Annotated in this window: 53 protein-coding genes and 1 tRNA gene (2 of these 54 only partly in view); 27 read left to right on the top strand and 27 right to left on the bottom strand. The window is 67.2% G+C overall.

The annotated features are described in order from the left end of the window. On the bottom strand, positions 1–177 hold the beginning of the coding sequence (locus ASF26_RS12285) for a DUF2794 domain-containing protein (RefSeq protein ID WP_056254143.1). It extends 198 nt beyond the left edge of the window; only the first 177 of its 375 coding nucleotides appear in the window; its start codon is at positions 175–177; its stop codon lies off the left edge, out of view. A gap of 479 nt (positions 178–656) precedes the next feature. Between ASF26_RS12285 and bluB the strand changes: the two genes are divergently transcribed. Both bluB and ASF26_RS12275 read left to right on the top strand, forming a co-directional pair. Then, positions 657–1,313, top strand: coding sequence for a 5,6-dimethylbenzimidazole synthase (bluB, locus tag ASF26_RS12280; RefSeq protein WP_056254141.1), 657 nt, complete (start codon positions 657–659; stop codon positions 1,311–1,313). 188 nt (positions 1,314–1,501) lie between these two features. Then, positions 1,502–2,017 (top strand): L,D-transpeptidase, encoded by a 516-nt coding sequence (locus ASF26_RS12275; RefSeq protein ID WP_056254138.1) that lies wholly within the window; start codon positions 1,502–1,504, stop codon positions 2,015–2,017. Positions 2,018–2,025: 8 nt separating this feature from the next. Here ASF26_RS12275 and ASF26_RS12270 read toward each other — a convergent pair whose 3' ends face one another. After that, entirely contained in the window at positions 2,026–2,244 is a 219-nt protein-coding gene (locus tag ASF26_RS12270) for a DUF1674 domain-containing protein (RefSeq protein ID WP_018045155.1), read from the bottom strand. Positions 2,245–2,330: 86 nt separating this feature from the next. Between ASF26_RS12270 and ASF26_RS12265 the strand changes: the two genes are divergently transcribed. Next, complete coding sequence (locus ASF26_RS12265; protein ID WP_056254135.1) at positions 2,331–3,728, top strand: RsmB/NOP family class I SAM-dependent RNA methyltransferase; 1,398 nt, start codon at positions 2,331–2,333, stop codon at positions 3,726–3,728. Further along, positions 3,725–4,879 (top strand): hypothetical protein, encoded by a 1,155-nt coding sequence (locus ASF26_RS12260; RefSeq protein ID WP_244475913.1) that lies wholly within the window; start codon positions 3,725–3,727, stop codon positions 4,877–4,879. Before ASF26_RS12265 ends, ASF26_RS12260 begins: the two co-directional genes overlap by 4 nt. A 10-nt stretch (positions 4,880–4,889) precedes the next feature. Here ASF26_RS12260 and ASF26_RS12255 read toward each other — a convergent pair whose 3' ends face one another. Beyond that, entirely contained in the window at positions 4,890–5,444 is a 555-nt protein-coding gene (locus ASF26_RS12255) for a hypothetical protein (protein WP_056254132.1), read from the bottom strand. Positions 5,445–5,829: 385 nt separating this feature from the next. On the opposite strand from ASF26_RS12255, the gene ASF26_RS12250 reads away from it, so the two are divergent. The 3 genes from ASF26_RS12250 to ASF26_RS12240 all read left to right on the top strand — a co-directional run bounded on the left by ASF26_RS12250 (position 5,830) and on the right by ASF26_RS12240 (position 10,715). Next, on the top strand, positions 5,830–7,614 hold the full coding sequence (locus tag ASF26_RS12250) for a heparinase II/III family protein (RefSeq protein WP_056254128.1): 1,785 nt from the start codon (positions 5,830–5,832) through the stop codon (positions 7,612–7,614). 74 nt (positions 7,615–7,688) lie between these two features. Further along, positions 7,689–9,287 (top strand): bifunctional phosphoribosylaminoimidazolecarboxamide formyltransferase/IMP cyclohydrolase, encoded by a 1,599-nt coding sequence (gene purH, locus ASF26_RS12245; RefSeq protein WP_056254849.1) that lies wholly within the window; start codon positions 7,689–7,691, stop codon positions 9,285–9,287. 57 nt (positions 9,288–9,344) lie between these two features. Then, positions 9,345–10,715, top strand: coding sequence for a DUF2252 domain-containing protein (locus ASF26_RS12240; protein ID WP_056254125.1), 1,371 nt, complete (start codon positions 9,345–9,347; stop codon positions 10,713–10,715). Between the two features lie 149 nt (positions 10,716–10,864). Here the strand turns inward: ASF26_RS12240 and ASF26_RS12235 are convergent, their stop codons facing one another. The 7 genes from ASF26_RS12235 to ASF26_RS12205 form a co-directional block, all read right to left on the bottom strand. Then, positions 10,865–12,604: an MFS transporter gene (locus ASF26_RS12235; RefSeq protein WP_082477611.1), complete on the bottom strand. Its 1,740-nt coding sequence runs from the start codon at positions 12,602–12,604 to the stop codon at positions 10,865–10,867. Between the two features lie 386 nt (positions 12,605–12,990). Beyond that, a complete protein-coding gene (locus ASF26_RS12230; RefSeq protein ID WP_056254117.1) occupies positions 12,991–14,685 on the bottom strand; it encodes a cation acetate symporter in 1,695 nt (564 codons plus the stop codon). After that, on the bottom strand, positions 14,682–14,990 hold the full coding sequence (locus ASF26_RS12225; RefSeq protein WP_018045146.1) for a DUF485 domain-containing protein: 309 nt from the start codon (positions 14,988–14,990) through the stop codon (positions 14,682–14,684). Before ASF26_RS12225 ends, ASF26_RS12230 begins: the two co-directional genes overlap by 4 nt. Before the next feature lie 244 nt (positions 14,991–15,234). Continuing rightward, the gene (acs, locus tag ASF26_RS12220; RefSeq protein WP_056254115.1) at positions 15,235–17,184 is read right to left on the bottom strand and encodes an acetate--CoA ligase; all 1,950 of its coding nucleotides are present in this window, start codon (positions 17,182–17,184) and stop codon (positions 15,235–15,237) included. A gap of 168 nt (positions 17,185–17,352) precedes the next feature. Then, a complete protein-coding gene (locus ASF26_RS12215) occupies positions 17,353–17,613 on the bottom strand; it encodes a hypothetical protein (RefSeq protein WP_056254112.1) in 261 nt (86 codons plus the stop codon). Between the two features lie 113 nt (positions 17,614–17,726). Then, entirely contained in the window at positions 17,727–19,019 is a 1,293-nt protein-coding gene (locus tag ASF26_RS12210; RefSeq protein ID WP_056254108.1) for an ABC transporter substrate-binding protein, read from the bottom strand. A 141-nt stretch (positions 19,020–19,160) separates the two neighbouring features. Then, positions 19,161–21,797 (bottom strand): ATP-binding protein, encoded by a 2,637-nt coding sequence (locus tag ASF26_RS12205; RefSeq protein ID WP_162240226.1) that lies wholly within the window; start codon positions 21,795–21,797, stop codon positions 19,161–19,163. 484 nt (positions 21,798–22,281) lie between these two features. On the opposite strand from ASF26_RS12205, the gene ASF26_RS12200 reads away from it, so the two are divergent. From ASF26_RS12200 to ASF26_RS22080, 4 genes are all read left to right on the top strand, one after another. Continuing rightward, the gene (locus ASF26_RS12200) at positions 22,282–22,770 is read left to right on the top strand and encodes a phasin (protein WP_026176167.1); all 489 of its coding nucleotides are present in this window, start codon (positions 22,282–22,284) and stop codon (positions 22,768–22,770) included. Between the two features lie 269 nt (positions 22,771–23,039). Continuing rightward, positions 23,040–23,300 (top strand): DUF2798 domain-containing protein, encoded by a 261-nt coding sequence (locus ASF26_RS12195; RefSeq protein WP_056254102.1) that lies wholly within the window; start codon positions 23,040–23,042, stop codon positions 23,298–23,300. 224 nt (positions 23,301–23,524) lie between these two features. Beyond that, a complete protein-coding gene (locus ASF26_RS23145; RefSeq protein WP_200925921.1) occupies positions 23,525–23,692 on the top strand; it encodes a hypothetical protein in 168 nt (55 codons plus the stop codon). A gap of 141 nt (positions 23,693–23,833) precedes the next feature. Continuing rightward, positions 23,834–24,166: a hypothetical protein gene (locus ASF26_RS22080; RefSeq protein ID WP_156462979.1), complete on the top strand. Its 333-nt coding sequence runs from the start codon at positions 23,834–23,836 to the stop codon at positions 24,164–24,166. 73 nt (positions 24,167–24,239) lie between these two features. On the opposite strand, the gene ASF26_RS12190 is transcribed toward ASF26_RS22080, so the two are convergent. The 6 genes from ASF26_RS12190 to ASF26_RS12165 form a co-directional block, all read right to left on the bottom strand. After that, positions 24,240–24,893: a L,D-transpeptidase gene (locus ASF26_RS12190; protein ID WP_026176166.1), complete on the bottom strand. Its 654-nt coding sequence runs from the start codon at positions 24,891–24,893 to the stop codon at positions 24,240–24,242. Positions 24,894–25,003: 110 nt separating this feature from the next. Then, positions 25,004–25,810 carry a transglutaminase family protein gene (locus tag ASF26_RS12185; RefSeq protein ID WP_018045137.1) on the bottom strand — a complete coding sequence of 269 codons (807 nt, stop codon included), beginning with the start codon at positions 25,808–25,810 and terminating at the stop codon, positions 25,004–25,006. A gap of 72 nt (positions 25,811–25,882) precedes the next feature. Beyond that, positions 25,883–26,803, bottom strand: coding sequence for a transglutaminase family protein (locus ASF26_RS12180; protein WP_056254845.1), 921 nt, complete (start codon positions 26,801–26,803; stop codon positions 25,883–25,885). A 221-nt stretch (positions 26,804–27,024) separates the two neighbouring features. Further along, positions 27,025–27,636, bottom strand: a complete 612-nt coding sequence (locus ASF26_RS12175; protein ID WP_200925931.1) for a response regulator — start codon at positions 27,634–27,636, stop codon at positions 27,025–27,027. Positions 27,637–27,843: 207 nt separating this feature from the next. Further along, the gene (locus ASF26_RS12170) at positions 27,844–28,989 is read right to left on the bottom strand and encodes a transglycosylase SLT domain-containing protein (protein ID WP_056254094.1); all 1,146 of its coding nucleotides are present in this window, start codon (positions 28,987–28,989) and stop codon (positions 27,844–27,846) included. A 344-nt stretch (positions 28,990–29,333) separates the two neighbouring features. Continuing rightward, a tRNA-His gene (locus ASF26_RS12165) sits at positions 29,334–29,410 on the bottom strand. A gap of 235 nt (positions 29,411–29,645) precedes the next feature. Between ASF26_RS12165 and ASF26_RS12160 the strand changes: the two genes are divergently transcribed. Further along, on the top strand, positions 29,646–31,478 hold the full coding sequence (locus ASF26_RS12160) for a chloride channel protein (protein ID WP_056254091.1): 1,833 nt from the start codon (positions 29,646–29,648) through the stop codon (positions 31,476–31,478). A 94-nt stretch (positions 31,479–31,572) separates the two neighbouring features. On the opposite strand, the gene ASF26_RS12155 is transcribed toward ASF26_RS12160, so the two are convergent. After that, a complete protein-coding gene (locus tag ASF26_RS12155; protein WP_056254089.1) occupies positions 31,573–32,934 on the bottom strand; it encodes an MFS family transporter in 1,362 nt (453 codons plus the stop codon). A 400-nt stretch (positions 32,935–33,334) separates the two neighbouring features. On the opposite strand from ASF26_RS12155, the gene ASF26_RS23750 reads away from it, so the two are divergent. Then, complete coding sequence (locus ASF26_RS23750) at positions 33,335–33,688, top strand: hypothetical protein (RefSeq protein ID WP_348271087.1); 354 nt, start codon at positions 33,335–33,337, stop codon at positions 33,686–33,688. Further along, positions 33,616–34,182 carry a DUF1236 domain-containing protein gene (locus tag ASF26_RS23745; RefSeq protein WP_348271086.1) on the top strand — a complete coding sequence of 189 codons (567 nt, stop codon included), beginning with the start codon at positions 33,616–33,618 and terminating at the stop codon, positions 34,180–34,182. Before ASF26_RS23750 ends, ASF26_RS23745 begins: the two co-directional genes overlap by 73 nt. A 347-nt stretch (positions 34,183–34,529) precedes the next feature. Here the strand turns inward: ASF26_RS23745 and hrcA are convergent, their stop codons facing one another. After that, the gene (hrcA, locus tag ASF26_RS12145; protein WP_056140363.1) at positions 34,530–35,627 is read right to left on the bottom strand and encodes a heat-inducible transcriptional repressor HrcA; all 1,098 of its coding nucleotides are present in this window, start codon (positions 35,625–35,627) and stop codon (positions 34,530–34,532) included. 213 nt (positions 35,628–35,840) lie between these two features. Between hrcA and ASF26_RS12140 the strand changes: the two genes are divergently transcribed. Then, positions 35,841–36,770 (top strand): glutaminase, encoded by a 930-nt coding sequence (locus tag ASF26_RS12140; protein WP_056254084.1) that lies wholly within the window; start codon positions 35,841–35,843, stop codon positions 36,768–36,770. A 417-nt stretch (positions 36,771–37,187) separates the two neighbouring features. On the opposite strand, the gene ASF26_RS12130 is transcribed toward ASF26_RS12140, so the two are convergent. Next, the gene (locus ASF26_RS12130; RefSeq protein ID WP_018045125.1) at positions 37,188–38,228 is read right to left on the bottom strand and encodes a glutamine synthetase beta-grasp domain-containing protein; all 1,041 of its coding nucleotides are present in this window, start codon (positions 38,226–38,228) and stop codon (positions 37,188–37,190) included. Positions 38,229–38,714: 486 nt separating this feature from the next. On the opposite strand from ASF26_RS12130, the gene ASF26_RS12125 reads away from it, so the two are divergent. The 5 genes from ASF26_RS12125 to ASF26_RS12105 all read left to right on the top strand — a co-directional run bounded on the left by ASF26_RS12125 (position 38,715) and on the right by ASF26_RS12105 (position 42,041). Further along, a complete protein-coding gene (locus ASF26_RS12125; protein WP_056254079.1) occupies positions 38,715–39,035 on the top strand; it encodes a hypothetical protein in 321 nt (106 codons plus the stop codon). A 123-nt stretch (positions 39,036–39,158) separates the two neighbouring features. Beyond that, on the top strand, positions 39,159–39,872 hold the full coding sequence (rph, locus tag ASF26_RS12120) for a ribonuclease PH (RefSeq protein WP_056254076.1): 714 nt from the start codon (positions 39,159–39,161) through the stop codon (positions 39,870–39,872). Beyond that, the gene (gene rdgB, locus ASF26_RS12115) at positions 39,869–40,504 is read left to right on the top strand and encodes an RdgB/HAM1 family non-canonical purine NTP pyrophosphatase (RefSeq protein ID WP_056254073.1); all 636 of its coding nucleotides are present in this window, start codon (positions 39,869–39,871) and stop codon (positions 40,502–40,504) included. The genes rph and rdgB overlap by 4 nt, the downstream gene beginning before the upstream one ends. 114 nt (positions 40,505–40,618) lie before the next feature. Next, positions 40,619–41,797 (top strand): radical SAM family heme chaperone HemW, encoded by a 1,179-nt coding sequence (gene hemW, locus ASF26_RS12110; RefSeq protein ID WP_056254072.1) that lies wholly within the window; start codon positions 40,619–40,621, stop codon positions 41,795–41,797. 16 nt (positions 41,798–41,813) lie between these two features. Beyond that, the gene (locus ASF26_RS12105) at positions 41,814–42,041 is read left to right on the top strand and encodes a hypothetical protein (protein ID WP_056254069.1); all 228 of its coding nucleotides are present in this window, start codon (positions 41,814–41,816) and stop codon (positions 42,039–42,041) included. Positions 42,042–42,152: 111 nt separating this feature from the next. Here ASF26_RS12105 and ASF26_RS12100 read toward each other — a convergent pair whose 3' ends face one another. Then, a complete protein-coding gene (locus ASF26_RS12100; RefSeq protein ID WP_056254063.1) occupies positions 42,153–43,394 on the bottom strand; it encodes a penicillin-binding protein activator in 1,242 nt (413 codons plus the stop codon). Between the two features lie 139 nt (positions 43,395–43,533). Here ASF26_RS12100 and rsmI point away from each other — a divergent pair, with 139 nt between their 5' ends. Continuing rightward, entirely contained in the window at positions 43,534–44,496 is a 963-nt protein-coding gene (gene rsmI / locus ASF26_RS12095; RefSeq protein WP_056254060.1) for a 16S rRNA (cytidine(1402)-2'-O)-methyltransferase, read from the top strand. Continuing rightward, a complete protein-coding gene (locus tag ASF26_RS12090; RefSeq protein ID WP_056254838.1) occupies positions 44,483–44,875 on the top strand; it encodes a YraN family protein in 393 nt (130 codons plus the stop codon). Before rsmI ends, ASF26_RS12090 begins: the two co-directional genes overlap by 14 nt. A 36-nt stretch (positions 44,876–44,911) precedes the next feature. Here ASF26_RS12090 and ASF26_RS12085 read toward each other — a convergent pair whose 3' ends face one another. Further along, entirely contained in the window at positions 44,912–45,301 is a 390-nt protein-coding gene (locus ASF26_RS12085) for a response regulator (protein WP_056254055.1), read from the bottom strand. Between the two features lie 229 nt (positions 45,302–45,530). On the opposite strand from ASF26_RS12085, the gene ASF26_RS12080 reads away from it, so the two are divergent. From ASF26_RS12080 to ASF26_RS12065, 4 genes are all read left to right on the top strand, one after another. Then, a complete protein-coding gene (locus ASF26_RS12080; RefSeq protein ID WP_200925920.1) occupies positions 45,531–46,457 on the top strand; it encodes a glycine betaine ABC transporter substrate-binding protein in 927 nt (308 codons plus the stop codon). A 23-nt stretch (positions 46,458–46,480) separates the two neighbouring features. Beyond that, positions 46,481–47,638, top strand: coding sequence for an ABC transporter permease subunit (locus ASF26_RS12075; protein ID WP_056254048.1), 1,158 nt, complete (start codon positions 46,481–46,483; stop codon positions 47,636–47,638). Further along, on the top strand, positions 47,635–48,375 hold the full coding sequence (locus tag ASF26_RS12070; RefSeq protein WP_056254835.1) for an ABC transporter permease subunit: 741 nt from the start codon (positions 47,635–47,637) through the stop codon (positions 48,373–48,375). The genes ASF26_RS12075 and ASF26_RS12070 overlap by 4 nt, the downstream gene beginning before the upstream one ends. A gap of 211 nt (positions 48,376–48,586) precedes the next feature. Then, entirely contained in the window at positions 48,587–48,931 is a 345-nt protein-coding gene (locus ASF26_RS12065; protein ID WP_244475912.1) for a hypothetical protein, read from the top strand. A gap of 350 nt (positions 48,932–49,281) precedes the next feature. On the opposite strand, the gene ASF26_RS12060 is transcribed toward ASF26_RS12065, so the two are convergent. After that, the gene (locus tag ASF26_RS12060) at positions 49,282–50,403 is read right to left on the bottom strand and encodes an aldo/keto reductase (protein ID WP_056254040.1); all 1,122 of its coding nucleotides are present in this window, start codon (positions 50,401–50,403) and stop codon (positions 49,282–49,284) included. Positions 50,404–50,499: 96 nt separating this feature from the next. On the opposite strand from ASF26_RS12060, the gene ASF26_RS12055 reads away from it, so the two are divergent. Next, positions 50,500–51,399 (top strand): LysR family transcriptional regulator, encoded by a 900-nt coding sequence (locus ASF26_RS12055; protein WP_056254036.1) that lies wholly within the window; start codon positions 50,500–50,502, stop codon positions 51,397–51,399. A 51-nt stretch (positions 51,400–51,450) separates the two neighbouring features. On the opposite strand, the gene ASF26_RS12050 is transcribed toward ASF26_RS12055, so the two are convergent. From ASF26_RS12050 to ASF26_RS12030, 5 genes are all read right to left on the bottom strand, one after another. Further along, positions 51,451–52,704 (bottom strand): L,D-transpeptidase, encoded by a 1,254-nt coding sequence (locus tag ASF26_RS12050; protein WP_082477609.1) that lies wholly within the window; start codon positions 52,702–52,704, stop codon positions 51,451–51,453. Positions 52,705–52,781: 77 nt separating this feature from the next. After that, positions 52,782–53,705 (bottom strand): extensin family protein, encoded by a 924-nt coding sequence (locus ASF26_RS12045; protein ID WP_056254828.1) that lies wholly within the window; start codon positions 53,703–53,705, stop codon positions 52,782–52,784. Between the two features lie 80 nt (positions 53,706–53,785). Continuing rightward, entirely contained in the window at positions 53,786–53,977 is a 192-nt protein-coding gene (locus ASF26_RS12040) for a hypothetical protein (protein WP_056254034.1), read from the bottom strand. A 124-nt stretch (positions 53,978–54,101) separates the two neighbouring features. After that, the gene (locus ASF26_RS12035) at positions 54,102–55,427 is read right to left on the bottom strand and encodes an ATP-binding protein (protein WP_244475929.1); all 1,326 of its coding nucleotides are present in this window, start codon (positions 55,425–55,427) and stop codon (positions 54,102–54,104) included. 93 nt (positions 55,428–55,520) lie between these two features. Then, positions 55,521–55,997: the 3' portion of a response regulator gene (locus tag ASF26_RS12030; RefSeq protein ID WP_056254031.1), read on the bottom strand. 249 nt of this gene lie beyond the right edge of the window; 477 of the gene's 726 nt are visible here — the last part of the coding sequence; the start codon falls outside the window, past its right edge — the gene reads right to left on this strand; the stop codon is at positions 55,521–55,523.

The raw sequence follows: 55,997 nt of genomic DNA, 5'->3' as shown, positions 1-55,997 counted from the left end.
GTCGAGGGCGTAGTCACGCCATTCGCCGGCCGAGACCATCCGGCCGTAGAGGTTGAACAGTGTCCTGAGCTCCGAGCGGTCGAAGGCGACCTGTGGCACCACCGGAGCCGTTGGGAACGGTACGACGCGGCCGGTGGAATCCTTCGATCGCGGCTCGGCTCCGATCCTCTCGTCCATCCTCGCTCCTCGGCTCCGGCGACTCGACGATCGCCGCAAAGGAAGAATGATGGGCCTCCCACTCCGAGCCTGCAAGCCCGGTCGACCGCCGAGTGCGCACTGGCACCAGCCACGGCCGGGCAACACAACGTCACGATTTCGCCGCGTTATCGCCCATCGTCGGCCCCGATAGAAGATGATACCTGTGGCCGAACCTCGTCGGTTCCGTGCTCGGTCGGGCGGCCGATATCCATGCTCCCCAGCTTTCGGGAGCCTGCCGATGTCACGGGAGCGACACTCCAGAGGTTTCGAGACCCAAGGACTTCAGGCCGCCTCTCCGGAGTGCGGCCTTTTTTTCTGCCATGACGGCCCGCTCTGGTCTAGAAATCCTTTTCGATGGCCTTGGCAGCCCTTTGCATTCTACCGCCACTTTCGTGGACTGCCGGATTCCGGCGGTGGCAGACAGGCGCAGGCGGCAGGAGCGGCCTCGTCGACAAGGAATGGCAGTGGTTGGACGGCAGGTCTTGGTGAGGTTCGATCCCGGCTTTCGCGAGACGCTCGGCGACCTGTTCGCCTGGCGTCGCGACGTGCGCCGCTTTCGCCGCGATCCCGTCGATGAGGCCGTGTTTCAGCGCTGCCTGGGCCTGGCGATGCTGAGCCCGTCGGTGGGCAACAGCCAGCCCTGGCGTTTCGTCCGTGTCGCCGACCCTGCCCGGCGCGGGGCGGTGACCGCCAGTTTCGAACGCTGCAACGATGCGGCCGCGGAGACCTACGATGACGTGCGCCGCGAAGCCTATACCCGCCTGAAGCTCGCGGGCCTGCGCGAGGCACCGATCCATCTCGCGATCTTCTGCGATGAGAAGACGAAAAACGGGTTCGGCCTCGGCCGCGCCACCATGCCGGAAATGCTGCGCTACTCGGTGGTCACGGCGGTGCACACCTTCTGGCTCGCCGCGCGGGCGCACGGCCTCGGCGTCGGTTGGGTGTCGATCATCGAGCCCGATTGCGTCACCTCGCAACTCGACGTTCCCGCCTCCTGGCGCCTCGTCGCCTATATCTGCGTCGGCTATCCGGTGGAGGAGCACGACGATCCCGAACTCGTCCGGCATGGCTGGCAGGAGCGCGACGAGACGGCTTCCGTCCTGCTCGAGCGGTGAGCGAGGCGAGCCTTTATCGAAGCCTAATCGGACCGCTCGCTTTTAGCGCGAGCATGAGGGGCGCCGTTTAACCGCGCTCCATCATTCCGGTGCGTATCCGGCCCATGACCCCCACCGGTAACCGGAACGGCAATCTCGATCGCCGCTTATCGTGAAGCTCACGGTCACGCTTTCGAGGATGACGACAGATGTTCGCGCGTAATGGGTTCGCCGCTTGTTTGGCCGGAACAGTCTTGAGTGTGGGGTTTGCCGCGACGCCGGCCGCGTCCCGCGAACTCGTGGCCTTCGACCAGGCCGTCATGCCCGGCACCGTGGTGGTCCGCACCTCGGAGCGCCGGCTCTACCTCGTCAACGGCGACGGCACGGCGATCCGCTATCCCGTGGCGGTGGGCAAGCCCGGCAAGCAATGGACCGGCGCCACCAGGATCGACGGCAAGTATGTCGAGCCGGCCTGGTCGCCGCCGCGCGAAGTCAAGCGCGACAACCCGCGCCTGCCCGACGTGATCGCCGGCGGCTCGCCGCACAACCCGATGGGTGCGGCGGCGATGACCCTGGCCGGCGGCGAATATGCCATCCACGGCACCAACCGCCCGAATTCGGTGGGCACCTACGCGTCCTACGGCTGCATCCGCATGTACAATCAGGACGTGGTCGATCTCTACGGGCGCGTCTCCGTGGGGACGCAGGTCTACGTCACGCGCTGAGCCCGCGCTCAGAAGTCGACGGCGATGCCTTTGACTTCCCAATCGTCGTAGCGGACGGGCTCCAGGCCGCCACGGCCCTGGCGCTCGCGGGCGGCGGAGATCTCCGCGGCCTTCGCGTCGATGGCAGCGCGTCGGTCGGCGGCCTCGGCCAGAGCCCGCTCGGCGGCGGGCGTCAAAGCGGGGCGGGGCGGGATCTCGGCGTTTTCCGCGTCGTCGGATGTCGTCATGGCTTGCATCTCGGTGGGCCGGATGGGAGGGCATCCGTTGGGATTGGCTCCGGGTGACCGGGCCTCGGACACGGAAAGTGGCATTCATGGCGACACGCCGCAACGCGGATGGGCCGGCGACGACGATCGACCGCACGGTTCCGGGCCTCGCCGCCCGGCAGGTGGCCCATGCCGCCGTGGCCGATCTCCTCGTGCAGGGCCGCGCCTTCGCCCTCGAGGATGCCCTGGCCAAGGCGGGCCTCGATGCCGGCCTCGACGCCGCCGACGCATCGCTGGCGCGGGCCATCGCCACCGCCACCTTCCGCCGCCTCGGCTTCCTTCGGCGCATGCTGGCCGTCCGCATGAACCAGGGCCTGCCGCCGGACCAGCCGAGGCTGGTGGCCCTCCTCGTCACCGGCGCCGTGCAGATCCTCGATCTCAACGTGCCGGACCATGCCGCCGTCGATCTCTCGGTCCGCCTCGCCAAGGGCGACCCCTACCTGCAGCACACGCCCGGCCTCGTGAACGCCATCCTGCGCCGGGTGATCCGCGAGCGGGACGCCATCGCGGCCGAAGCGTCCGATCCCCTGGCGCAGAACACGCCGGATTGGCTCGCCGCCCGCTGGAGCGCCGCCTATGGGCGCGAGACCGCGCAGGCCATCGCCTCGGCTCATCTCTCCGGCGCCGCCCTCGACATCACACCGCGCGGCAGCGTGACGGAATGGGCCGAGCGCCTCGGCGGCGTCGCCCTGCCCACCGGCAGTATCCGCCTGCACGAGGTCCGCTCGGCGGTTTCTGACCTGCCCGGCTATGCGGAGGGCGCGTGGTGGGTGCAGGACGCCGCCGCCGCCATCCCGGCGCGCCTTCTCGCGGTCGGGCCGGGGCAGCGCGTGGCCGATCTCTGCGCCGCGCCCGGCGGCAAGACCGCCCAGCTCGCCGCCGCGGGAGCCGAGGTGGTGGCCGTGGACCGTTCGGCCCCGCGCCTCGAACGTCTGACGGAGAACCTTGCCCGCCTCGGGCTGAAGGCCGAGATCCGCGTCGGCGACGCCACCCAATTGCCGGAGACCGACGCCGACACGTTCGACGCCGTGCTCCTCGACGCGCCCTGTTCGGCCACCGGCACCATCCGCCGTCATCCCGACGTCGCCTGGACCAAGGCCGGCGGGGACGTCGGGCGCCTCGGCGGGCTGCAGCGCCGCCTCCTCGACCGTGCCGCCACCCTGGTGAAGCCGGGGGGGCGTCTCGTCTATTGCACCTGCTCGTTGGAGCCCGAGGAGGGGGAGGGGCAGGTCGCCGCCTTCCTCGCCCGCAATCCGGCTTTCGAACGGCTCGCGATCCGCCCCGAGGAGGTCGGCGGCCTCGGCGAACTCATCAACGGCGACGGCGACCTGCGGACGCTGCCCTCGCATCTGTCCGGCGAGACGTCAGGCGTCGCTGGGGACTCGTCGGTGGTTCGCGGCGGGATCGACGGGTTCTTCGCGAGCCGTCTGATACGGAAGGCTTGAGGCGCACGGTGCGGGGCTTCCGCCATGCCCTTGCCGGACTGTTCGCGGTCTTGCCTCTCGTCGGCCAAGCCGGGGCCGACGGGATCGACCGCCGCATCCTGCCGGTGGCGCCGGCCTATGCCCGTAATTCCGCCTGCGCCCCGGTGTCGGTGACGATCCCGTTCGAGATCCATACCGGCACCCGCGACGTGGGGATTTCGCCCTCGCCGAAGGACCTGCCCCTGAACCAGGGCGAGAGCGCCATCTGTTTCGCCTACGCCACGGCGGACATGATCTCGCACCGCATCGGCAAATCGGTCTCGCCCCTCGACGTGGCGACGAAGTTCTACTTCGCCGACCCGGTGCGTTTGGAGACAAACCCGGACCCGCATCTGAAGCGCCATCTCCGCGCGCATCCGGCCTACCGGGCCGACATCGCCTGGAGCCGCAACACGGCCGAGGTCACCAAGGACGGTAACCCGAGCCTGGAGCCGTATTTCGACAAGATCGAGGGCGGCGAGGAGGATATTGCGGCGCTCCTCTACAATATCGGTGGGTATTGCGAGGACCGCGACCTGCCGTCCAACGACGGCTATCGCTACGTGATGCCGACATTGCGCGCGTTGCGCTACCGGACGAAGCTTCGCCCGACACGCCAGAGCTTTCGCGCCGTGGCCGCCACCGCCACCCATCTGCGCGGGCGATGGGCCGATCCGTTCAACGCGGCCTGGATCGCCCATGTGGAGGCGACCTGCCGCCGGACGCCGCTGCCAGTGCCGCTCCTGCCGGTCTCCTACCGCGTGGCCGCGAGCCAGGCCGATTTCGCCGATATGCTCGAATCCGGCCGCCATCCGAGCAAGCCGAAGCTCGACCGCATCCTGGCCATGGTGGACTACGCCCTCGACCATGGCCGCGTGCCGACGGTGGGCTACAGTTGGTATCTCCTGGAGGATCGCGACCCAAAGGATCCCGACCTGTTCGCCGACCATGCGAGCCCGGTCATCGGCCGCCGCAGGGCGGGCAATGTTTGCCAGTATCGAATCCAGGACAATACCGGCGAATATTGCGGCCGCATGCGCGACGGCATCCGCGAACGCTGCGACAACGGCCGCATCTGGGTGACGGAGAGCGAGTTGCGGCGGACTTTGTACAGCGTGACGTATCTGCGATAGGCGTCCCGCCCTACGGCGTGATCACCCGCATTGAGACGGTCTGGACCTGTGCGTCGCCGCCCACATCGGTGGCGGGTGCAGATTTCTTGAGCCGGGCCATGAACTTGCGCACCTCGTCGGGCGGCAATGCGCCGACTGGAGCGATCATCATGGACAGGAGCGCCTTCGTCTTGCGGTCAATCGAGGCTGAGCGGCTCACTGGCTCGAAATCCCGGACGGTGTGGGTCTTGTCCTCGTTCCCGGTGAAGACGCGGGCGCCGTCCTTCAACACGACGATGTCGCCAGGGCGCAGGGTCGGATCCTTGAGGAGGGCGGCCATCGGCCCGGAGGAGAGCGGGATCGGCGTCTGGCGGTCGCCGATCTGGAGTTGCAGCGGCTCGCTCTTCGGCAGGGCGGCGTAACGAATCTTCGGGCGCGGGCGGTTCGATTCGCGCCGGATCGTCAGGGATCTTTGCGGCAGCTCGATCGCGGGAGCGGGCTGCTGCGCTTCGACGGCGGGACGGGCGGGAGAGAACAATGCCTCGAACAGGCCGCCGAGACCACGGTCTTGAGCGTTCTGGGCCATCGCAGCGCCAGACGTGCACAATAACGCTGCGGCAGACATCAAGAGCCCGGCGCGCTTGAAGACAGGGATGACAGTCACAGGCATACTGCCATTGCTGGAGGCTACAGGAATGAAACTCGCTCGACGCTGTGTATAACCTGTGCAGCATTCAACCGTTCCGGCCCAGCTCGCCAAAAAATACAGTTCGCCGATCCGTGGCGGTGCCGGGCCTTTCGCCTGCGCGCGGCTTCACTCCGGAGGGAGAAATCCCGGCGGAGGAGGCGGGCGACGGCGCGATGAGTATCGGCATCCTTAATCGTTGGTTAATAGGCACGGCTTAGCTTCCAGATGGGACGACATCCGGCACAATGGCCATGCGGGTCGCGGTGCTGGAGGAAAGGCGTGCGTGGGTTGGGGGGCTGATCGTTGGCGTTTCTATCGGCTCGTCGGGCGTGAGATCGCGCGCTCGGCGCGGGGCGTCTCCGCACGCCTCACCGCGAGCCCGGACCTGCTCGCGCGCGCCCGTGTCAGCGCCCTGGTGATCGCCCCGCACGATCTGCGCACGAGCGACGCCACCTTCGCCGACGACATCTATGCTGGCCTGTTCGTCTTCGCGGGGCGCTCGCTCTCGGTGAGCGGCCGCTCGCCCTTCGATTACGCGCCGCCCTCGCCGGAATGGGCGGATGCGTTCTACGGCTTCGGCTGGCTGCGCCACCTGCGCGCCGCCGACACGGCTTTGGCCAGAGCCAATGCCCGCGCCTTCGTAGCGGATTTCATTGCCGGCCGTGGCGACGAGGCCCTGGCCGCGCCCGTGCCCGTGGCGACACGACGGCTGATCTCCTTCCTGTGCCAGTCGCCCCTCGTTCTGGAAGGGGCGGACCATGCCTTCTACCAGGCCTTCCTCAAGGCGGTCGGGCGCGGCGCCAGAGACCTCGAACGCTCCCTGCGCCGGGGCCTGCCACCTCAATCGCGGCTCCTGGCGGTGGTGGCCCTGTGCTATGCCGGATTGTGCTGCGAGGGCATTCAACCGATCCTGCGCCGGGCCACGCGCATCCTGTCGCGCGAACTCGACCGGCAGATCATGGCGGATGGCGGCCATCGCAGCCGCGACCCGCGCTTCGCCATGGAGCTCCTCCTCGACCTTCTGCCCCTGCGCCAGAGCTTCCTCAGCCGCAGCCTCGATCCGCCGGTGGCCTTGCTCCATGCCATCGACCGCATGCTGCCCCTGTTGCGCCTCCTGCGCCACGGCGATGCGTCCCTGAGCCATTTCAACGGCATGGGCGCCACGGCGGCGGACCATCTCGCCACCTTGCTGGTCTATGACGGCGCCCTGGCGCAGCCGATGATGCATGCGCCGAATTCCGGCTACGAGCGGCTGGAGAGCGGCCGGGTCGTCGTGGTCGCCGATGTGGGTGCGCCGCCGCCGCTGCCCTTCTCGATGAATGCCGGGGCCGGCTGCCTTTCCTTCGAGATGTCGAGCGGCCCCCAGCGAGTGGTGATCAATTGCGGCCTGCCGGCGAGCGGCCCGGAACTGCGGCGCCTCGCCCGCAGCACCGCCGCCCATTCCACCGCGACGGTGGGAGATTCCTCGTCCTGCCGGTTCCTCGGTGCCAGCGAGGGGATGGGAAGTCGCTGGGCGTCGGACTGGCTCATCGGGCGGATCGGACCCGTGCTGGTGCGCGGCCCGCGCGCAGTCAAATCCGAGCGGACGAGCGACGGCGGCTCGCTGATCCTCGCCGGCCGCCATGACGGCTATGCGGCCGAATTCGGGATCGTCCACGAGCGGCGCTGGTGTCTGCTTCCCGAGGGGGCCGGGCTCGAAGGCGAGGATGCCTTCGTGTCGGTGGCCCACAAGGGGAATCGCATCCGGCTGCGTCCGCCGGAGGCGGCGATCCGGTTCCACCTCCATCCCGCCATCGCGGCCAATGCGGCCGAGGGCGGAGGGATCGACCTGGCCTCGCCCCTGGGAGAGGTCTGGCGGTTCGAGGCCGACGGCGCGGCCCTGGCCCTGGAGGAGAGCGTGTATTTCGCGGGGCTGACGGGTGCGCGACGGACCGACCAGATCGTCCTCTACGTGACGGCGGGGGAGGGCACCCGGGTGCGATGGCGCTTCCTGCACCTCGCGCAGGCGCCGGGGCGGAACGACCCCGCTCGGAGCGAGGCTCCGCTGGCCGATGAGGCGGCCCGGTAGCCGATAGGGCGCCATCTGTGGTACCCGCCGCGTTTCAGGGGCAGATTCTGCCCTGTGCCGGACGGTTCTCGACGATGTCGCATGATCAGGCGCGGGTTGCCCGCGCACTCCTTTCCGTCTCCGACAAGACGGGCCTCGTGGATTTCGCCCGCGCGCTGTCCGAGCGCGGCGTCGCCCTGGTCTCCACCGGCGGCACGCACCGGGCCTTGAGCGAGGCGGGACTGCCGGTCACCGAAGTCGCCGAGATCACCGGCTTTCCCGAGATGATGGACGGGCGGGTGAAGACCCTGCACCCGGCGGTGCATGGCGGCCTCCTCGCGGTGCGCGACGATCCCGAGCATCAGGCGGCGCTGGCCGCCCACGGCATCGGCGCCATCGACCTTTTGGTGGCCAATCTCTATCCGTTCGAGGCGACGATCGCGAAACCCTGCGCCTATGACGACGCGGTGGAGAACATCGATGTCGGCGGCCCGGCGATGATCCGCGCGGCGGCCAAGAACCATGCCGACGTGGCGGTGGTGGTGGATGTGGCCGATTACGGCGCGATCCTCTCGGAGCTCGAAGCCGGCAACGGCACGCTGGGGGCCGCGACCCGCAGGCGGCTGGCGCAGAAGGCCTTCGCCCGCACCGCTTCCTACGATTCCGCCATCGCCTCCTGGCTCGCCGAACATGTGGAGATGGAGGAGGCACCGGCCTTCCGCGCCTTCGGCGGCACCCTCGCCCAATCCCTGCGCTACGGCGAGAACCCGCACCAATCGGCGGCCTTCTACCGCACGCCCGGCCTCGTTCGGCCCGGTGTGGCGAGCGCCCGCCAGCTCCAGGGCAAGGAGTTGTCCTTCAACAACCTCAACGATACCGACGCGGCCTTTGAATGCGTCGCCGAGTTCGACCCGGCCCGCGCCGCCGCGGTGGCGATCATCAAGCACGCCAACCCGTGCGGTGTCGCCGAAGGCGACACCCTGGCGGAGGCCTACGAGCGAGCCCTCGCCTGCGACCCGACTTCGGCCTTCGGCGGCATCGTCGCCCTCAACCGCATCCTGGATGCCGAATCGGCCGCGCGGATCGTCGAGATCTTCACCGAGGTGATCATCGCGCCGGACGCCACCGAGGAGGCGATCGCCCTCGTCGCGGCCAAGAAGAACCTGCGCCTCCTCCTCGCGGGCGGCCTGCCCGACCCGCGCGCGAAGGGATTCGCCATGCGCAACCTCGCCGGCGGCATCCTGGTCCAGGGCCGCGACGCGGCCGTGGTCGACGACATGACGCTGAAGGTGGTGACGAAGCGCGAGCCCACGGCGCAGGAATATGCCGACCTGCGCTTCGCCTACCGCGTCGCCAAGCACGTCAAGTCGAATGCCATCGTCTACGCCCGGAACGGCGCCACGGTGGGGATCGGCGCCGGGCAGATGTCGCGGGTGGATTCCTCGCGTATCGCAGCCTGGAAGGCGGCGGAGGGCGCCAAGCGCATCGGGGCGGCGGAGAGCCTCGCCAAGGGCTCGGTGGTGGCCTCGGACGCGTTCTTCCCCTTCGCCGACGGCCTGATTGCGGCGGCGGAAGCCGGCGCCACGGCGGTAATTCAGCCAGGCGGATCGATGCGGGACGCGGATGTGATCAAGGCCGCCGACGAGGCGGGCCTCGCCATGGTGTTTACAGGACATCGCCACTTCCGGCACTGATGCCGCGCGATGTGCGGCGAACGGCCTGCGCGCATCGCCCTGTCGAGGCTATTTTCCATGACTAACACCTACCTCTCCTCCACTCGCGCGGAGCGCCGGGCGGCCGGTAAACGGCTGCGCGATTCGGTCCCCCGGGAGTCGCATGCCGATTGGTACCCGGCCGAAAACCGCGATCCGCTGGCTGTCTTGCGGGCGAACGATGCGGGCCGGCTGCTCGAGCTGATCCCCCTACGCCACGAGCGGATGCGGGCCAGTCCCTTCGCCTTCCTGCGCGGGGCCGCCGCCGTGATGGCTTCCGATCTCGTGGGCGTTCCGGTTCCGGGCATCTCGGTCCAGGCCTGCGGCGATTGCCACATCGGCAATTTCGGCGTGTATCGCAGCGCCGAGGGCCAGACCCTGTTCGACATCAACGACTTCGACGAGACGCTCTGGAACGTCGATTTCACCATCGACGTGAAGCGCCTCGCCGCCAGCGTCGCCGTCGCCGCCTTCGCCCAGGGTGAGGACAAGGCGTATCGCGCGGCTCGCGCCAGCGTCTGCGCCTATCGCGAGCACATTCGCGAGTTGTCCTATCTCTCGCCCCTGGCCATTTGGCACAGCCGCATCGACCTCGATGACGAGATCGGCCGCCTCGGCGATGGGGACCTGTGCCGGCGCCTCCTGGCCGATGCGGCCTCCGAGACCGCCGACGGTCTGAGCCATGGCGACGCCCCGGACCTCGACCCGGCGACCTTCCATTCGGACCCGGCCCAGTGGCGCATCGCCGACAAGGATCCGACGATCTTCCACGAGGGGTCGAACGGCCTGACCGAGGCGGTGCAGGAAGCGGCCGCGGCGCTGCTCGCCTATCCGCAGAGCCTCCAGGCCGACCGTAACCTGCTGACCCTGCGCTACATGCAGCGCGACGTCGCCTTCAAGGTCGTCGGCATCGGCTCGGTGGGCACGGTCTGCGCCGTGGGGCTCTACTCCGACGCGGATGGCGCACCGCTCTTCCTGCAGATCAAGGAAGCCCGGCCTTCGGTCCTGGGTCAGCTCGCCCTGAGCCCGTTCTTCCTCGCATCCGAGGGCCAGCGGGTGATCGACGGCCAGCGCATCATGCAGGCCGCCAGCGACATGTTCCTCGGCACCGCTCATTCCGAGGTGAGTGGTCGCTCCTATTACGTGCGCCAGCTCAAGAACAAGAAGCTCTCGGCCGTCGCCGAGATCCTCGCCGAGAGCGGCCCCAAAGCCTATGCCAGGCTCTGCGGCACCACGCTCGCCCGCGCCCATGCCCGCTCCGGGGACGCGGCGATGATCGCCGGCTATCTCGGCAAGGGCGACGCCTTCGACGAGGCCGTCGCCGAGTTCGCCATGCGCTATGCCTGGCAGACGATGGCCGATCATCACGCCCTGCAGGCGGCCCACGCGGAGGCCGTCGAGCCCGCTTGATGGCACACGGGCTCCGCGACGCGCGGAAGACGACACGAGAAAGGGCCCCGGAGCGATCCGGGGCCCTTTTTTCATGGCGGAACATCAGGGGCTTCACGTCCAGCGCCGGATCGTGGCGGAGAGCCCGGTCTGACGCCTATCTCCGAGGACTACCGCGCCGGGCGGTCGTCCCAGGTGAAGATGTCCCTGTCCTTGGTCTCGGGGATGAACAGGGCACCGATGACGGCCGTCGCGAGGGCGATGACGATCGGGTACCAGAGGCCGAAATAGATGTCGCCGGTCTGGGCCACCATGGCGAAGGCCGTGGCCGGCAGCAGGCCGCCGAACCAGCCGTTGCCGATATGGTAGGGCAGCGACATCGAGGTGTAGCGGATACGCGTCGGGAACAATTCGACGAGGGCCGCCGCGATCGGGCCGTAGACCATCGTCACGTAGAGGACGAGGATCGTCAGGATACCGATGATCGTCAGCTTCTGGACCGAGAAGATGTCGATCATCTTGGCGAAGTTCGACAGGCCGTCCTTCGGTTCGATGGCGATCTTCACGATGCTCGGGTTGGTGGCGGTCGGGTAGCCGGAGGCTGTGAGGGCCGCGCCGACATCCTTGGCGAAGGTCGGATCGGCGGCGGCGAACTCCTTGCCGGCGACGGTGACGGTGGCCTTGGTGCCGGGAGCGGCGGGCTCGGTGGTGTAGTTCACTGCCGAGCGCGCGAGCAGCGCCTTGGCGATGTCGCAGGAATTGGTGAACTTGGCCGTTCCCACGGGATTGAACTGGAACGAGCAATCCGCCGGATCGGCCTTGACCACCACCTGCGTGCTCTGCTGGGCCGCGTGCAGGGCCGGGTTGGCCGCAGCGGTCAGCGCCTTGAACAGCGGGAAGAAGGTCAGTGCCGCGATCACGCAACCGCCGAGGATGATCGGCTTGCGGCCGATCTTGTCGGAGAGCGCGCCGAAGAACAGGAACCCGCCCGTGCCGAGGATGAGCGACCAGGCAATGAGCACGTTGGCCGTGAACTGATCGACCTTCAGGATCGTCTGGAGGAAGAACAGCGCGTAGAACTGGCCGGTGTACCAGACCACGGCCTGGCCGGCGGTGAGGCCGAGGAGCGCGAGAAGCGCCCATTTGGCGTTGCGCCACTGGCCGAACGCCTCCGAGAGCGGCGCCTTGGAGCCAGTGCCCTCTTCCTTCATCTTCTTGAAGGCCGGGCTTTCCTGCATCTGCAGACGGATCCAGACCGAGACGCCGAGCAGCACGATCGAGACCAGGAACGGAATGCGCCAGCCCCAGGCGGCGAAGGGCGTGATCGTCCCGGCCGAACCGTCGGCGAGGGTGGTGGCGACGGGCGCGTAGTTCGCGTTGACGTAGATCTGGGTGAACAGGATCACCATCAGCGACAACAGCAGCCCGAGGGTCGCCGTGGTCTGGATGAAGGCGGTGTAGAAGCCGCGACGCCCAGGGGGAGCGTGCTCGGCCACGTAGACCGCCGCGCCGCCGTATTCACCGCCGAGTGCCAAGCCCTGAAGCATACGCAACGCCAGCAGTGCCACGGGCGCGACCCAGCCGACGCCGTACTCGTTCATCGTGGCGTAGGACGGCAGCAGGCCGACCACGAAGGTCGAGATGCCCATGATCAGGATAGTGACGAGGAAGGTATATTTGCGGCCCACTAGGTCGCCGAGACGTCCGAACACCAGCGCGCCGAAGGGGCGGACCAGGAAGCCGGCAGCGAAGGCCATCAGGGCGAAGATGTTGCGCGTGGCTTCCGGATAGGCCGAAAAGAACTGCGCGCCGATGATCGCGGCGAGCGATCCGTAGAGATAGAAATCATACCACTCGAACACGGTGCCGAGCGAGGAGGCCAGAATAACCTTCTTCTCGCCGGCACTCATGGGCCGTGCGGCATCCTTTGGTAATGGGACCGCTGACGTTGCAGACATGGGGGGAACCTCCAAAATTTTTTATACTTCCAGGCTTTTGCAGGCCTGGCTTTCATCACTTCAGAGACTTGGGCACTGCGTCGGCGTTCGCAGTCGCCCTGGTCCTGGCGCGCGTTGGTCTTACCGCTCACGGAAAAGAGAGCGATCGACGCTACCTCACGCCATGATTTCGCCCAAGAGTGAAAAGGCTGTACGGCACAAGGATACTCACGTTTTTATGCAAACGTGTCACTTTGCTGCCGATTAATCGGGCCACCGCCCGCCGGGATGCCATGAATGAGAAAGGGCGCGGCTTCCGCCGCGCCCTTTCAAGCATTCGTAAAATGATCTTGAAACCGTCAGTGAGCGTGAGCGCCGTCGGCTCCGATCCCGGTCTCCGAGCGCACGAACTGCTGTTCGAACAAGGCGCGCTCGCGTTTGGCCCTTGCAGTATTGTCGAGCTTCGACACCACATAGATCGTGAGGAAGGCGAGCGGCATCGAGAACAGGGCCGGGTTGTCGTAGGGGAAGATCGCTACCGGATTGCCGAAGGTCGTCACCCACACCGCCTTCGACAGGATGACCATCCCGACCGCCGCGAAGAGCCCGACGAAGCCGCCGATGAGGGCACCCCAGGTGGTCGTGCCCCGCCACAGGATCGACATGGTGAGGATCGGGAAGTTGCAGCTCGCCGCCACCGAGAAGGCGAGGCCCACCATGAAGGCGACGTTCTGGTTCTCGAAGACGTATCCGAGATAGATCGCCACGATACCGATGACGACCGCCGAGATCTTCGAGAGCCGGACCTCGGAGGCCTCGTTGCTGCGCCCGCGGGCGATGACGCTGGCGTAAAGGTCGTGGCTCACCGCCGATGCGCCGGCGAGGGTCAGGCCGGCCACCACCGCGAGGATCGTGGCGAAGGCCACCGCTGAGATGAAGCCGAGGAAGTACGGTCCGCCCACGGCATTGGCGAGGTTCACGGCGACCATATTGGTGCCGCCGACCATGCCCTTGAGCTTGTCGAAGGCGCCGGCCGGATCGAGCTTGAAATAGGCCGGGTCGGACATCAGCAGGGCGATGCCGCCGAAGCCGATGATGAAGGTGAGAATGTAGAAGTAGCCGATCAGGCCGGTGGCATAGAACACCGACTTGCGGGCGGCCTGGGCGTCGGAGACCGTGAAGAACCGCATCAGGATGTGCGGCAGGCCGGCAGTGCCGAACATCAGGCCCACGCCGAGGGAAATCGCCTCGATCGGGTTCGAGACGAGGCCGCCAGGCGCCATGATGGCGTCGCCCTTCGGGTGCGTGGCGACGGCCGCCGAAAACAGGGCCTCCGGGTTGAAGCCATATTTATAGAGGACCGCGCCGGCCATGAAGGTGGCGCCCCCCAGCAGCAGACAGGCCTTGATGACCTGGACCCAGGTGGTCGCCTTCATGCCGCCGAAGGCCACGTAGACGATCATCAACACGCCGACGATGACGACCGCGTAGAGGTATTCGAGCCCGAACAGGAGCTGGATCAGCTTACCCGCACCGACCATCTGGGCGATCAGGTAGAAGGCCACCACGACGAGGGTGCCCACCGCAGAGATGATGCGGATCGAGGTCTGGTCGAGGCGGAAGCTCGCCACGTCGGCGAAGGTGAACTTGCCGAGGTTGCGCAGGCGCTCGGCGATGAGGAACAGCACGATCGGCCAGCCTACGAGGAAGCCGGTGGAGTAGATCAGTCCGTCGAAGCCGGACGTGTAGACGAGGCCCGAAATACCGAGGAACGAGGCGGCCGACATGTAGTCGCCGGCGATCGCCAGTGAGTTGGTGCCGGCCGATATGCCGCCGCCGGCGGCGTAGAAGTCGGAGGCCGATTTGGTGCCCTTGGCTGCCTTGTAGGTGATGCCGAGGGTGAAGATCACGAAGAAGGCGAACATGCCGATGGCCGGCCAGTTCGTCTGGGCTTTCGTGACGGCCCCGAGATCCGGGCCGGCCGCATAGGCGGCACCCGCGAGAATGACCGCGAGGGTGGTGCCGAGGGCGATGGGGTGGGCGGAGCGGATCATCGGCCGAGGTCCCGCTTGAGCGCGGCGGTCAGTTCGTCGAAGCGGCCATTGGCGCGCTGGACGTAGATGCCGGTGAGGATGAAGGCGAAGACGATCACGGCGACACCGAGGATCAGGCCCAGGGACGTCGTGGCGCTCCCGATCTTCAGGGCGAGCAAAGACTTGTCGAAGGCGATGAGGCCGATGAAGCCGAAATAGACCAGCAGCATCAGGATGGTCAGCGTCCATCCGAAGCGGGTGCGTTCGTGCACGAGCTCCTTGAACCGCGGGTTCTGCGCAATCCGCGCAGTCTCGATATCGGACATGGCGTACCTTTCCCTGGAGCATCGACCCTTCTGAACGGGGTCTCGGTCTCGACGAATACTGTAGCGATGAAGGCGCGGGCGCTTAAGGCAGCCGATCCTGTCTCGTGTCCCGAGGCGCGTCGGCGCAAGCGTCGCAGGGTCACGATATCGTCAGGTCAAACGGAAGCGATGGCTCGGGACCCGGCCAGGACGCGATCGGCGCATCTCCTTCGAGATGCGCCGCTTCGTTGCGGGAGTTTGGCGATCAGGACGCGCGGTTCTGGCGGTTCTCGATCAGGTCGTCGACCACGGCCGGCTCGGCGAGGGTCGAGGTGTCGCCCAGCGACGAGAACTCGTCCTCGGCGATCTTGCGCAGGATGCGGCGCATGATCTTGCCGGAGCGGGTCTTGGGTAGGCCGGGGGCGAACTGGATCAGGTCCGGCGAGGCGATGGGGCCGATATCCTTGCGGACCCAGGCCACCAATTCCTTGCGCAGCTCGTCCGAACCGTCCTCGCCCTCCATCAGGGTGACGTAGGCGTAGATGCCCTGTCCCTTCATGGAATGCGGGTAGCCGACGACGGCCGCTTCCGAGACCTTCGGATGGGCGACGAGGGAGGATTCGACCTCTGCCGTGCCCATGCGGTGACCCGAGACGTTGATGACGTCGTCGACGCGACCGGTGATCCAGTAATAGCCGTCCGCGTCCCGGCGGCAGCCGTCGCCGGTGAAGTAGAGGTTCGGATAAGTGGAGAAGTAGGTCTGCTCGAACCGCTCGTGGTCGCCATAGACCGTGCGCATCTGGCCCGGCCAGGAATCCTTGATGCAGAGGTTGCCCTCGCAGGGGCCGTCGAGTTCCTTGCCCTCGGCGTCTACGATCAGCGGTTGCACGCCGAAGAACGGGCGCGTGGCCGAGCCGGGCTTCAGCTTGGTGGCGCCGGGAAGCGGGGTGATGAGGATGCCGCCGGTCTCGGTCTGCCACCACGTATCGACGATGGGGCAACGGCTGTCGCCGACCACGCGGTAGTACCAGTCCCAGGCTTCCGGGTTGATCGGCTCGCCCACCGAGCCGAGGACGCGCAAGCTTGCCCGCGAAGTCTTCTTCACCGGGCCTTCGCCGCCGCCCATGAGCGAGCGGATCGCCGTGGGAGCGGTGTAGAAGATGTTGACCTTGTGCTTGTCCACCACGTCCCAGAACCGCGACGTGGACGGATAGGTCGGGATGCCCTCGAACATCAGGGTCGTGGCGCCGTTGGCGAGCGGCCCGTAGACGATATAGCTGTGGCCCGTGACCCAGCCCACATCGGCCGTGCACCAGTAGACCTCGCCTTCGCGGTAATCGAAGACGTATTGATGCGTCATGGCGGCGTAGACGAGATAACCGCCGGTGGTGTGGACCACGCCCTTGGGCTGGCCCGTCGAGCCTGATGTGTAGAGGATGAAGAGCGGGTGCTCCGCCTCCACGGCCACGGCCGGGCAATCATCGGTGACCTGGGCGGCGGCCTCGTCGTAATAGACGTCGCGGCCGGGCTCCATCGGCACGGCGCTGCCGGTGCGGCGCACCACGATCACATGGTCCACCGCATCCTTGCCGAGCCGCGCGATGGCGGCGTCGACATTGGCCTTCAACGCGACCTTGCGCCCGCCGCGCAAACCCTCGTCTGCGGTGATGACGAGCTTCGAGGCGCAGCCTTCGATGCGGCCGGCCAGGGAATCCGGCGAGAAGCCGCCGAAGACGATGGAGTGGATCGCGCCGAGCCGGGCGCAGGCCAGCATGGCATAGGCGGCTTCCGGGATCATCGGCAGGTAAAGGGTGACGCGGTCGCCCTTGCCGACGCCGCGGTTGCGCAGCACGTTCGCCATCCGGCAGACTTCCGCGTGAAGCTGGCGGTAGGTGATGTGCTTGGATTCGTTGGGGTCGTCACCTTCCCAGATGATCGCGACCTGATCGCCACGGGTGGCGAGGTGGCGGTCGATGCAATTGTAGGCGACGTTGGTCTTGCCGTCCTCGAACCATTTGATCGAGACGTTGCCCGGAGCAAAGCTCGTGTTCTTCACGGTGGAATACGGTGTCGACCAGTCGATCCGCTTGCCGTGCTCGCCCCAGAACGCGGCCGGATCGTCGACCGAGGCCTTGTACATCGCCTGATACCCGGCATCGTCCACATGCGCGCCGTCGATCCAGGCCGCGCGGACGTCGACCACCTTCTCGTCCATGACGTTTTCCCTGCTGGTGCCCGATCGTATCGCGAAAACCGCGCAGCCGGGACTTCCACCTTGTTCTTATGCGCAGGAGCAGATTTACCGCAAGCGCGAAGGGGCATGATCCAACAGCGCCGGCACCCCCAATTGGGGGAATACTCCTCGCCAGCGGTGGCCTGCAGGTCAGTTGCAGCCGATACAGATCCCCTTGATGCCCGAACCTTCCGGTTTGGGCCGCTTGCCGCCGTCGTCACGCTTCACCGGCGTGTCGGGCGCGGCCGCGGCGCCGGGGGGCTTGGTGACGCCGGTGGGGGTGATGTTGCGGAAGGCGCCGGCCGAGTCGAGGTTCTGCCCGGTCGTCGAAGTGCCGGCCGTCTGGGCCAGGGCGCCGGTCGCTCCGGTTATGAAAAGTCCGGCGGCCAGAAGTCTCAGGGTTGTACGCATCGCGCTTCTCCATCTATCGCGGAAGAACGGCTGGGGTGCGCCGGGGTTGCTTACGGCCGAAGAGCGGCGTCGTCGAAGACTGTGTCGGCACGGGTAGGCCACGCTGGGGCCGGTCAGGGAAGCGACCCGCAGGGCTCGGCGCGGGCCGGCAGCGACGGGTTGGCCGTCCGGAACTCGGTGACGACCGCATCGAGGCGCGCATCCACGATGTCGCTCATCTGCGGAACCCCCTCGGCCACCTGAAGCCATTTGGCGCCATCCCAGACCTGCACGAAGCCGGAAGGCCGTCCGCCGTGATCGCGGCAGGTGAAGGTGAGGGAATGGGCAAAGCCCGCCAGCCCGAGTCCTTTCCAGCGGCTGTCGTCGATCGACAGGCCCTCGAAGGCGAGGCGCACGTCCGCGCCGCGCAACGGTGCGCCGCGCCGCGCTCTCTGGGCCTCCGCGATGGCTTCGGCGGCGAGCACCGCGTTGTAGACGCCCCGGTTGTAATGGGTCTCCCCCGAACCGTCCTTCGGCGTCGAGGACAATCCGCGATCGGCGACGAAGGTGTCGATGGCATCGAAGGCGGGGAAAGCATCGCCGAAAGCGTGGCGGCTCACCTCCTTGAAGCCGCGGCTCGCGGACCCGGTGCGGCGGATGCCGTCTTGGTCGGGCCAGCGCAGGGCGATCATCCGGTCGGGCGGGAAGCCGACCTTCAGGGCCTCCTCGACGGAAGCTCCACTCCGCGTGCCCTGGCCCAGGAGGATGACATGGTCCGGGCGTGCGGCGGCGATGCGTGTCCATAAAGCGGCCTTGCCGGCCTCGGTCTCGTCATCGGCGAAGAGCGGTGTCGAGAATCCGTAGCGAGCGCCGAGTTCCTGCAGGATGAGGAGGGCGGACGGGTCGGCGCCCGCATGGCTGTAGACGAGGCCGATGGAGAGGCCCTGCAGTTCGGACAGGCCGCCGAGCCTATTGGCGAGATACCGGATCGCGATGGTGATGCCGCCGAGCACGGTGGAGGAGGGGTTGAACACCCATGGAAGCAGGTCGCCGCGCGTTCCGGCCGGGAAGCCGTCGGCGAGGGACAGGATCGGGATCCTGTCGCGCGCGGCCGGTTCCAGCAGGTCCTGGGTGATGCCCCGGTCCGGCGTCGTGATCAGGACCGTTCCGGACGCCTGCGCGGCGGCGTAGCAGGCCCGGGCGCGCTCGACCTCCGAGGCGACCTCGCATTCCTCCACCTGCAAGGGCACGCCGCCGATCCCGCCATCGCGCTGGTTCAGCATCTCCAGGTAATCGTGAACGCCGTTGGCCACCCGCGCGCCGATGGCGGCGCCGGGACCCGTGCGGTTGGTGAGGAGGGTCATGCGGACGGGCTCGGCGGCTTCGGCCGACAGGCAGAGCGCCAGGATCAGGGCCGTCACGGCCATCGAAGGCAGGCGTCTCGTCATGGAGAGTGCATGGGGCCCGGTCCTCCGCAGGCCGCGCGTCGCAGGCGCGACGCACGCCGCATGGTCCGCCGATGATGGCAGATGCCCGGCCGTGAGACGAGTCCGCGCCCGCCTCGACGGTCAGGCGGTCCTGACCGCCGCCTGGGGCGGGAACAGCATTTCCACCAATGTGCCCTCGTCCTTCCGGCTCTCGATGCGGAAGCTTCCGTGATTGGCCTCCACCAGGGCCTTGGTGAGCGGCAGGCCGAGGCCGGTGCCGGTGCTTCGCCCGTCCGCCCGCCCCTTGGGCGAGGCCGCCACGGCGACCTGCCGGAACGGTTCGAGGGCGGTCTCCACTTCGTCCGGACTCATCCCGATCCCGGTGTCGCGCACCCGGAGGGCGATCTCGCCCCGGTCCGCCAGGGTGGTGGAGACGATGACCTGCCCGCCGGCCTCGGTGAAGGCGATGGCATTGGCGATGATGTTGAGGGCGGCCTGCCGCAACGAGCGCTCGTCGGCGACCAGGGGCGGCAGGTCGTGGGAGAAGCTCGTGCGCAGGACGATCCGGTCGCGCATCGCCTGCGGCTGCAGCATCGCCACGCAATGGGTGACGACGTCGTTGAGGGGGACTTCCTCGAAGGACAGGTCGAGGCGCCCGGCCTCGATCTTGGCGAGGTCGAGCAGATCGTTGACGAGGCTGAGGACGTGGGTGCCTGAGGCGTGGATGTCGCCGAGATAGTCGCGGTAGCGCTCATGGCCGATGGGGCCGAACGGCTCGGCCAGCATCATGTCGGCAAAGCCGAGGATGCCGTTCATCGGCGTCCGGATCTCATGACTGATCCGGGCGAGGAAATCCGATTTGCGCGCGCTGGCATATTCCGCCGCGCGCCGGGCGTTCGACGATTCCGCTTCGACGCTCCTGGTGGCGCGCACGTCCCGGACGGTCATCACCATGCGGCCGTCGTCCCGCCCGGCGAGAGGCGCCACGTGGATCAGCATCGGCAGCATGCCGGCGGCCGCCCGGGCGATGACATCGGGCGCCGGTTGCGACAGAGCCGCCTGTGCCGGGCCGGCGATGCCATGGACGCTGGCGAGCACGGCCACGGCGCTCTCCGGCGCGAACAGGCTGAGAATGCCGGCGCCGACGACCTCGCGCGGGTCGAGACCGAACGTCGCCGCCGCGCTGCGGTTGAGCCCGATGATCCGGGCATTCCGGTCGAGGGTGACGACGCCGTCTTCCAGGCTGTCGAGCACCGCCTGCGCGTCGGCGGCGCGGGCACCGGCGAAGGCGTCGGCGATCTGCATCGCTGCGCGCTCGCGGGCCGGCTCCCCCGCGACCGCATCGCGGACGAGGAGCAGCTGAGCCGGCGCGCCGGTCCAGTCGACTTCGGACGCCTGTATGTCGACGCTCAGGCGGTCACCGGCCCTGGTGGTGAGCAGAGCGGGTGCGCCGTCCGCCGACCGCTCGTGTGGGATGAGCCCTCCGAACAGCCTGTCGAGGCCACCTGACGCGGTGAGGTCGGCGAGATCGGCGAACCCGGCCATGGTCAGCAGGCGGCCATTGGCGAACAGGACGCTGTCGTCGCGATAGATCATCACGCCGCCGGGTAACCGTTCGAGCGTCGCCGCCACGGCGGCGTTCGGGCCTTCCGGAGCCGGTTCGGCATTGCGCGCCATCGCGGAGGGGAACGGGGTCACCGATCCACTGGCCGCGCGTTCGTCATCCGTCGCGACCTGTTCATCGGAGTCTGAATCGCCAGCAAAGCGCGCGCCCAGGGCGCGGGCGATCTCGCGGAACGCCGCATGCTCGTGGCTGGACAGATGAGGGTCCTGGAGCGTCGGCCAACCGGTCTGGGCGTCGGACGGAGGCTCGGTGGCGAACTCGACCAGTTCCGGCGGCGTGTCGGCTTCCGAAACGAGCGACGGCGGGGCCGGGGGGGCATCCGCGTCCACCGCCGGGCTCGCCGCGTCGGCGATGAGACCGGGCGAGGGTTCGGCGACGGGCGGGAGCGCCGCCGCCTCGATTGCCGGACCCCCGGAGGAAACGGGCGACCCGGTGCTCTTGGACAGAGCGGCGACGGGGGCCGTCACCTCGGCTGGATCGGCACCGGTGCCGATGCCGCCTTCCACCTCCGAGACGGGGCGCTCGCTCAAAGATCGATCGGGGGACGCGTCCGCATCGTCCGTGCTCGCCACGACATTCTGTACCGCGGGAGACACCGAAGGGCGGACCATGGCGAAGCCGTTAAATCCCAAGAACTCGTCTCCGGCGCGCCGGGTCGGCGTACCGGAGATGTCGAGATCCATCGCATCCGGCGCCCCGTCCGGCTGCAGGGTGACGGAGATCGCCCGGAAGGTGCGACGCTGGGCGAGGGCGAGCAGGAGCCCCTCCGCGTCGAGGAGCGTACGGGTCTGTGACAGGGCGGACCATGTCCGGCCGAGCATCGCCGGTTTGACCGACGCGGCGGCAGCCCCGGAAATGTCGGTGAGCCTGTCGTCGGCATCGCTGCGCCATACCAGGCGTCCCGTCTGCACCGATGGAGTGTCCTGCGGCGAAGGCACCCCTTCCGCGGCGGGGGACAGACCCGCGAGCGCTGCCGCCTCCTCAGCCTGCGGGAGGGCTGGTTCCACGACGGCTTTCTGCGGCGATGCGCGGTGGTTCGGCAATCGATCGAGAAGCGCCACGATCAGGAGGTTGCGCCCCGACTTGGCCTTCGTCCGCAACACGAGGCACGTCGTGGCCGCTCCGAGACGGCGCGTTTCGAACCGCAGCTTCATGAGCGTCGGCCGATCCAACGGGAGACGGCGTGGGCGAATCTGGTCGCACAGGCGAACTGCATCGACCCGACCCGATTCGTCGGTGCCGATCGCGCGGCCGAGGCCGTCCGCCGCCGTCGAAGCCAGCAGGACTCGCTCCGCTGTCCCGTCCAGCACGAGCCAAACGGCATCCGGGGCGCTCAGGCGAAGCCCGAATCGCGAATCACCACTCCACTGTCTGACGAGATCGCCGAGGTCCGGTTCGGGGCCGGACGTCGGTTCTTCAGCCCCTTTGTCGAACATCCGTACCCGTTTCGCCTGGCATGTCAGTGATTCGCGCCCTTTTTTACCTGCAACACGCCGCCGATATAGACACCAAGCGCTGCCGGTGCGCGTTTACCTTTTGTCATCCTTAATGCCACGCACGAGGGTGGCATAGGGCAGGCGATGTGTTATTGTGCAGCGCACAACAAACGATCAACAAGCAAGTTCAGAGGAGACGGACATGAGCAACACCCCGAACTATGAAGTGCCTGCTGAAATGCGCGATTTTGCCGAAAAGAGCGTCGATCAAGCCCGCAAGGCTTTCGATTCGTTCATCGGTGCGGCCCGTCGCACCGCCGACACGGTCCATGGCTCGGCCGATACGGCCCGCACGAGCGCTCATGACGTTTCTGCTCGCGGGTTCGAGTTCGCCGAGCAGAACGTGAATGCCGCCTTCGACCTCGCCCAGAAGCTGGTTCGCTCGCGCGATCTGCAGGAAGCCATGCAGCATCAGGCCGAGTTCGTTCGCAGCCAGTTCGCTGCGATCCAGGCCCAGGCCAAGGAGTTCGGCGGCCTGGCGCAGAGCGCCATGCAGCAGGGTGCCGAGAAGGCCAAGGCCGCTATGCAGGAGACTGCCGAGAACACCCGCAAGGCGATGGAACAGGGTACGGAAGCCGCTCGCAAGGCCGGCGCCGATGCCGAGCAGGCCATTCGCAACGCCAATTCCTGATAGTTTCGAGATGCGACGGATCTGATCCGTCCGACGATAGAGGCCCGCCCCGCCTGCACGGTGAGGCGGGCCTCGCTGTTTTTCGGAAGACGAGCTCGATGATCCGGCTCGATATTCGGTTGTTGACGGTCCCGGCCAAGCTGTCTTAGTCACGTTTCGCCGCGCCAAGCGCGTGCCGTAAGCGTCTGACGTCAAGCAACGCATTTTCCGATCCGTCATCCGGTCGGTGTCAGTGCTGCCCCGGATTACGGTCCAGACGTCGGGTTATCATGGACCACCTGCAATCGTTCCGTCTCCGCGGATGCCTGCCGCCGAGCAGTCAGTGGCTACTCATGCATCTGGTGCTCTCGGTGCTGATGACGCTCGTCGTCTCGGCGATTTCCACCTACAAGACCTTGGGGGCCGACGCGGCTTTCCTCGACCATTGGCCGCCGGCCTGGGCTTTGTCCTGGGTGGTGGCGTTCCCGACGCTTCTCCTGGCCCTGCCCCTGGTCCGCCGGATCGTCGAGTTTCTGTTTAGATCAGGCTGACGCGCGACCGCCCCGGCCTACAAACATCAGATGTCCTGAAGGACGATCCGAGCATAGACAGCGAGAGCTGAGGCAGGTTTTCACGCGAGCCGGCACGGCATAAGAAACTCCCGCATCGCTCCCGAGGCCATGCCCGGTGCGGTGCGGTGCGGGAGACTTGCTACCAAGCTTAGAGACTAAACCTAGGATTGCCGGGCAGCGAAGATCGGGAGGAAGGGGGATCGATGGCCATCAAGCCGGGTGATTACGTGGGGTCGGACGACAACGAGGCGACTATGACCGTCGTCGAGATTGTGGACGACAAGGCCCTGTGCCGCTGGTTTGTGGATGGCGACGTCGACGGCGACGAACTGGAAGCGTGGCTGCCGATCGCCTCCCTCACGGTTCTTTGAAAGGCGCGCAATCGCGGGTGCCGTAGTCCCGTCGGCGATGGCAGTGAACGACGTGCGACACGGCGCTTGCACCGCGGCGAGCGGTCTCATAACCCTGGCGCCCCGCCCGGATTTCGGGCTCGTCGAAGAGGGCGATCCTCCATGCGACCTACTTTTTCGCGCTCCGCCCAGCGTTTCGGCCTGTTGGGCCTCACTCTGGCCGGTGTGCTCTCCGCTGGCGCCGCCAGCGCGCAATACGATGACGAAGGCTATTACCGTCCGCCGCCGCGCCGTGACTACTACGACGATCGCGGCCCCCCGCCCCGCCGGGCCGTGGGCCTGAACTGCGATGCGGTTCAATCGGGCATCACCGGACCGCAGCCTTATTCCTGTCCCTTGCCGGGGCCACGTCCGCTCGGCGCCCGCTGTTTCTGCGACATGCCAATCGCGTCCTTCAGCGCACCTCAGACGGCAGTGGGGCGAGTCGTCCCGTAAGGGTCGAGCCGACGACGAAGAGCGCCGCGCCATCCTGCGATGACGCGGCGTTGTATTTTGAACCGGGTGTCGTTCAGTTGAGAACGACGACCTTGGCGCCGACCTTCACACGCTCGTAGAGATCGGTGACGTCATCGTTGGTCATACGGATGCAGCCCGAGGAAACGGCCTGACCGATCGTGTCGGGCTCGTTCGAGCCGTGGATCCGGTACTCGGTGTTGCCGATATACATGGCACGGGCGCCGAGCGGGTTCTCGACACCACCGGCCATGTAGCGCGGCAGGTCGGGGCGACGCGCGATCATCGCAGCCGGGGGAGTCCACGACGGCCACTCGCGCTTGGCGGTGACGGTCTTGGTGCCCGACCAAGTGAAGCCCGGGCGGCCGACACCGACGCCATAGCGGATGGCTTCGCCGTTCGGCAGGACGAAGTAGAGACGCCGCTCGGCGGTCGAGACGACGATGGTTCCCGGCTTGTATGCGCCGTTGAAGCCGACGATCTCGCGCGGAATCGGCGCGACCTGGGCCTGGGGAGCGGCCTGAGCGCCCTGGCCGACGGTGCCCTGATAGCCATAGGGATCGTAGGAGGGCTGAGCGTACTCGGTCTCGGGGTAGTAATCGTCGCCACCCGTTCCGAACGGATCGTAGGAGGAGGCGGCGAGGACGGGGGTGGAAGCGAGGATGCAAGCACCCATGATGCCTGCAAGAGCGGTCGCCAACGTCTTCATGGTCGGATGCCTTGGCTGTACGGTAACCTTTGCTATACAAGCGTAAGCGTAGGCCGGTGGTTCCACCCCCCGATGCAGATTTCACATCTCGTTAACGTGAGCTTCCAAAATCAGTACACCTCGTCGGTATGCACGTCGAAGCGGGCGAGGTGCGAGTATCCGAAGTTGGTGGTGATCGCGACGTCGGTGGCGTCGCGACCCCGCGCCATGACGATGCGGCCGATGCGCGGCGTGTTGTGGCGGGCGTCGAACGTGTACCAGCGCCCGTCGAGATAGACTTCGAACCAAGCCGAGAAATCCATCGGGTCGGGGACGGGCGGTATGCCGATATCGCCGAGATAGCCGGTGCAGTAGCGCGCGGGAATGTTCATGCAGCGGCAGAAGGCGACGGCGAGATGCGCGAAATCGCGGCACACACCTTGTCGCTGCATGAAGCCGTCCCATGCGGTGCGGGTGGCGTCGGCGAGCATGTAGTCGAAGCGGATGCGGTCATGGACGTAGTCGCAGATCGCCTGGACCCGTGACCAGCCCGGCATCGTCCCGCCGAACAACGACCATGCGGTCTCCGAGAGCTTGTCGGTGTCGCAGTAGCGGCTGCCAAGAAGGTAGACCAGCACGTCGCTCGGCAGGTTCTGGACGTCGATCTGCTGCGCGTAGGGAGCGTATTCGTCCGGCATTCCCGTGTCATAGACGGTGAAGTCGGCCGAGATGTCGAGTCGCCCCACCGGCGTAACGATGCGGGTGCAGATGTTGTCGTAGACGTCCCGGTATTCCTGGAAGGGGATGGGCGGATTGAAGCTGATGACGTGCGGGGTCATCACATCCGGCATGCGTGACGGGTGCACGCTCAGTTCGAGGATCATGGGCGTCGGCTGAACCGATTCGAAGGCGATGTCGAACCCAGTCCTAATCTTCATCGTAATGGCCCCATGTCTGTAAAAGTCTGGTCTGAACCCGGTCGCCGTCCGACGACAGGGGTGTGATCGTTGTCAACGCACGAGGATCGGATCCGGTGTGCGCTGCTCGATGGAACCCGGTTCGACTTCGTCGACCTCGACACTTACCGACATGCCGAGATCGTCCGCGGGAAACCCGAAGAAGGAGCCATGCAACGGCACTGCCTGGCGCGGGTCGCGCGCGACGGCGACGCGGATGAGGTCGCGGTTGCCGACGATGCCGTTGGTGGGGTCGAACTCGATCCAGCCCGCGCCTGGCAGGTAGACCTGCACCCAGGCATGGGTCGAGCCGCCGCCCACATGACGGTTGCGGTCCCCGCGCGGGTTGTAGAGGTAGCCGGAGACGAAGCGGGCGGCCATTCCGAGGGCACGCACGGCCTCGATCATCAGCACCGCGAAATCGCGGCAGCTTCCGCGTTTGAGGCGCAGGGTGGTGACGGGATCCTGAACGCCCTTTTCCGAGCGGGCGAGATAAGCGAAATTGCGTCGGACATGGCGCGTCATGTCGGCCAGTAATTCCTGCGTGCCGATTCGGCCGGCGGGTGGGACGAAGCTGCGCGCCCAAGCATCGACCTCGTTCTTCGGGTCGCGATGCTCGCGCTCGATGGAACGGCTGAGATCGGGCATGTCGTCTGCGCCGTAGCCGAAGGGGTAGAAGGCCGCGTGCGGCGCGATGGGGAATTCAGGCGCCAGTTCAGGCGTGTGGTCGAGGGTGATCGAGCAATCGAAGATGAGGGACGAGGCCCGCCCCTGAAAGGTGGCCACCGCGACGCAATTGCCGAACACGTCGTGAAGCCAGCGCAGGGACGAGGGCTCCGGCGTGATCTTCAACGTCGCGGCGAGCAGGCGCTGGTCGTAGCTGTCGCGAGGCCGGAACATGATTCGGTGCTCGCCCAACCCGACGGGCTGGCGGTAGCGGTACGTGGTGATGTGTCGGACGGACAGTATCGGCACGTTCACGGGCTCCGCGGCACCGGTCGGTACCACTCTCTTGGATCGACGCAATGCAAGAGGTGCGCCCAACTCCGTGGCGGAGCATGATTCCATCGCCACGCCTGCGCAGCATTGTCCTGGATATCATCGCCGGGGCAATGGTCGGTGAGCCTGTTCGGCAGTGATGTTTTCGGATGAAGGAACGTGCGGCCCGACCCGATGTCTCGGTGCGGCGCCGACTATCAGGGTACGGCCGGCGGAGGATTGCTTGTGGCGTGCTCGGCCTCCACCAGAACGTCCTGCGGTCGCCATGGTTTAGGGATGAACACCACTCGCTCGGGTAACGCGTCCGGTCGCGGGGCGCGCCGGCCGGAGGTGACGACCATCCGGGCCGTGGGCCACAGCATGGCTACGGCCCGTGCCAGCTGAAGGCCGTCCATGACACCGGAGAGCTGGATATCGGCAAAGACGAGAGCGACGTCTCCACCCCGGTCCCGCATCACGGCGAGGGCCTCTTCCGCCGAGTTGCAGCCAATCGTGTCAAGTTCGGTCTCATCGAGAAGGGCGACCGCCAGACCTTGCGTCGACGCGTCGTCTTCCACCACCAAAGCGAGGCGACCGGACTTGCGCACCGGTGCGGAGACGACGGGCTCCGGCTCGGACGCTGCGTCAGGCGAGGGAACCTGACGAACGAGGGCCGCCAGATTCTCGGGAATGCCCTCGGCGATCAGGTCGTCGTAGAAAGAAGCGAGCGCTTCACCGATCTGATCCAGGGCGAGGCTGGGCGCGAGCGTATCGTGACCGGAGCGCTTGGCGGGAGCGGCCTTGAACGGCGTGGGGGACCGATCCTTCAACGGGCCTTTTGGATCGAGCACGTCATCCCTCCGACTTTCGTAATCCGCCCCCGCACGACCTGCGCGACTGCAAGCTCAACGTCGGGAGTTCGGCGTCAGTTGCCCCAATGGACAACAAGAGGGGCCGGCATGCAGCGAACGCGGCCGTAAGGCGCGTGATCCGTGCCGGCGACGGACAGCATGAAGATGGAAATCGGTCTCGCGCGCCTATTCGGCCGAAGCGTCGGCGTATGCCATCACGCCTGAGAGCGAGCGGACATCGCGGTAGCGGGCGCCGCGGGTGCTCATCATGGTCTCGAACTTCTCGTGAACCTCGGCCACCGACAGGCTTGCGGCCTTGCGACGGCCGCGCTGCGCCGCGAAGAAGATGGTGCGGTTGGCGCGTGCCGGGCCGGGCAGCATCTGTGCCGCGGCGGATTTCGGCTTGTCGACCACGCTGGCGAGGAATTCCTCGGCATCGTCCGGCCCGAGGAAGTGGGCAAGGTAGACCTCGCCAAGGGTGAGTTCGCGGCCGATGCGCAGGGAGATTCGCGCCGCATCGCGCTTGAGCATCTCGCCCGCCATCAGGGCAGCGAGGTAGGGATCGCGACGCAATTCGAGGATGCGGGTCCGCTCGGCGGCATCGGCGACGCTCGGCTTGCCATTGTCGCCGGAGACCACGAGGGCCGCTTCCTGCGTCAGCCCGTATTTCGGTCCGAAATCGCGGACAACGCCGAGCCAGGTCCGTTCGATGAACTGGAACAGGCCGGTGGCCGAGGAGGTCTTGGCCTGCACTTCGGTGATGAAGCTCGATTCCTTGTCGGCCACCGCCATCAGCAGGACAGGGTCGGTCTGGACGGCCTGGGCCGCGCGGACGATCTTCTGCACGAGGTGGCGCCGGATCTTCATCGGCCCGAATTCGAGGATGTCGTTCGGGTCGCCGACGGCGCTCTCGGTAAGCAGATAATCGTAAGACACCCGATCGACCGCATTGGAGCCGATCTCGGTGTCGAGGTCGTGGACGGCAGCGAAGGCCGAGGACGCCGTGAGCACGGTGGGCGCCGCATCGAGGACCGCCGGTACCGACGATTGAATTCTGGGCTTGGGCATCGACAGTTCGGTCATCGCCTGAGCCGACTGCACCACGGCGCCGAAGCCGCTGGTGCCGGTGCCGTTGAGGACGACGGCGCTGAGGCCGCCGGCGACCAACATCATCGCGATAACGGAGCGCGTGAGCGCGGGGCGGCTGCCATGATCGCGGCCGACTCGAGTCTTGAGGGTCAGAGCATCGGACGATGTCGCAACGTCACCGCCAGCGCCGAAGCGGCGCGAGGGAGGGGAAATTCGTGATGATCCGACCTTCTGAACCCGCATCTGATCGACTCGTCTCCGTGTGGTGGCGCACATCGGCATTTACGAGGACAGTTGTGGCGACAAAACGGCTAGGCTTGTGCTCATCCCGTGGCGTCGATGGCCGCTTTGAGGCAGCTTGGCCGTAAGTCGAGGCGACGGCTGCGCTATCGCACGCTCGGCGGACCCGCTCCGTGCAGATCGGACGCTTTCGGCATCACCGAGCCTAGAATTTTGATAAGGAATTTGAGTTTCGGCCGTCGGACCTCACGGCAGTCCGGACCTCAAAAGCATCGCATCGGCTCCGCATCGCGAACCCGTGCCCGATGTCTTGCCAGGCGCCGTCATACGCGCCCGTAAAGATCGAATGGTACCACTGCCCCGGCTCGAACGGGGGACCTCTTGATCCACAATCAAGCGCTCTAACCAACTGAGCTACAGCGGCACTCGGGCTGCGATGTATCCTGAGGCCGCCGGCATTTCAAGCGCCCGCGGCGCAGGGAATGCAGAATGGGGAAAACTCATTGTCGCGCGGTGGCGGACTCGCACCGGAAACCGGTCGACGCTTCCGGCCTTTGCCCCCTAAGGTGGCGGCTGTTTCCCACTCCTTTCGTTTCACTCTTTCCCATCGGTCGATGAAGCCAAGAAGCGTGCCGCGCCGTGGATTTCCCGCCGGCCAGATGCTGGTTCACGTGCCGGGCCGATTGCGTGCCCTGGTGCGCGGCAGCGAGTTCGGCCTCGTGATCCTGGCCGCCTGCGTTGGAACCATGGCCGGGATCGCGGTCTCGGCCATGAGCCTCACGACGCAGGGCCTGCGGGAAATTCTCTATCGCCTGCCGCACGGCGCGCGCCTCAGCGCATCGACGGACGTGGATCCGCTCCTCATCCTGTTCGGCCCGGCCGTCGGCGGCCTCGTTCTCGGCCTCATCGCTTTCGGGCTCGCGCGTTGGCGCGGCGGCCCGCAACGGCCCATCGTCGATCCCATCGAGGCCAATGCCCTGCATGGGGGGCGGCTCTCGGTGAAGGGTTCCGTCGCCGTGGCGGCCCAGAACGTGATCTCGAACGGCAGCGGTGCCTCGGTCGGCCTCGAGGCCGGCTTCACCCAGATCTGCGCCAGCCTCGCCTCCCGTCTCGGCGTTGCCTTCGAGATGCGACGCTCCGATCTACGGACCCTGGTGGGCTGCGGGTCGGCCGCTGCCATCGCCGCCGCCTTCGGCGCGCCGCTTACGGGGGCGTTCTATGCGTTCGAACTCATCATCGGCACCTATTCTATTGCCACACTAACACCGGTCGTGGTGGCGGCCCTGTGCGGCAGCCTCGTGGCCAAGGCGCTCGTGACACAAAGCCCCCTCGTCACCGCCAACGGGTTCGAGGCCCTGACGACCAGGGCGATCACGGGCATCGACACCCTGCCGAGCCTCGCCCTCGGTCTTGCCTGCGCCGGGCTCGGCATTCTTATCATGCGCGGCGTCACTCTGGTGGAGCAGGGTGTGCGGGCGACCCGTCTGCCGTCCTCCCTCGCGCCGGCCTTCGGCGGTCTCTGCGTCGGCGCCCTGGCTCTCGCGGTCTCGCCGCAGATCCTTTCCGGCGGTCATGGCGCGCTTCATCTCCACCTCGATGTCGACATGCCCGCCATGGGGATCGGTGCCCTTGCGCTGCTGTTCGTGGCCAAGGCTTCGGCCTCGGCGATCTCCATCGGATCGGGCTTTCGCGGCGGGCTGTTCTTCGCTTCCCTCTTCCTCGGCGCCCTGGCGGGAAAGCTTTTCGCCGCGTTGATGGCCGAGACGATCCCCGGCCTGTCCGGCCTTCACGGATTGTCCGGTCTGGAGAGCCTCACAATGTTCGGCCTCACGCCGCTCGCCTATGCGGTGATCGGCATGAGCGCGCTGGCGGTGGCCGTCATCGGCGGCCCATTGACGATGACGTTCCTCGCCCTCGAACTCACCGGCAGCTTTCCCATAACCGGCCTCGTCCTCGTGGCCGTGATCGCCTCGTCGATGACCGTGCGGAAGACTTTCGGCTATTCCTTCGCCACCTGGCGCTTCCACCTTCGCGGCGAAAGCATCCGCAGCGCGCACGATATCGGCTGGATCAGGTCGCTCACCGTGGGGGCGTTGATGCGCCGCGAGGTCGAAACCACGCCGGTCGACATGACGCTGCGCGCATTCCTGAAAGCCCATCCCCTCGGCTCGCCCTCGCGCGTGGTGCTGGTCGATGGGGAAGGGCGCTATGCGGGGATCGTGCTGGTGCCCGAAGCTCATGCCCTCGCTGCCGTCGATGGCGAGGCCGCTCTCGCCGAGGCCATGCGCTATGCCGACGTGTTCCTTACCGCCGACATGAACGCCAAGCAGGCGGCCGCTGCCTTCGATGGTGCCGAGAGCGAGGCGTTGGCGGTGGTGGACGATCCGGCCTCGCTCCGGGTGGTCGGCCTACTCACCGAGAGCCACACGCTCAAGCGCTACAGCGAGGAACTCGATCGGCAGCGGCGGGCGATCATGGGCGAGGCCGGATAAGCACCGGACGCTTCGCGATCTTCCGTGCCGGACCCGGGAGTTGGTTCCGCCATCGCCCCATCCGCCCGGGACGGGGCGGATGGGGTTGGTCGTGTCAGGCCGGCATCACCCGGCGCGACTTGCGCATCAGCGCCTCTTCCACGGTACCGTCTCCGTCGAGATAGCCGTGGCGCTTGGGGTTCGGCATGATCAGCGAGCCGATGAAGGCGATGGCGAGCATCGCGGTCACGTACCAGAAGAAGCTGCTCTCGGAGCCGATCTGCTTCAGATACAGGGCCACCATCTCCGCTGTGCCACCGAAGATGGAGTTCGCGACCGCGTAGGAGAGGCCGACGCCGAGCGCGCGGACCTGGGTCGGGAACAGTTCGGCTTTCACGATGCCGCTGATGCCGGTGTAGAAACTGATCACCGTGAGGCCGATCATGATCAGGCCGAACGAGAGGTACGGGTTGGTCGTGGCGCCGATGGCGGTCATCAGCGGCACCACCATCAACGTGCCGAGCCCGCTATAGAGCAGCATGTTGGTCTTGCGGCCGATCCGGTCCGACAACCAGCCGAAGAAGGGCTGGATCACCATGTAGACGAGAAGCGCCGCCGTGGAGATCTGCGAGGCGGTGATCTTGTCGATATGCGCCGTGTTGAAGAGATATTTCGGCATGTAGGTGGTGAAGGTGTAGAAGCTTAAGGATCCGCCGGCGGTGTAGGCGAGCACCACGCAGAACGCCCGCCAATGCTTGAACAGGGCGGAAAACGTACCGGATTCCTTCGAGGCCATGTCCTCTTTCGTGGCGGTTTCCGCGAGCGACGAGCGCAGGAACAGGGCGACCACAGCCGCCATCGCGCCGATGAAGAACGGGATACGCCAGCCCCAGGCCGTGAGCTGCTGGGCGGTGAGGACGCTCTGCAGGATGATCAGCACCAGCGAGGCGAGGAGCTGGCCGCCGATCAGGGTCACGTACTGGAACGAAGCGAAGAACCCGCGTTGACCCTTCAGGGCGACCTCGCTCATGTAAGTGGCGCTGGTGCCGTACTCGCCGCCCACGGACAGGCCCTGGATCATGCGAGCGAGGAGCAGCAGGGCGGGAGCCCAGTGTCCTACGCTGGCATAGGTCGGCAACACGGCGATCATCAGCGATCCGCCGCACATCATCAGCACCGAGATCATCATCGAGGTCTTGCGGCCGAGACGGTCGGCGATGCGGCCGAACAACCAGCCGCCGATGGGGCGCATGAAGAACCCGACGGCGAATACGGCGGCGGATTTCAGGAGTTGGCTGGTATCGTCACCCTCGGGGAAGAAGACCGGCGCGAAGTAGAGTGCGAAGAAGGCGTAGCAATAAAAATCGAACCATTCGACGAGGTTGCCCGACGACGAGCCGACGATGGCGAAGATGCGGCGACGGCGATCTTCCGGATCGTCGGGCCGCGAAGGATCGATCGCGATGGCGTCGGACATGTGGACTCCCAGACTTCGAGCAGGACCTTCGGAACAGGTCTCTTAGGCGGCGACGTTAAGCACCGGTCCGCGATTCACAAGGGCCTAAGCGCGGCTTTTCTACAGCGCACTGGAAATGTCAGCCGTTCTTCGCGCTGGGGCGGTTGGCTGTTCAGAGCCAAAGGATAGGCGAGCGTACCCGTTCAATGAAAAGCCCATCAATCAAGCTTGAGCGTGATCGAGCGTCGCGGCCTCCATGATGAGAGGCGTCATGTTCCAAAAAATGAGGAACGGTTTTGCCGGTCTTTCTGTTTCGGCTTCGCATCGGCGCCTGTCGGCGTCTGAGTTCCACATGAGAATGGACTGATCGACATGAGTAAGCTCTTGCGGAGTACAATGACGGCTGCCGTTCTGGTCGTCGGTGCGGCGGCTGCTTTCGCCCAAGGTGGGCCTGGAGCCGGCAGCGGTGGCGGCGCTGGCGGCGGCGCGGCAGGAGCCGGTGCGCCGGGTGGTGGCGGCGCGGGTGGTGCGGGATCGGCCGGTGGCGCCGGAATGCGTGGCGGCGGTGGCGCCGGGGCGGACCGTGGCGGAGCAGCGGGCGGTTCGGAGCGTGGCGGTTCCCCGGGGGACCGTGGCGGTCCGGCGGGCGAGCGTGGCGGAGCAGCCGGGATGGAACGGGGCGGTGGTGACCGGAACGGCCGCATGGAGCAGGGCGAACGCCCGGGTGCCGGCGGAAGGACGGATGCCGGCCGGTCCGATCGTGACGGCAAGGTAGACCGTGACGGCAAGGTAGACCGTGACGGCAAGGTAGACCGTGACGGAAAGGCCGAACGCGATGACAAGCCGGACCGGGGCGAGCGCATGGAGCGAGGCGGCAAGGCCGATCGCGACATGAAGGACGGCAAGGCGGACCGTGGCGAGCGGATGGACCGCGAGAGGGGTGATCGCGGGGACAGGGGCGGGCGTGGAGATCGAGGCGGACGAGGCGACAGTAGCGCTGTGCGCGGAGCCTATGGCCGGCTTGGTGCTCCGCAGCGGACGGAGTTTCGCCAGAGCGTGCTGCGTCGCGGCATTCCGCGCCTCGCCGCCGGTGCCTTCGCCCTGACGGTGGGAACCGCCATCGCTCGCAACTACACCCTGTACGACCTCCCGCCGGATATCGTTCGGATCGTGCCGGAATACGAGGATTACCGCTACGTCCTCGTGGATGACGACATCGTCATCGTCGATCCCGATACCTACGAGATCGTGGACGTCATTCGCGGCTGATCTCGGATCGGCGGTTTTTCCGAGAGGGGAGCCGCCGCAGGGCGAAGCATCTTCCTTTGTCGTCCGTAGCCGCGATGCCGGCCATAGCGATACTGGTGCTCAACAGCCGCGACGTGATGATGCGAAAGTAAGTCCATAGGCTCCGGATCGGTTGTCATCACTGATCCGGAGCCTCTACGTTTCCGCTTCTCCACCGATCTGTCGCTCGTGGCGAAAGGCATGTCGCTCCGCCGCCGGCACCGCTTGGTCATTCGGGCCCTCGACGTGTCGTAGGTTCCCAAGCGCAGAAACGCGCGGTGCCTTTCCGGACCACGTAGCTCGGGCAAAGCCGCCCTGCACGGTGCCCCTCAGCGGCCGCCTCGATCCAGCATCCGCGAGACCACCCTGGCGGTGTAATCCACCATCGGAACGATCCGTGCGTAGTTGAGCCTGGTCGGACCGATCACGCCGACGACACCGACGATCTTCTGCGAACCGTCCCGGAACGGCGCCGCGATCATCGAGGAGCCCGAGAGCGAGAACAGCTTGTTCTCCGAGCCGATGAAGATGCGGACGCCCTCGCCGCCCTCGGCGCGGGAGAGGAGTTCGATGACGTCCTTCTGCGTCTCGAGATCATTGAACAGCAGGCGGATCCGTTCGAGATCCTCCACCGCGCGCAGGTCGTCGAGCAGGTTCGCCTGGCCGCGTACGATCAGTTGGCGCGCCTCTGACGGCCCGACCGTGGTGGCGAGGCCGGCATCGACCAGCCGCTCGGTGATGACGTCAAGTTCGCGCTTCATCGCCTCGCGGCCAGCCTCGATCTCCGCTCTCAGGCCTCCAAGGGTCCGTCCCTGCAGGCGGGCATTGAGGTAGTTCGAGGCCTCCTGCAGGGCGCCCGCCGGAAGGCCGGGCGGCAGGTCGAGGAGGCGGTTCTCCACCGAGCCGTCATCGGAGACGAGGACGACGAGGGCGCGGGCGGGATCGAGCCGCACGAACTCGATGTGCTTGAGATGGACGTTGCTCTTGGTCGTGACGACCACGCCCGCCCCTCGCGAAATGCCCGACAGCATCGACGAGGCCTCGGCGAGGGCGCTCTCGAAGGTGTGGCCCGAGGCGGCGGCGCGCATCTGCGCCTCGATCCGCTCCTGCTCCTCGCGGCCGACATCGCCGATCTCCAACATGGCGTCGACGAAGAAGCGCAGGCCGAGTTCGGTCGGCAGGCGTCCAGCCGAGGTGTGGGGCGCGAAGATGAGCCCGGAATGCTCGAGATCCGCCATGACGTTGCGGATCGAGGCCGGGGACAGGGCCATCGGCAGGATCCGCGCGAGGTTGCGCGACCCCACCGGTTCGCCGGTCGTGAGATAGCTTTCGACGATCTGCCGGAAGATCTCACGTGTCCGCTCGTTCAGGGCCGAGAGGGCCTGAAGTTGCTGCGACGAGGAATAGGGATGTGCGCGTTCGGTCACTGGGTGTTTCCTGACCGCCGATTGTGTCCGGCCCGGAGCCCGGGCACAACCTTTACCGGTGAGGCATAGCCGCCCTGTCGTCTGCTAATCCGTTTGCCGCCCGAACGGAACGGCCTTTGCGTTGCGTCGCCGCCCTCGCGAGCCTGCTCGCCGTGGCCGGCGGGTCTGGGTGACGGACCCGCCGCTCCCGTCCGTTCGGAGGAACACGCCGCCGTGCCTAACCTCGACACCGTCGTCAAAGAGATCGCCGAGGAGATGGCGGACAGGCCGGACCGGGGGGAGGTCGCTACATACATACCGGAACTCGCCCGGGTCGATCCGAAGGCGTTCGGTCTCGTCGTCATCGACGCGGACGGCAATGTGGCGGCGGGAGGCGACAGCGACACGCCGTTCTCGATCCAGAGCATCTCGAAAGTCTTCACCCTTACGCTGGCACTCGGCATGGCCGGCGACCGACTCTGGCGCCGGGTGGGACGCGAGCCCTCGGGCAGCCCCTTCAACTCCATCGTCCAGTTGGAGCGTGAGCGCGGCATTCCGCGCAATCCCTTCATCAATGCCGGTGCCATCGCGGTCACCGACGTGATCCTGTCGGGCCATCAGCCGAGGGAGGCCCTCGGCGAGATCCTGCGTTTCATGCAGTTCCTCGCGCAGGATCCTACGATCATCATCGACGAGGCGGTGGCGGCCTCGGAGCTGCGCACGGGCTTTCGCAACATCGCGCTCGCCAACTACATGAAATCCTTCGGTGTTCTCGACAATCCAGTGGATTTTACCCTCGGCGTCTATTTTCACCACTGCGCCATCGCCATGTCGTGCCGGCAACTCGCCAACGCCACCCGTTTCTTGGCGCATTCCGGGCGCAACCCGATGACCGGTTATTCCGTGGTCTCGGCTGAGCGAGCCCGGCGTATCAATGCGGTGATGCTCACCTGCGGTCACTATGACGGCTCGGGTGAGTTCGCGTATCGGGTCGGTCTGCCGGGCAAGAGCGGAGTCGGTGGCGGAATCATCGCCGTGGCACCGGAGAAGGCGTCGATCGCGGTCTGGTCGCCGGGCCTCGACGCATCCGGCAATTCCCATCTTGGCCGGATCGCTCTCGAACAGCTGACCAAGCGCCTCGGCTGGTCGATCTTCGGCGCCTGATCGCACTCGCCCGGGCGCTTTCCCGGTGCTCAGCCCTCTACCGCGTCCGCGGCCTTTCTCTTCAACTCAGCGAGGTAGTCCCGCAGGAGCCCGACGCGTTTCGGCCGAAAACTCGCGCCCGTGAATTCGGCAGCGGCGATCCGATCCTCGACGAGTGAGTCCAGCGCTGCATGGCCCGTCCCAGAGCGGCTTTCGCCAAGGAGTTCGACGTCCTGCACCCGCTGGAATGAGCGGTCTCAGCAGGTCACTCCATCTCCGCATGGGTGACACGCGGCGGTTCTGAACTGATGCTTCGGCAATCGTCAGCGCAGTGTCGATAGCAGGCATATTGCCTAAAAAGACGCCATTCGGCTCATGAAACAGTCATGGAGGATGGAAATCGCCACGGCGCCGAGCGGCGCCGTGGCGGATGTCGTGTTAGGCTGCTGCTTTCGCTTCCTCGGAGGTCGGAACCGAGGCGACGGTCTTCAGGATCTGCGAAGCGATCTGGTAGGGGTCCCCCTGGCTGTTGGGACGGCGGTCTTCCAGATAGCCCTTGTACTCATTGTTGACGAAGCTGTGCGGCACGCGGATCGAGGCGCCACGATCGGCGATGCCATAGCTGAACTGGTCGATTGCAGCGGTCTCGTGCTTGCCGGTCAGACGCATGTGGTTGTCCGGGCCGTAGACGGCGATGTGGTCGTCCAGGTTCTCCTTGAACGCTGCCATGAGCGCCTCGAAGTAGGCTTTGCCGCCCACCGTGCGGAGGTGCTCCGTCGAGAAGTTGGCGTGCATGCCCGAGCCGTTCCAATCGGTCGCACCGAGCGGCTTGCAATGGTATTCGATGTCGATCTCGTACTTCTCGCACAGGCGCTGAAGGATGTAGCGGGCGACCCACATCTCGTCGGCGGCCTTCTTGGAGCCCTTGCCGAAGATCTGGAACTCCCACTGGCCCTTTGCCACCTCGGCGTTGATGCCCTCGTGGTTGATGCCGGCGTCCAGGCACAGGTCCAGGTGCTCTTCGACGATCTTGCGTGCGATCGAGCCGACTTCCTTGTAGCCGACGCCGCAGTAGTACGGGCCCTGGGGGGCCGGGTAGCCGCTGGCGGGGAAGCCGAGGGGACGACCGTCCTTGTAGAAGAAATACTCCTGCTCGAAGCCGAACCAGGCGCCGTCGTCGTCGAGGATCGTGGCGCGCTTGTTGGAGGCATGCGGCGTCACGCCGTCCGGCATCATCACTTCGCACATCACCAGCACGCCGTTCTTGCGCGTGCTGTCGGGGAAGTGGCGCACGGGCTTGAGCATGCAGTCGGAGCTCCCGCCCTCGGCCTGCATCGTCGAGCTGCCGTCGAAGCCCCAAAGCGGAAGCTGCTCAAGGGTCGGGAAGCCGTCGAATTCCTTGATCTGGGTCTTGCCACGCAGGTTCGGCACCGGCGTGTATCCGTCGAGCCATAGATACTCGAGCTTATATTTCGTCATTTCGAGCCTCTCGTCCCTCAAGCGATCCGACGGCCGGGTCTCCCCCCCACATCGTTCGCGGCCGTTCGTAGCCGGAATCGCCGCTAGCATAACGTGTGCCATGGTCGTGGGGCGAGGTGCTATCGACGGTGGGATCCGGCCGCAACGAGGCGGACCCTTTACTCACAGGGATAGAGAATCCTTCGCGCGGGAATGTTTCTGCCTACCGAATAGGCGCCCCTAAATGGGCATCCAGGAAGTGCTCGAGCGAATGCTCATATTCTGTTCGCCGTCAGTGCCTTGCCCATTTGCTTAGCAAGCGACGACGCAGTGTGGTCGTGTGGCTAGGAACATCGTCCGATGGAAGCGCGCCTTCTGCTTAATCCCGAAACAAAAAATATAAATTCGATCCAGAGCATGCTGCCTTTCCAGGCGACCACGCGTTCCATCGCATCCGCACCAAACCGGTCGGCGATACGAGTAACTCACGGAACGGAGTCCGTCCTGATGAAGAACCCAACCCTGTCCGCCATGGCGAAGACCCTCGCCATCGTGGTCGCCCTGGTGGGCGCGATGATCCTCGGCACTCCGCGCGGCGCCCAAGCCGCACCGATGGCGGTAGCCAGCGAGGTCGCCGGCTCTGTCAATGTGGCCGCCACGCAGGTCCAGTACGGCGGCGGTCACTGGCGCCATCACGGCCGGCATCATCGCCGTCACTTCGGTCACCATCGCGGTCGCCATTTCGGCCATCACTACGGCCGTCGCTTCGGCCACCACCACCATCACCGCCGTTTCGGTCATCATCATCGTCGCCACTACCGCTACTGAGGCGTGAGTTCGGGGCGCGTCCCATGGGCGCGTCCCTCTCCTTCCTGGCCGCGCTTGCCGGTGAACCAGCCGGGGCCTAAGAGCCCGGACGATCAATCCGGAACTCGACCAAGGAGAGTGCCCATGCGGCCCTCGAAGCGCGCGAACGACGAACTGCGCAACGTCACCCTGGAGCGCGCCGTCGCCCGCTATGCCGAGGGTTCCTGCCTCGTCACCTTCGGCCAGACGAAAGTCCTCTGCACAGCGTCCCTCGAAGAACGCGGCCCGCCATGGCTGCGCGGCTCGGGCAAGGGCTGGGTCACCGCCGAGTATTCCATGCTCCCTCGCGCAACCCACGAGCGCACTCGCCGCGAGGTGAATTCCGGTAAGCCCTCCGGTCGGACGCAGGAGATTCAACGGCTGATCGGCCGCTCGCTCCGTGCCGTCACCAATCTTCCCGCCATCGGCGAGCGTCAGATCACCGTGGATTGCGATGTGATCCAGGCGGATGGTGGCACCCGCACCGCCGCCATTACGGGTGCCTGGATCGCCCTGCACGATTGTTTCACCTGGATGCGTGGGCGTTCCATCATCTCGGTCGACCCCCTGCGCGAGCATGTCGCCGCGATTTCCTGCGGCATCTACAAGGGCACCCCGGTGCTCGATCTCGAATACGCGGAGGATTCGGCCGCCGAGACCGATGCGAATTTCGTCATGACCGGCTCCGGCGGCCTTGTGGAGGTGCAGGGCACCGCCGAGGGCAAGCCCTTCTCGGAGGCCGAACTCATCGAATTGCTGCGGCTAGCCCGTGGCGGCGTCGAGCAACTCGTCACCCTTCAGAAGCAGGCGATCGCATGAGCGAGCTGCGCATTCTCACAGGGCGGGTCGTCATCGCCACCCATAATCCCGGCAAGCTCGTGGAGATGCGCGAGCTATTGGCGCCGTTCGGCGTGGAGGCCGTCTCCGCCGGCGAGCTCGGTCTGCCGGAGCCCGATGAGACCGGGACGATGTTCTCCGAGAACGCGGCGATCAAGGCCGTCGCCGCAGCCCAGGCCTCGGGCTTGCCGGCCTTCGCCGACGATTCCGGCCTTTGCGTCAATGCTCTCGATGGCGCACCCGGCCTGTTCTCCGCCCGCTGGGCCGGTCCCGACAAGGACTTCTCCGGCGCCATGGCCCGCATCGCGGCCGAACTCGACAAGCGCGGAGCCACAACCCGGCGAGCTCACTTCGTCTCTGCCCTCGTCATCGCCTGGCCCGATGGCCACATCGAGATATTCGAGGGTCGCGTGTTCGGTGAACTCGTGGAGCCGCGCGGCGCGCAGGGCTTCGGCTACGACCCGATGTTCTTGCCGGACGGCTACGACCGCACCTTCGGCGAGATCTCCTCGGAGGAAAAGCACGGCGTCGACTGGCAGAGCGGGAACGCCCTGTCGCACCGCGCCCGCGCGTTCGTGCTCCTGGCCGAGAGCTGCCTGCGTCGGCCCGGCTGAACGGGCGGGAGAGCTTCTTGACTTCTCACCTCGGCCGCGTGCCGAGGTGAGGCGTTAGCCGTGGATCGTCCCGGCACCATTGCCAAAATCCCCAACCGCGCGCACATCCGCCCAATGACCGATCGTTCAGGCCCGGACCACCCGACCCGCGACGCCGGGTTCGGTGTCTATGTCCATTGGCCCTTCTGCGCCTCGAAGTGCCCTTATTGCGACTTCAACAGCCATGTCCGCCATACACCCGTGGATGAGGGACGTTTCCTCTCTGCGTTCCGGGCCGAGATCGCCAATATGGCGGCGCGGATCCCGGGTCGGACCGTGTCGAGCATCTTCCTGGGAGGCGGCACCCCCTCGCTGATGCAGCCGAGCACCGTCGCGGGGTTGCTCGAGGCCATCGACGATGCCTGGGGCGCGGCGCCCGACATCGAGGTGACGCTGGAAGCCAACCCGACCAGCGTCGAGGCCGGCCGTTTTCGCGGTTATCGGGCCGCCGGAGTGAACCGCGTTTCCCTCGGGGTCCAGGCCATGGACGACGCCTCCCTGAAGGCCCTCGGGCGGCTTCACACGGCTGCAGAGGCGATGGCGGCGGTGGAGATGGCCGCCGCGCATTTCGAGCGCTACTCCTTCGATCTCATCTATGCGCGGCCGAACCAGAGCGCGTCCGCCTGGCGTGACGAGTTGAAGGAGGCTATCGCCAGGGCGGCCGAGCACCTGTCGCTCTATCAACTGACCATCGAGCCAGGGACGCCGTTCTTTGGCCTTCACGCCGCCGGCAAGCTCGTCCCACCGGACAACGACATGGCGAGAGCGCTCTACGACGTGACGCAGGAGGTTTGTGACGCGGCCGGCCTCTCCTCCTACGAGATTTCCAACCATTCCCGCCCCGGCGCGCAGTCGCGACACAACCTTCTGTACTGGCGCTATGGCGAATATGCCGGCATCGGTCCCGGCGCGCATGGCCGGCTGGTGACCGGCGAAGGGCGGATCGGCACCGTCACCGAACGGGCGCCGGAGGCATGGCTCGCCCGGGTCGAGCGCGACGGCCACGGCGTCATCGAGACTGAAAGCCTTTCTGCAGCAGACCAGGGCGACGAGTTCCTGATGATGGGCCTGCGTCTGAGGGAGGGCGTCGATCCGGCCCGTTATGCGATGCTCAAGGGTCGCCCCCTCGATCCGGTCCGGGTCGAGGCCCTGATCGGCGATGGGCTCGTCGCCCGTCTGGACGGAGGCCGTATCGCCGCAACCCCGCGCGGTGCGCCGGTTCTGAACGCGGTGGTGGCGGAACTCGCCGCCTGATGCCGGAGCGCCGGCCATGACCGCGTCGGTCGTCGCCCTCGTGCTCGTCGCGGCCTTCCTCCACGCCGCCTGGAACACATTACTGCGTGGCGGCACGGACCGGCTCTGGTCGATGAGCGTGATGAACCTCGCCGTCGGCGGGCTCGGCCTCGCGGGACTGTTCGCATTCGGCCTGCCGAACCTGTCGAGCTGGCCCTACGCGGTGGCCTCCTCCACATCGTCTAAAACGCTCTGCTGCCGGTGACCGATCGCAGGGGCGATCTCGGCCAGACCTAGCCGATCGCCTGGGGTTCATCACCGGCCATGGTCGCCCTCCATGCAGCCTTCATCGGCGACACCTGATGTGCAAACTGGATCACATGCCGGAGGGGCCGAGCGTGCGCGGGGCCGGGCTGACGATGGTTGGTGCGCCGCTACGGATCTCGTAGATGGCCAGCGCCCTGTCGCTCAACCCCTCCGGGCGGAAGCGGAATGTGCCGTCGATCCCAGAGAAGCCTGCCTGCGTTGTCAGGGTGACGTCGGCAAAGCGCTGCGATCCGTACTGCCGTGTCAGCGCCGCCATGAGCGAGACGGCGTCGTAGGCCAACGTCGCCACGCGTGGTGGCACGGAGCCGAAACGCGCCTGATAACGCTGCGAGAAACCGTTGAACCCATTGGCATTCGCTGCTGCGAACCAGCCGCCCTGCAGGGCGGGGAGGGCAAAGATGCGTGGGTCGTTCCACACCGCCGTGCCGATGGGTTTGACCCGGCCGGGAGAAAACCCCGCCTTGGTGAGCGCGGGTGCGACGACGGCCAAGCCCTCCGGGCTTTCCGGCAGGAACAGGGCATCGGCCTGGGCGCCGGGACCGTTGATGAGGCCGGCGAGGCGCGAGATCGCGGGGGCGGGCGCGCCCGGCACGTAGCGCTCGATTCCCACAAGGCGGGCGCCCTTCCTCGCCACCGCCTCGCGGAACTGCGCCTCCACGGCATTGCCGTAGCTGCTCTCGGGGATCAGCGCGGCAAAGGAGCGGCGTCCGGCCGCTACCGCCTCGTCGACCACGCGGTCCACCTCGGCCTGCGGCAGGAAGCTGAGAAGATAGACGCTGCGCGCCGCGACGCTCGCATCGGTGGAAAAGGCGATGATCGGCTTGCCGGCCCCACGCGTGACCCCCGCCGCCGCCTGGACATTGGCCGCGAAAAGCGGTCCGAGCACCAGCTCGGCGCCCTCGGCGAGGGCGGCCTGGGCCGCCTCGCGCGCGCCATCGGGCGAGCCGCGATCGTCCTTCACCAGGATCTGCAGGTCGGGCTTCTGGAAATCCTCCACGGCGAGTTCTGCGGCATTGCGCAGAGCCGCGCCGACTGCCGAACCCGGACCGGAAAGGGGCAGGATGAGAGCGATCTTCACCGACCCGGTGCCGATCTTCGTTGCACCCAATGACGCCGCCTGCGGGTCGGCCGCGGAGGCCATGTCCGGGTTAGGCGCGGCTTTCGTGGCGCGCGGGCCGCCATCGGGGCCGCCGATGCAGCCGCCAAGCCCCCCGACGAGCATGAGGATCGCGGCGGCCCTTGCCCAACCGACCGTGGCGGGACCGTGGCCCCTTGCAAGGCTTTTCCCCATTGCACGGTACTCCCCGTCGCTCATCTGCATCGCACGCCTGATCTGCGCACGGTTAAAGCCTGGACGACAAAAGTAAATGTGCCGACACCCCCGGCGCGGGCATTCCTCCGGCCCGTGTCCCCGTGGCAAAGTCCGCTTCATGACTCAGAGAATCGACAATCGGACGCGCCGCTCCAGGGCAGTCCACGATCCGGCCAAGCCCGTCTCCACCTTCACCGCTTTCGGCCTTGCGGCGGAGGCCGAACCGCTCGATCCCGGACTGCACGTGGTGGCGACCCCGATCGGCAACCTCAAGGACGTCTCGTTCCGTGCGCTGGCGACTTTGGCGGCGGCCGATACCGTGCTCGCCGAAGACACCCGCGTCACCCGCACCCTCCTGATGCATTACGGCATCACGACGCCACTGGTCGCCTATCACGAGCATTCGAACGCGGCGGTGCGTGAGCGTATGATCGCACGGATGCAGAACGGCGAGGCCTTGGCCCTGGTCTCGGATGCAGGAACGCCGTTGGTCTCCGACCCCGGTTTCAAGCTCGTCCAGGCTGCGATTGAGGCGGGCATTGCGGTGACGCCTATCCCCGGTCCATCCGCGGTGATGACCGCCATCGTCGCGGCGGGCCTGCCCACCGACCGTTTCTTTTTCGAGGGCTTCCTGCCGCAGAAGTCCGGTGCCCGGCGCAATCGCCTTGCGGCGCTCGGGCAGATCCCCGGAACGCTGGTTCTGTTCGAATCACCCCACCGCCTGCCCGAAATGCTGGTGGACGCCGCCGCGATCCTCGGAGGGAGCCGCCCCGCGGCGGTCGCCCGCGAGCTCACCAAGCTCTACGAGACGATCCGGCGCGGCACCCTCGCGACCCTGGCCGAGACCTTCGCCGAGGAGGGGGCTCCCAAGGGCGAGGTGGTGGTGGTGATCGGGACCAACTTGGAAGAACCGCCGGAGGAGGAGGTCGAGGCCGGTCTCGATGCGGCGATCGAAGCGGCTTTGTCCCGCCATTCGATCAAGGACGCCGCCGCCCTCGTGGCCGATGCCACCGGCCAGCCCCGTCGCGTGGTCTATGCCCGTGCCCTCGTCCTCGCCCGGCGCACCGATGCCGACGTCTAAGCTCGTCGACGCGAAAGCGCGGCGGCGCGCCACCTACCTGCGCGGCCATTCGGGCGAGACCCTCGCCCTCCTCTCTATGATGATGAAGGGGTATCGCCCGCTCGCCCGTCGCTTCAGCGCGAGCGGTGGGGAGATCGATCTGATCTTGCGTCGGGGCGACACGATCGCTTTCGTGGAGGTGAAGGCGAGGGCCACCCTCGACGCGGCCCGGACCGCCATCGATGCGAAGAAGCGCGCCCGTTTCTCGCGCGCGGTGCGCGCTTGGCTGGCGCGCAATCCACGCTATGCCGCCATGACGTTGCGTGCGGATGCCGTCTTCGTGGCACCACGCACCTGGCCGCGCCACCTGCCCGATGCTTTCGCGATCGAGGGCATGTGAGGCGGCGCGACGGCCGTTCCGCACATCGGAGGCCGCCTACTTCCTCGCTGCAGCGAGGGCGGCGATCAGCGTGCGCTTGAGATCGGCCTGGCTGAATGGCTTCTGGACCACGGGACGGTCGCGGAAGGGCTCGCGGATTCCCGCACCGCCATACCCCGTCGAGAACACGATGGGCAGGTTGCGCTCCGTGATCGCCTCGGCCACCGGATAGATGGGTTCGCCAGCGACGTTCACATCGAGGATGGCAACCTCGAAGGTCTCGTTCCGTGCCATTTCCAAGGCGGTCGCGAGACGAGCCGCGGGCCCGACGACGGTGCACCCAAAATCGAGGAGCATGTCTTCGAGCAGCATGGAAATGGCGGCTTCGTCCTCCACCACCAGAACCCTGGCGCCGTCGAGGAGAGTGTCGTTCTGTTCAGCACTCACGCTGGGGATTCTTCCCTTCGATTCGTTCCGGCCTGGAACGGTGCCGTCATCCGGAGCCTTACAGGCTTGCCATCCGTCAGGTTGGCGAGAATGACGTTTAGCGCCTTCGGCAACGGTCGAGCCGTCGCCCGTTCCGCTTGGCGTGTCAAGGCGCAGGAAGTGGCCGCGGAGGTTCCGGATCGGGTTAATGTTATCGGACGATACATTTTCACGCAGATCGGCGGGACCTGTGGCGCCCGGAGCGACTAACCGGCGCGGCGCCCTGGCACTTCTTGTCAGCTGGGCCGTCGCCGCCGGCACGTCCGCCCGGGCGGATCGACCCCTCGTCGTGGCCTCGAAGAGCGACACCGAAGGTGCGCTCACGGGGGCGATGATCGCCCTGGCGCTTGAGCATCTCGGCGTGCCCGTCATCCGCAAGTTGGGGCTCGGCCCCACCCTGATCGTCCGCGAGGCCCTCCTCTCCGGGGAGGTCGACATCTACCCGGAATACACCGGCAACGGCGCCTTCTTCACCGGCACCGAGACCGATCCGGCCTGGAAGATCCCGCAGGAGGCCTACGAGACCATCCGGCGCAAGGATGCCGAACGGGGGCTGGTCTGGCTCGCCAGGGCGCCTGCCAACAACACCTGGCTCATCGCCCTCAACGGGGCTTTCGCACGGACGCGGCATCTGGCCACGATGGCGGATTTCGCCAGGGCTGCCAATGACGGCCTCATCCTGCTGGCGGCCTCCACCGAGTTCGTGGAGAGCCCGGCGGCGCTGCCGTCCTTCGAGGCGGCCTACGGCTTCAGCCTGCCCCTCGACCGCATCATCAGCCTGCCCGGCGGCGACACGGCGGTGACGGCACGGGCCGCGGCGCAGCGGATCAGCGGGGTCAATGCGGGCATGGTCTACGGCACCGACGGGGCGCTCGCCGCCCTCGATCTCGTGGTCATGAGCGATCCCAAGGCGGCCCAGATCGTCTACGAGGTCGCCCCGGTCATCCGCGCCTCCGCGCTGGAGCGCTACCCGGCCATCGGTCCGGCCATGGCGCGGGTCTTCGCCGGGCTCGATGCATCGACCCTGCGTGGCCTTAACGGGCGAATCACCGTGGACGGCGAGGTCGCGGATCGGGTCGCCCGACGCTACCTCAACGAGCGCGGGCTGATCGGGTGAGACCGCCATCGCCACCCGCTTTCATGCGCCATGCGACGGGCAATCAAGCGCCATGGGCCGGGCTTTTCGCGGCCGGCCTTCTCGTCGCGTTCCTCCATGGGATGGCGCTCCTCAATGTGGCGGCGAACCGTCTCCTGCCCGGAGATCCCGTCCGTGCGTCCGCGTTCCACGATGGGTCGATCGGCCTCGTCTCGCTCCTGTCACTGGCCGGCCTCGTCGTCGGTGTAATGTTGCCCCGGCGAACGGGCAGCCTTCTCGCCCTGGGATTCTTCCTATCGGCCTGGGCCGTGCTCCTGCTCGGCCTCGGCGCGGAGGCGGCCCGGATCGTGTCCTTCATGCCGCCGGCCGCGAGGGCCAGCCTCGGCTCCGGTTTCTGGCTGGCCTCGGCCTGCCTCCTGGCGCTGGCCGGAGGCAGCATCGCGCGGGTCCGGCGCCGGGGGCTCGGTCTGCTTGCGATCCTCGCCGCATCGGGGTTCCTGGTCGCGGCCTGGCGCGGCGGCGGGTTGGACGGGCTGTCCCTAGCGGTGGAATATGCCGGGCGGCGGGAGGCGATGCACGAGGCCATCGCCGAGCACCTCCTCCTGGCGGGGGGAGCGATCGCCCTCGCCATCCCGGCGGCCGTCCTCCTGTCCCTCTGGCGCCCCGCGCAGGGGCTCGTCGGGCTCCTCGTCAGCGGCGTGCAGGTGATCCCCGCCGTCGCCCTGCTCGGCGCCCTCGTCGCCCTCGTCGGAGGCGTGCTGCGCGTCGTGCCGGCCCTGCGCGATCTCGGCCTCTCGGCCCTCGGGCCGTGGCCCGCGCTCCTCGGCATCGCCGCCTACCTGCTGCTGCCCCTCTGGCGCGGCATCGGCACGGCCCTGCGCGCCGCCGATCCCGCCGCCATCGACGCCGCCGAGGCCATGGGCCTGACGAAGGCCCAGACCCTGGCCCAGGTGAAGCTGCCCCTCGGTGCGCCGATGCTCGTGGGAGCTCTGCGGGTCGCGGCGGTGCAGAGCCTCGGCCTCGCGACGCTGGGCGCCCTCATCGGCGCGGGCGGCCTCGGGCGGATCGTCTTCGACGGCATGGCGCAATTCGCCCCCGACCTGATCCTGTTGGGCGCCATCCCCATCATCCTCCTGTCGCTGGCGGCGGAAGGATCGCTGAGCGCCGTCGAGGCCTCCTGCCGGGCACGGTGGCGCGCATGAGGCCCAGCCTGCGCACCGCCCTCATCACCGGCCTCGTCGGGGCGGTCCTCGCCGCCATGAGCCACCCCTCCGTGGCGGCCTGGATCGTCGCGGGCCTTGGCGAGGCGCCGCGACGCGGCGTGAGCGCGGAGCGCCTGCTCGCCCTGGCAACGCACCACCTCGCCCTCGCCGGCATCGGGCTCGCCCTAGTGGCGTCGCTCGGTCTCGGCCTCGGCATCCTCGCCACGCGCGCCGGCGCGGCGTCCCTGCGCGGCGGCATCGACGGCATCGCGGCCGCCGCGCAGGCGGTGCCGCCGGTGGTGATGGTGGCCCTGGCCCTGCCCGTCCTCGGCTTCGGCGGGCCACCGACCCTGCTGGCGCTGGTCGCCTACGGCATCATGCCGGTCCTGCGCGGCACGGTGGGCGCGCTGGAATCGGTCTCGCCCGAGGCGCGCGAGGCGGCGCAAGCCATGGGGTTCACCCGCCTCCAGATCCTCTTGCTCGTGGAACTGCCCCTTGCGATGCCGGGCCTCGTCGATGCCCTGCGCACGGCCCTCGTCCTTGCCATCGCAACCACGGCGGTGGGCGCGCTGGCAGGGGCCTCGACCCTCGGCACGCCCATCGTCGCCGGGTTGCAGAACCAGAACGTCCTGCCGATGCTCCAGGGCGCGCTCGCCACCGCCGCCCTGGCCTTCCTCTGCGACGCGGCCATGCTGGCGCTGGCGAGCATCGCCTCAGCGGACCGGGCGCGGCGATGAACGGGTTTCGCAAAGGCGGTGACCGTTTATGCGGTCTGAAATCGGCGACCAGTTAGAGCCTGTTTGAGTTGTTTGTCCAAAGCATTAACCTCATCCTGAGGTGCCGCGCAGCGGCCTCGAAGGAGGGCTCCGGAACCCGCTACGCGAATTGGAGGGCTCCTTCGAGGCCTCCGCTCCGCTTCGGCACCTCAGGATGAGGTGACCGGCCGGGATGATCGGCGCGGCCGTTTCCGGGCCTGTTCGAACGTCACGAGGCGGTATGACAAACCCGACGGACCAGGACATCGCGGCATTGCGGAGCGAGTGGATCACCGGAGGTCGGCTGGTCGTCGGGGACGATCCCTCTCCATCGGACCATGAAGCCGTCTATCGATGGGTGTTGAACGTCATCGACGGCGGCGCTGACGATCCCGATTACAGCACCGTCCTAGGCCTGATCTATCATAGCCTGAACTTCGACATCCCGTTCAACGCGACGAAGTCCGTGCGGGACGATCTGATGCACATGGCGCGGAGAAAACTCGAAGATCCGCAGTGGCGCAGACAAACGACCTAGCCGACAGGATGTGAGACTTTCTCGGTATCCGCGGCGACGCGACCCTGCTCGGCGTTGGCACGTGATTGGCCGGACGGAGTGAATGGGCGCCGAGGGGGCGTCGGGCCCGTGCCGTTGCCGGAATATCGTCCGGGGCCACCTGAGGCGGCGCTCGCCTGTGTTCGGCCGGAACCGCACGACGAAGCCGTGTCCATCCTGGGTGGTCTTGCGACGAGACGGTTCGTGGAAGCCCGTGCGAAAAATCAGATGTACGAGGGGACAAGGATCCTTGTTGTCGCTCGCGCGAGAGACGTCTGGCACGGCCCCGCGCACGTTCTGCAGCAAACAGCGCTGGGCGGATGTCAGTGGCATCAAGAGATGTCTACCAAAGCTTGAACCTGCGCACCTCCGAATACGACCTGTTGCCGCAACGGCGGTTGCGCCAGGGCGTAGATTAGTCGCGGCTCGGCGGGCATGCTGGCCGCATCGAGGGCGGCACGGTGCTGGGGTGCCAGTACGAGTCCGAGGGACGCCACATTGTCGGCGACCTGTGCCGCGCGGCTGACGCCCATCAGGGTCGAGGCCACGCCCGGTTTGCCCACGACCCAAGCGAGCGCGACACGGGCCGGCGATTGTCCGATCGCGTCGGCCACGTGGCGGACGGCCTCCACGATATCCCAGTTGCGCGGCGTGAACAGGCGGTCGCCGAAGGGATTCGCGCCGTCGAGGCGTTTGTCGTCGGCCGGGCGCGCCTCTCCGGCCTGCGCCGCGTCCTTCGGCAGGCCACCCGCGCGTGGGCCGGCCGCCTCCACGGTGGCGCGGTCGTACTTGCCCGTGAGCAACCCGTAGGCGAGAGGTGACCAAGGCACCATGCCCATGCCGAATTCAGCCGCGAGCGGGATGTGCTCGTCCTCTACCTCCCGATTGACGAGCGAGTAGAAATACTGGAGCGCGATCGGACCCGGCAGGCCGCGCGAAGCGGCGAGGGTCGCGAGTTTGGCGGCATACCAGGCCGGCGTGTTCGACAGGCCCCAATAGCGGACCTTGCCCGCACGAACGAGGCCGACCATCGTTTCGAGAAGTTCTTCCGCCGGCGTGATCCCATCCCAGACGTGCACCCAGTACAGGTCGATGTAATCCGTTCCCAGGCGGCGCAGCGACCCCTCGATCGCCGCGTGGACGTGCTTGGCGCCGCAACCACCCGCATGCGGTCCACTCCCGGTGGCGAATCCCGATTTGGTGGCGAGGACGAGCCGATCGCGCAGGCCGCGCTCGGCGACGAAACGACCGACCATCGTCTCGCTGCCGCCACTTGCGTAGACGTCGGCCGTGTCGACGAAGTTGCCGCCACGCTCGACATAGGCATCGAACACCGCGCGACTGCCGGCCTCGTCGAGCCCCCAGCGCGCCGTGCCGAACGTCATGGTGCCCAACGCCAGGGGGCTCACCGCGAGTCCCGAGCGGCCCAGCGTCCGATTATGCGTCAAATCCATTGTTGAGCCTCGTTAATGATCCAACGGATGGTAGCGATACAGACTCGAGCCCATTAGCCGTTACGGGCGGCAAGGGTCTGTGAACGGGATGCAGCAATGCGGCGTGGCGCCCTCGATGATCTCGCGGCCTTCGCGGCGGTGGCGCGTAGCCGCAGCTTCACACGGGCCGCGGCCGAACTCGGCCTGTCGCCGTCCGCCCTCAGCCATGCGATGCGAGGCTTGGAGACACGTCTCGGTGTGCGCCTGCTCGCGCGCACGACGCGCAGCGTCGCCCCGACGCCCGCCGGCGAGCGACTGTTGCGCTCGCTGGGTCCGGCGTTGGAAGAGGTCGAGCGTGGCCTCGCGGCGTTGGCCGATTGGCGCCACGCGCCGTCCGGCACCCTCCGGTTGACCACGTTCGCGTACGCCGCCCGAACCATCCTCGAGCCGACCATGCCACGGTTCCTGCTCGAACACCCGGCGGTCTCGGTGGAGGTGGTGATCGACGATCGCCTCGCCGATGTCGTCACGGCCGGCTTCGACGCCGGAATCCGCTTCGGCGACACGGTGGAGCAGGACATGGTGGCGGTCCGCGTCGGCCCGGACTTGCGCACGGTCGTTGTCGGCACGCCGGGCTATTTCGCCCACCATCCTCGGCCGGCGACCCCGAACGACCTGGAGGCCCATAACTGCGTGAACTACCGCCTGGTCGGTGGCGGTGGCCTCCTGCCCTGGGAGTTCACCGACATGGACAAGGGCCGCGAGATACGGGTGCGCGCGGGCGGACAGCTCATCGTCAATGACGGCCTCCTTGCAGCTGCGGCCGTGCGCGCGGGGGCGGGGCTCGGCTACATGTTGGAGGACGAAGTCGCAGCCGATCTCGCGGCCGGAACGTTGGTTCAGGTGCTGGACGCGTGGTGCCCGCCCTTCTCGGGCTGTCACCTCTATTATCCCAACAGGCAGGTCACCCCAGCGCTTCGCGCTCTGATCGACGCCTTGCGATGGGTGAGACCGTGACCGCTATGGATCGACGGCGGCCCAACCATCGATCCCACTCCGCAACAGGTCTTACTCGTCCTTGAACACCACCTTGGCGCCGCGCTCGATGCGGGTGGCGAGGTCGCGGGCGTCCCAGTTGGTGAGGCGGATGCAGCCGTGGGATTCGGTCTTGCCGACCTTCTCCGGCTCGGGCGTGCCGTGGATGCCGTAGGAGGGGATCGACAGGTCGATCCAGACGATGCCGACCGGGTTGTTCGGGCCGGGGCGGATCGAGAAGGTCTTGTTCGTCTTCACGCCCTTGAAGGCGTATTTGGGATTGTAGGTGTAGACGGGCGCGAAGGCGACGCCCTTCACCTTGGCCTCGCCGGAGGGAGCCGGCTTCTCGGCGCTGCCGATGGAGGCGGGGTAATAGGCCCGCAGGGTGCCGTCCTCGCCGAAGCCGCGCACGTGGCGCGTGACCTTGTCGACCTCGACCCGCGCGATGTCCTTCTTGGGTGTGTCGTCCTTCTTGGAGGTATCGTTGCTCTTGGGCGCAGCGTCCTTCTTCGACGTGTCCGTGCCCTTGTCCGCGTCCGGCTTGTCCTCGGGTTTGCCCTCGGATTTGTTCTTCGGCTTCGCTTCGTCCTTCGCCGGCTTGCCGGTCTCCAGGGGCGGGACCGCCGCCACGGTGATGGTGGTGCCGGCCTTGTCGAGGGCGGCGTCCGGGTTGAGGGCGGTGAGGAGGTCGCGCGACATGTGAAAGCGCTCGGCCAGCATCTCGCGCGGATTGGTGTAGCTCATCGCCTCGAGATCGGCCTGCTCCTCCATCTTGGCGGGGATTTTTTCCGCGAAGGGGCCGGCCGCATCGGACTCGGTGATCGTGTAGGAGACCACCACGGGGTCGGCGCTCGATGCGGCGAGCTTGTCGAAGAGCTCCTGGTTCAGGGTCTGGGCCGGCGGCAGCCCCTGCGCCACCGCGTAGGCCGACAGGGCGTTGCGCATGTTCTCGCCGTCGCGGCCGTCGATGGCGCCGGGGGAGAAATGCGCCCGGTCGAGAAGCACCTGGACCTTCACCAGAAGCGGCTGGGGCCGTTTGTCCTTCTGCTTCGCCCGTGCCTTCTTGCTCTCCTTCTTGCCGCCACCCTCGGGCGTCTCGGGCGCCGTGAAGGTCGCGCCGTTGATCGCCTCGGCGGTCAGGGCCTCGCCGGGAGCATCCTTGTCGGAACTCGTCTTGCCCGCCTCCGAGGACGTGCTTCCCGCCGGCTTCGCCACTGCCGCGTTCGGAGCGGCGAGGCAAACAAGAGCCATGAGCGCGACGGCGCTCGGCAGGGGCAGATGGGGCATCGGGAGATCAACTTTCGCCGGGGGATCGACAGGTCCGCTCCTTCAAGCCGGCTCGAGCCTTCGGCGTTCCACGGCTCCTACTGGCAGAGACGATGCCCCGCATTCCTCTCGCGTTCGTCGAGATGGAGGTGGTTGCCGTGCGAGGCATCCGACCCCGGCCCGAGCACGGTGCGGAAGAAGGCGCAGGCTTTGGCGCGGGTCGCGGCCTGGAACGTCGCCTCCGGCGCACCGTCGAGACCGGCTCCCACCTGGATCGGTGCCCGCCCTTCGAATCCATAGCCCATGATGTCGACGCCGTTGGCAAAGCTGTGCTCGCTGAGCTTGGCGTCGGGATCGTGGTTCTGGCCGCGACACTCGTAGGACGTGCCGATGGAGAGGCTCCGAAGCGGAGCCTTCAGGATGCGCTCCGAGGCTTCCTGGGCCTCAGTCGTCCAGCGCGCCAGGGCTTCGGCCGTGTTGCAGACCAGGGTCGCGGCAGGCGTGAGCGCCACGTCGCCGGAGAGGCGGCTGAGTTTCAGCGGCTTTTCTGCGCCGCATTGCCCGTTAGCGATGGGCGGCAGCGCCTCGAAGGTCGCGCCCAGGCGCTCCAGGCGCTTGCGACAGGCGGTGTCGTCGAGGGGGGCGACCGTCAGGGTGAGGGCGGGTGATGTGGTCGCCGGCGTCGAGAGATCGGCCGGGCGCGGGGGCGGCGGCGGCATCTCGGCGGCCGGACCCGTCTCCGGCGCGGCCGGGGGAGGGGGCGTCAGTTCGGCCGGGCGTCCGGGCGGGGCCGGAGCGTCCGGGAGCGGCGGAACCGACGCGGGTGTCGGCGCCGGTTCGGGCTTCAACTCGGTGGGCCGGGCCGGGGGCTCGGGCATCGCGGGGGTCGGATGGGCCGACTTTTCCTCGGCGGCCAGGGGCAGTGGGGAAAGCGCAGCGACGCTCGCCGCGAGGCAGAGAGCGAGGATTCGTCTCAGGCTCCACAAGTCGGGCGCGGGAATACGAGCGAGGGCGGCCTTCATGTCGTCCTCGATCCCATCGTCACCGTTGCGTCGGCGCAGAACCGGCCCCGCCACGGGGCCGGTCCGGAGACGCGGTCTTTTTAGCCTTCCGAGCGGGCGGCGAGCCGGCTCGCGCCGTAGGACAGGATCCCGGCGATGGCGAACAGGGCGACGAAGGTCTTCACCGTGGCGGAGAACAGCGCCGGCTCGATGCCGGTATCGGTGTAGAGCAGGAGGCCGATGGCGGAGATTGGGAGGAGCAGGACGATCAGGACGGGACCCAGCGGGTTCATGGCGTACTCGCGTATGTCGGGACCGGGGTTCGGCCCTTCTCTCTGTAAAGCGGCCCCGGTCATAGCATTGCTCAGCGCCCGAGGGGACACCCCGGACGCAACAAAATTCACAGGGATCGGACCGTCACGCCGGGATGCGCACGGTGGCGCGCAATCCCCCCAGCGGACTGTCGTGAAGGGCGACGTCGCCGCCATGGGCGCGGGCGATGTCGCGGGCGATGGCGAGGCCGAGGCCCGATCCGCCGGCATCCTGGCGCGCATCGTCGAGGCGGACGAAGGGCTTGAACACCTCCTCGCGACTCTCGATGGCGATGCCCGGGCCGTCGTCGTCGATGGAGACGAGGAAGGACCGCGCCTCCGTGCGGCCCCGAATCGCCACCGTCTCGCCGTAGCGGGCCGCGTTGGCGGCGAGGTTGAACAGGCAGCGGCGGAACGCGTCCGGCCGCAGCGTCACCATGGCGCGGCCGTCGAACTTCACCTCCGCCACGTGGGCGCCCAGGCGTTCCACGTCGGTGCGCAGATCCTCCAGCATCGCCCGCATGTCGGTGGGCACGGCGGCCTCGCCGGAATCGCCGCGCGCGAAGGCGAGGTAGGCCTCCAGCATCCGGCTCATCTCATCGACGTCGCGCTGAAGGTCTTCCACCTCGCTGGTCTGCTCCACCAGGGCGAGGGACAGCTTGAACCGGGTGATGATGGTGCGAAGGTCGTGGCTGACCCCGTTGAGCATGGTCGTGCGCTGTTCCATCGCCCGCTCGATGCGCCGCTTCATCTCAATGAAGGCGTGGCCGGCCTGGCGCACCTCGCGGGCGCCGCGCGGCCGGAACTCGATCTCGCGGCCCTTGCCGAAACTCTCCGCCACGTCGGCCAGCCGGAGGATCGGCTTGATCTGGTTGCGCAGGAACAGGATCGCGACGCCGAGCAGGACCAGGGAGGAACCGCTCATCCAGAGCAGGAAGATGTGCGAGTTCGAGGCATAGGCCATGCTCCGCCGCGCGGTCACCCGCAGCACCCCGTCCGGGATCTCGACGCGGATCTCGATGAGGCTGGACCGGCCCACTGTGTCGATCCAGAACGGCCGGCCGATCTGCTTGGCGAGCTCCTCGGAGAGCGTCTCGTCGAGGATGGAGAAGAACGGGCGCGGCCCTGGCAGGGGGAGCTTCGCCCCTTTCAGGATGTCGAGGTCGAGGTTCAGCCGCGTGCCGGCGATGCGGGTGAGGGTGTCGGCGTCCTTGTCCTGGGGGTAACTCTCATAGACGTCGATCATCGCCGCCACGTCGGCCGTCACGGCCGCCGAGAGGCGTCGCGTCACGAGCTGCCAGTGTCGCTCCATGAAGGTGTAGGCGATCACCGATTGCAGCAGCACCACCGGCGCGATGATGATGATGAGCGAGCGGGCATAGAGCCCCTTCGGCAGGGCGTTGCCGATGGCGCGGGCGAGCCTCTTCCACATCCGGCGCGGATGCGGTCTCGCGCGCCAGGCGGCGGCGGTGCTGGTTCTGATCCGCGACAGGTTCAGGCCGGCGAGGGCCATGGCGGGTCCCGTCTAATCGATCGCGAGGCGGTAGCCGATGCCGCGGACCGTCTGGAGGAAGAGGGGATTGCCCGGATCGACCTCGGTCTTGCGGCGCAGGCGGTTGATCTGCACGTCGATGGTGCGCTCCGCCGCGAGCCCGCCATTCCCGGCCAGCACGTCGCGGTCGACATTGCCGCCCTTGGCCTCCGCCAGGATCGTCAGGATCTCGCGCTCGCGGTCGGTGATGCGGATGGTCTCCTCGTCGCGGCGCAACTCGCCCCGGTCGATGCGGTAGGAGAACGGCCCGAACGTCACCGTGGCGATGGTGCGGTCGGAGGGCGGAGCGCCTTCCGGCCGGCGCTTGATGATGTTGTTGAGGCGCAGAATCAGCTCCCGCGGCTCGAAGGGCTTGGGCAGGTAATCGTCCGCCCCGATCTCGAGTCCCATCACCCGGTCGTTGGGGTTGGAACGGGCCGTGAGCATCAGGATCGGCACCCGCGACGTCTC

This window comes from Methylobacterium sp. Leaf93, assembly GCF_001422345.1.
Classification (GTDB): Bacteria; Pseudomonadota; Alphaproteobacteria; order Rhizobiales; family Beijerinckiaceae; genus Methylobacterium; species Methylobacterium bullatum.
The sequence above is the reverse complement of the archived record's forward strand: the minus strand, read 5'-3'. Positions and strand labels throughout refer to the sequence as shown.

Coding starts and splice junctions, on each gene's coding strand:
- ASF26_RS12235 (WP_082477611.1), bottom strand. CDS start 12,604: ATGAGTGCCGGCGAGAAGAAGGTTATTCTGGCCTCCTCGCTCGGCACC.
- ASF26_RS12035 (WP_244475929.1), bottom strand. CDS start 55,427: ATGTGGAAGAGGCTCGCCCGCGCCATCGGCAACGCCCTGCCGAAGGGG.
- ASF26_RS12155 (WP_056254089.1), bottom strand. CDS start 32,934: ATGTCCGACGCCATCGCGATCGATCCTTCGCGGCCCGACGATCCGGAA.
- ASF26_RS12075 (WP_056254048.1), top strand. CDS start 46,481: ATGCGCCATGCGACGGGCAATCAAGCGCCATGGGCCGGGCTTTTCGCG.
- ASF26_RS12270 (WP_018045155.1), bottom strand. CDS start 2,244: ATGACGACATCCGACGACGCGGAAAACGCCGAGATCCCGCCCCGCCCC.
- ASF26_RS12230 (WP_056254117.1), bottom strand. CDS start 14,685: ATGATCCGCTCCGCCCACCCCATCGCCCTCGGCACCACCCTCGCGGTC.
- ASF26_RS12045 (WP_056254828.1), bottom strand. CDS start 53,705: ATGAAGGCCGCCCTCGCTCGTATTCCCGCGCCCGACTTGTGGAGCCTG.
- rph (WP_056254076.1), top strand. CDS start 39,159: ATGCGGCCCTCGAAGCGCGCGAACGACGAACTGCGCAACGTCACCCTG.
- ASF26_RS12240 (WP_056254125.1), top strand. CDS start 9,345: ATGACTAACACCTACCTCTCCTCCACTCGCGCGGAGCGCCGGGCGGCC.
- ASF26_RS12105 (WP_056254069.1), top strand. CDS start 41,814: ATGACCGCGTCGGTCGTCGCCCTCGTGCTCGTCGCGGCCTTCCTCCAC.
- ASF26_RS22080 (WP_156462979.1), top strand. CDS start 23,834: ATGCGACCTACTTTTTCGCGCTCCGCCCAGCGTTTCGGCCTGTTGGGC.
- ASF26_RS23745 (WP_348271086.1), top strand. CDS start 33,616: ATGGAGCAGGGCGAACGCCCGGGTGCCGGCGGAAGGACGGATGCCGGC.
- ASF26_RS12065 (WP_244475912.1), top strand. CDS start 48,587: ATGATCGGCGCGGCCGTTTCCGGGCCTGTTCGAACGTCACGAGGCGGT.
- ASF26_RS12200 (WP_026176167.1), top strand. CDS start 22,282: ATGAGCAACACCCCGAACTATGAAGTGCCTGCTGAAATGCGCGATTTT.
- ASF26_RS12215 (WP_056254112.1), bottom strand. CDS start 17,613: ATGCGTACAACCCTGAGACTTCTGGCCGCCGGACTTTTCATAACCGGA.
- rdgB (WP_056254073.1), top strand. CDS start 39,869: ATGAGCGAGCTGCGCATTCTCACAGGGCGGGTCGTCATCGCCACCCAT.
- ASF26_RS12130 (WP_018045125.1), bottom strand. CDS start 38,228: ATGACGAAATATAAGCTCGAGTATCTATGGCTCGACGGATACACGCCG.
- ASF26_RS12205 (WP_162240226.1), bottom strand. CDS start 21,797: ATGAAGCTGCGGTTCGAAACGCGCCGTCTCGGAGCGGCCACGACGTGC.
- ASF26_RS12100 (WP_056254063.1), bottom strand. CDS start 43,394: ATGGGGAAAAGCCTTGCAAGGGGCCACGGTCCCGCCACGGTCGGTTGG.
- ASF26_RS12210 (WP_056254108.1), bottom strand. CDS start 19,019: ATGGCCGTGACGGCCCTGATCCTGGCGCTCTGCCTGTCGGCCGAAGCC.
- ASF26_RS12040 (WP_056254034.1), bottom strand. CDS start 53,977: ATGAACCCGCTGGGTCCCGTCCTGATCGTCCTGCTCCTCCCAATCTCC.
- ASF26_RS23145 (WP_200925921.1), top strand. CDS start 23,525: ATGGCCATCAAGCCGGGTGATTACGTGGGGTCGGACGACAACGAGGCG.
- hemW (WP_056254072.1), top strand. CDS start 40,619: ATGACCGATCGTTCAGGCCCGGACCACCCGACCCGCGACGCCGGGTTC.
- ASF26_RS12225 (WP_018045146.1), bottom strand. CDS start 14,990: ATGTCCGATATCGAGACTGCGCGGATTGCGCAGAACCCGCGGTTCAAG.
- ASF26_RS12090 (WP_056254838.1), top strand. CDS start 44,483: ATGCCGACGTCTAAGCTCGTCGACGCGAAAGCGCGGCGGCGCGCCACC.
- purH (WP_056254849.1), top strand. CDS start 7,689: ATGTCGCATGATCAGGCGCGGGTTGCCCGCGCACTCCTTTCCGTCTCC.
- acs (WP_056254115.1), bottom strand. CDS start 17,184: ATGGACGAGAAGGTGGTCGACGTCCGCGCGGCCTGGATCGACGGCGCG.
- ASF26_RS12060 (WP_056254040.1), bottom strand. CDS start 50,403: ATGGATTTGACGCATAATCGGACGCTGGGCCGCTCGGGACTCGCGGTG.
- ASF26_RS12160 (WP_056254091.1), top strand. CDS start 29,646: ATGCTGGTTCACGTGCCGGGCCGATTGCGTGCCCTGGTGCGCGGCAGC.
- ASF26_RS12190 (WP_026176166.1), bottom strand. CDS start 24,893: ATGAAGACGTTGGCGACCGCTCTTGCAGGCATCATGGGTGCTTGCATC.
- ASF26_RS12185 (WP_018045137.1), bottom strand. CDS start 25,810: ATGAAGATTAGGACTGGGTTCGACATCGCCTTCGAATCGGTTCAGCCG.
- ASF26_RS12195 (WP_056254102.1), top strand. CDS start 23,040: ATGGACCACCTGCAATCGTTCCGTCTCCGCGGATGCCTGCCGCCGAGC.
- ASF26_RS12275 (WP_056254138.1), top strand. CDS start 1,502: ATGTTCGCGCGTAATGGGTTCGCCGCTTGTTTGGCCGGAACAGTCTTG.
- ASF26_RS12070 (WP_056254835.1), top strand. CDS start 47,635: ATGAGGCCCAGCCTGCGCACCGCCCTCATCACCGGCCTCGTCGGGGCG.
- ASF26_RS12265 (WP_056254135.1), top strand. CDS start 2,331: ATGGCGACACGCCGCAACGCGGATGGGCCGGCGACGACGATCGACCGC.
- ASF26_RS12170 (WP_056254094.1), bottom strand. CDS start 28,989: ATGCGGGTTCAGAAGGTCGGATCATCACGAATTTCCCCTCCCTCGCGC.
- rsmI (WP_056254060.1), top strand. CDS start 43,534: ATGACTCAGAGAATCGACAATCGGACGCGCCGCTCCAGGGCAGTCCAC.
- ASF26_RS12125 (WP_056254079.1), top strand. CDS start 38,715: ATGAAGAACCCAACCCTGTCCGCCATGGCGAAGACCCTCGCCATCGTG.
- ASF26_RS12055 (WP_056254036.1), top strand. CDS start 50,500: ATGCGGCGTGGCGCCCTCGATGATCTCGCGGCCTTCGCGGCGGTGGCG.
- ASF26_RS12255 (WP_056254132.1), bottom strand. CDS start 5,444: ATGGCCCAGAACGCTCAAGACCGTGGTCTCGGCGGCCTGTTCGAGGCA.
- bluB (WP_056254141.1), top strand. CDS start 657: ATGGCAGTGGTTGGACGGCAGGTCTTGGTGAGGTTCGATCCCGGCTTT.
- ASF26_RS12050 (WP_082477609.1), bottom strand. CDS start 52,704: ATGCCCCATCTGCCCCTGCCGAGCGCCGTCGCGCTCATGGCTCTTGTT.